Origin of the sequence: Insulibacter thermoxylanivorax (genome assembly GCF_015472005.1) — a bacterium.
In the GTDB taxonomy this organism is placed as follows: domain Bacteria; phylum Bacillota; class Bacilli; order Paenibacillales; family DA-C8; genus Insulibacter; species Insulibacter thermoxylanivorax.
Window position 1 is genome coordinate 1 of the sequence record NZ_BMAQ01000029.1, and the last position, 52,602, is coordinate 52,602.

The window sequence follows — 52,602 nt, forward strand, 5'->3', positions numbered from 1 at the left end:
CAACCGTACGGTTGGGGGTGTCCTGTCCAGTGACATCTGATTAGCGTTTCGAGAATTGCGGTGCACGGCGTGCAGCCTTGAGACCGTACTTCTTACGTTCCTTCATACGAGGATCGCGTGTTAAGAATCCGGCTTTCTTCAGCACCGGGCGGAATTCAGGATCAACCTTCAGAAGCGCACGAGCGATGCCGTGACGGATCGCGCCCGCTTGACCGGAGATCCCGCCGCCGCTTGTGTTGACAAGCACATCGTACTTGCCAAGCGTATCGGTTAACGTTAATGGTTGTTTAACGATCAATTTAAGGGTTTCAAGCCCGAAATAGTCGTCGATGTTGCGTTTGTTGATGATAATCTTGCCTTCACCCGGAACCAAGCGAACCCGTGCCACCGAGTTCTTGCGGCGTCCGGTTCCATAATATTGTACCTGTGCCACAAAACTGACCTCCTCTTAAATTATCCGCGTAGTTCCCAGACTTCAGGCTGCTGCGCTGCGTGTGGATGTTCCGGACCAGCGTAAACCTTCAGCTTTTTCTTCAGAGCGTTGCCCAGACGATTCTTAGGCAGCATCCCATATACCGCATGCTCGATTACTCGTTCTGGTCTCTTTCTCAGCATGTCATTGAGCGAAGTCTTCTTCAGTCCGCCTGGATAACCGGAATGTCTGTAGTAGAACTTGTCTCTAAGCTTATTACCCGTTACTTGGATCTTCTCCGCATTGATGATGATCACGAAATCGCCGGTATCAACATGCGGCGTGAATTGTGGTTTATGTTTACCGCGCAGAATGCTTGCCGCTTCGCTTGCCAGGCGACCCAGTGTCTTACCTTCTGCGTCGATGATATACCATTTGCGCTCGACCTCATTAGGCTTCGCCATATATGTGGTACGCATGTCACGTCCTCCTTCAAACGTTCGGAGTTTCATTCTCCTCTATTTCATATTACGCAATCGTAAAATCAACTCTAAGTTGTATCATCTCTAAGCTGTTCATATTCATTCGAAGATTCTGGAAGATTAATCACGCATCTCAAGACACGGGGTGGGCGTGGGAGACCCATCTTGAAAATGCGCCATTAGTTATCATACAACAAACCACATGCAGAATCAAGGCGTTTTTTACTCCTCATCGTAAAAAACTTCCCACAGAACAAGACCGTGCGGAGGGGCGGTGATGCCGCTTTTGGTGCGATCCTGCAACTCTAGCAGTCGGCGTATATCTTCGACGGTGCGTTTGCCCAATCCAACCTCAATGATCGTCCCGGCGATGATGCGCACCATGTTATACAGAAAGCCGTTGCCCGTCACATAGATGTGGAGCACACCGTCCTCTTCCGCGGCCAATCTCGCTTCATAAATCGTCCTTACATGGGAAGCCTGCGTGGATTTGGCTGAACAGAAGGAAGTGAAGTCATGCTCGCCGACCAGCAGCTGCAGGGCCTGTTCCATCGGTTCTAAGCGCAAGGGGACGGGGACGTGGTATTGATATCTGCGCATCAGCACATCGGGAAACCGGCGGTTGTTGATCGTATAGCGATAGGTCTTCTTCCTAGCGCTCTTCCGCGCATGAAAGTCCTCAGATACCGCCTTCGCCTCTGTCACGACGATATCCTTCGGCAACAGGCTGTTGAGGGCCAGCGCCCAACGCTCGATCGGGATCGATGAGTCGGTATAGAAATTAACGACTTGTCCGCGGGCATGGACGCCTGCATCCGTTCGACCAGAGCCGATCACGCTTGTCTTTGTTCCTGTGAGTCTATAGATTGCGTGTTCCAGCTGCGTCTGGATCGTCTGGTCGGTATGCGATTGTGCCTGGAAACCTTGATAATCGGTACCGTCGTAACTAACAGTTAAGCGTATATTTCTTCGCATCCCTATCACCTTGCCCATCACCTATCCGCTCTTATAGACAACTAAGCTCCCATCCGAGAGTCAGATGGAAGCTCGTGTATGAAAAAAGGGCTTCACCAGAACCGCGGTTCCGTCCACCCTTTGTCCTTAACAGATCTCTATGCTCATTCAACCAGTTCCAGATAGACCATCTCCGCGGAATCGCCTCTACGCGGACCTAATTTCAAGATACGCGTATAGCCGCCGTTTCTGTCAGCATAACGCGGAGCTAGATCTGAGAACAGTTTTTGAACAGCATCCTTGTTATCTCCCGCATCTTCTTTGCGAACGAAAGCAGCTACTTGCCGACGCGCATGCAAGTCGCCGCGCTTTGCGAGCGTGATCAACTTCTCTGCGATCGGGCGAACTTCTTTCGCTTTGGCTTCCGTCGTTTGGATGCGCTCGTTGATGAACAGATCGGTGACTAGATCGCGGAACAATGCTTTACGCGCACTGGAGTTGCGTCCTAGTTTTCTTTGCGTTGCCATATCGTTTCCCTCCTTCGCAGATTGGAATTAGTCGCTGGTGCGCAGTGACAGGTTGAGCTCAGCCAGCTTCTCCTGTACTTCTTCCAACGATTTGCGACCGAGGTTGCGTACCTTCATCATATCTTCCTCAGTCTTCATGATTAACTCTTGAACCGTATTAATGCCCGCACGTTTCAAGCAGTTGTACGAACGTACGCTGAGATCCAGTTCTTCGATCGTCATCTCGAGAACCTTCTCTTTTTTGTCCTCTTCTTTCTCGACCATGATCTCGGCATCCTTGGCTTCGTCCGTTAACCCTACGAACAGCATGAGATGCTCCGTCATGATCTTGGCACCTAAGCTGACAGCCTCTTCAGGACTGATGCTGCCGTCTGTCCAAACTTCGAGGGTTAGTTTATCATAGTTCGTCACTTGACCGACGCGCGTATTCTCTACTGTATAATTCACTCGCGTGATTGGTGTATAGATGGAGTCGATCGGGATCACGCCGATCGGCTGATCTTCCTTTTTGTTGTGTTCTGCCGGTACATATCCACGTCCGCGATTTGCGAAGATGCGCATATGGAGACGAGCATTATCGCTCAGTGTAGCGATAACCAGATCGGGGTTTAAGATCTCGACATCGCTGTCTGCACGGATATCTCCTGCCGTAACCACACCGGCACCTTCCGCCTCAATCTCCAGCATCTTCTCTTCATCGGAATGGATCCTAAGCGACAGAGCTTTCAGATTCAGAACGATCTCCGTTACATCTTCCACAACACCTGGAATGGTGGAGAATTCGTGCAACACTCCGTCGATTTGTACAGAAGTAACAGCAGCGCCGGGCAGGGACGAAAGCAAGATCCTGCGCAAGGAGTTCCCCAACGTCGTTCCGTAGCCCCGCTCAAGCGGTTCGACTACAAATTTACCGTAGGTTAAGTCCTCGCTTACGGTTACCGTTTCGATTTTAGGTTTTTCGATTTCGATCATTCCATAACCCTCCCTTAGGAAACGTCGTACCAATGGTTTAATTCAGCACAAACCAAGTAGTATGCCTATCCTTCTCAACCATTATTCACTTGTGGAAGTTAATGTATACCACCATCTCGAGGGAATTAAACACGACGACGTTTCGGCGGGCGGCAACCGTTATGAGGAACCGGCGTAACGTCCTTGATCATGCTGACTTCCAGTCCTGCAGCCTGCAGAGAGCGAATCGCTGCTTCACGGCCGGCTCCTGGACCTTTAACAAGGACTTCAACAGTCTTCATGCCGTGTTCCATCGCTGCTTTAGCAGCCGTTTCTGCTGCCATTTGCGCCGCATATGGCGTGCTCTTACGGGAACCTTTGAATCCGAGGTTACCCGCGCTGGACCAAGCGATGGCATTGCCATGAGGGTCGGTGATCGTTACGATTGTGTTATTGAAAGTGGAACGAATATGTGCCACGCCGGCTTCGACATTTTTCCGGTCACGGCGCTTGGTGCGAGCAACTTTCGTTTTAGGTCTCGCCATGGTTCTTTACCCCTCCTTACGAGTATTATTTCTTCTTGTTCGCTACTGTCCGACGCGGACCTTTACGTGTGCGGGCATTCGTCTTCGTCCGCTGACCGCGTACCGGCAGACCTTTACGATGGCGAATACCGCGATAGCATCCGATCTCAACCAGACGTTTGATGTTCAGTGCAACTTCACGACGCAGATCGCCTTCTACTTTGTAGTTGCGGTCGATCGTTTCGCGAAGCTTGCTGACTTCATCCTCTGTCAGGTCACGTACACGTGTATTCGGGTCAATGCCAGTCTCGGCAACGATCTTCTTGGCCGTAGACGGACCGATGCCATAGATATAGGTCAGACCGATCACCACGCGTTTATCACGAGGTAAGTCAACACCAGCTATACGAGCCATTAATGGACACCTCCCTTAACCTTGTTTTTGTTTATGCTTCGGGTTTTCGCAGATCACCATGACATGTCCTCTGCGTTTGATGACTTTGCATTTTTCACAGATGGGTTTGACCGAAGGTCTCACCTTCATAGTTAACAACCTCCCAGATTTACGGATATCTATTTCCGATAAGTGATCCGCCCTCTTGTGAGATCATAGGGGGACAGCTGAATCACGACTCTGTCTCCCGTCAGAATCCGGATAAAGTGCATGCGCAGTTTACCGGACACATGGGCTAGGACCTGATGACCGTTGTCCAACTCAACACGAAACATCGCATTCGGGAGAGGTTCGATGACCGTCCCTTCAACTTCAATAACATCTTCTTTGGCCACAGTCAATCTCCTTTCTGGTCTTGCACCGTATTGTTTTGCATCTCGACCTTCTCGATGAACTTGCTGAGAGCAAAACGCAATTTACCATTCGTTACACGGCCGGTTTCCCGCAGGCTGTCTGCAACCTCGCTGCTCGTCTCGTTGAACAAACGAAGATGCAGGAGGTTCTTCTTCTTAGGATTGTCAAACTTGCGCTTATCACCATCGGCAATTTTGACAAACTTGTTGTCGATTACTTCAACTATCACCGCATACTTACCCTTGTCTCTGCCTTGCAGCACCTGGACGAACTGTCCCGGATGCGGCAACCTCGAGTCACCCACATTTATCACCTACGATTAGCATTGTGTAAGGATCTCATAACCGTCTGCCGTAATCGCGATCGTATGTTCATAATGCGCGCACCATCTGCCGTCAACCGTAACGACGGTCCATTGGTCCGGCAGTGTTTTGACATATCGCTCCCCGATGACGACCATCGGCTCAATCGCAAGGGTCATCCCGGCCTTAAGCCGCGGGCCGCGATCAGGCAGACCGTAGTTAGGGATCCGCGGTTCTTCATGTAAGTCTCTACCGATCCCATGACCGACATACTCCCTGACAATCGAGAATCCTTCAGCTTCTGCGCAGCGTTGAATGGCATGTGAGATGGTATACAACCTAGCATCGGGCTTGGCAAGCGCCAGACCTTCCATAAGTGATCGCTCGGTAACTTCCAGCAGTCTGCGGACTTCGTCTGACACTTCGCCAACCGCATACGTCCATGCCGAGTCGCCGTGATAGCCTTTGTACTGTGCGCCGATATCTAGTGTGATAATGTCGCCATCCTTCAGCACCTGGGTTTCACTCGGAATACCGTGAACTAATTGATCATTGATCGACGTGCAGATGTTACCAGGAAAACCGTTATAACCTTTAAAAGATGGTATTGCTCCCCGACTGCGAATGTATTCTCCTGCAATACGGTCCAACTCGGCGGTTGTAACTCCTGCCCGAATATATTGCTTTAACAGCTGATGCGTCTCCGCAACGATGCGGCCTGCTTCGCGCATGAGAGCTAGTTCAGATTCGGTCTTGCAGATGATCATCGCTTCTGTCCTCTTAAGATCGCGCTGATCTCTGCGGACACTTCCTGAATATCCTGCTCACCGTTGACATGACGGAGAGTCCCTTGTTTCTCATAGTAGTCAAGAAGCGGAGCCGTCTTCGTAATATATTCATCCAGACGAGTTCCAACCTTCTCTTCCGTATCGTCGGATCTTTGGTACAATTCCCCTCCACACTTGTCGCAGATGCCTTCCTGCTTTGGTGGGTTGAAGAGGATGTGATACGTCGCACCGCAGGATCTGCAGATGCGGCGTCCCGTTAATCTGGCGAGCAAGTTATTGCGGTCAACCTTAAGGTTGATGACATGGTCGATCCGTCTGCCCATGGATGCGACGATCTCATCCAAGGCTTCCGCTTGGGATATCGTACGCGGAAATCCGTCCAGCAAGAAACCCTGCTTGCAGTCTTCATGCTGCAACCGATCACGAACGATGCCGATCGTCACTTCGTCCGGTACCAGCTTGCCGGCATCGACATATTGTTTCGCCAGCTTACCGAGTTCAGTACCCTGTTTCATCGCTGCGCGGAAAGCATCGCCCGTAGAGATGTGCGGAATTCCAAATTGTTCCACGATGTAATCCGCTTGTGTTCCTTTTCCGGCTCCCGGGGGACCCATGAACACGATATTCATGAAGCGTTACCTCCCAATTCCGGTATATCAGGCATATCAACAAGCGTTACTTGTTAATAAAACCTTTGTAATGCCGTTTGATCAGTTGGCTTTCGATCTGCTTCATCGTCTCCAGCGCTACCCCAACGAGAATCAGAAGCGATGTCCCGCCGATCGAGATCTGATCAGGCAGGCCAGCCAGTCTGCCTACAATCACCGGCAAGATCGCGATGATCGCAAGGAAGAGCGCACCGCTCAGCGTGATCCGGTTCAGGATCCGCACGATATATTTCACCGTCGTCTGTCCCGGTCGTATGCCTGGAATATATCCGCCGTTCTTCTTCAGGTTCTCTGCCATTTGCTGAGGATTAATCTGTACGAACGTGTAGAAATACGTGAACCCGATGATGAGCAGAACATACAAGGTCAGACCCAAAGGCGCATCCAACGCCATGTTCTCGATGATCCAGCGCGCCACTCCGCTCGACTGGAAGAAGCTCGCAATCGTCGGCGGGAAGATCACCAAGGACATCGCGAAGATGACCGGGATCACCCCTGCTGCATTCACCTTAATCGGGATATGTGTGGATTGTCCACCGTACATCTTACGTCCTACGATCCGTTTCGCATATTGCACTGGAATCTTGCGCACACCTTGCTGTACATAGATTACCGCCGCGATCAGCAGCACAACGCCGATCACAAGCAAGAGCACGTACAGGATGTTCAGGAATAACCCCTCGCTCGCCGTCACTCCTCTGATGAAGTGATCGTAGAGAGCAGCCGCTCCTGTAGGTATGCCTGCAACGATCCCCGCGAAGATGATGATCGAGATGCCGTTGCCGATCCCCTTCTCGGTGATCTGCTCACCCAGCCACATGAGCAGCGCCGTACCAGCAGTCAGTACGATGGCGATAACAACAAATGTAGCCGGCGAAGGATCGATCACCATGCCGTAGGCATTGTGGAAACCGATCGACATCCCGATCCCCTGAATGAATCCCAACACCATTGTACCATACCGGGTGATCTGCGTAAGTTTGCGGCGTCCGGCTTCACCTTCTCTTGCCCATTCGGTGAACTTCGGAATCACATCCATGGACAATAGCTGCACGATGATCGATGCCGTGATGTAAGGGAAGATACTCATGGCAAAGATCGAGAAGTTAAACAAAGCGCCGCCGGAGAAAGTGTTCATCATGCCGAAGAAGCTGCCTTGCTGCGCTTGATCCACCCCGATGAAAACGTCGGTATTGACATTTGGTACAGGGATAAAGGAGCCGATCCGGAAGACGATCAGGATCCCTAATGTGAAGAGGATCTTCGTGCGCAGATCAGCTACCTTCATGATATTGGAGATAGTTCTGAACATTAGATCACCTCAGTTTTTCCACCGGCAGCCTGAATTTTCTCGACCGCAGATTGCGAAAATTTATTTGCTTTCACGGTGAGTTGTACTTGGAGATCGCCATCGCCCAGGATCTTGATGCCATCTCTAGGGTTCTTAACTACCCCTGTTTCTAGTAGTAGTTCCGGAGTCACTTCTGTTCCGGCTGCAAAACGGTTCAACTCTTCTACGTTTACAACCGCATACTCCTTACGATGAATGTTCGTAAATCCGCGCTTAGGAAGACGTCTGTACAGCGGGTTCTGACCACCTTCAAAACCTGGACGTACGCCGCCGCCGGAACGCGCCCATTGGCCCTTATGTCCACGACCGGAAGTTTTGCCATGTCCGCTGCCGATGCCGCGTCCTACACGCTTGCGGCTGTGGCGGGAACCCGGAGCTGGTGTCAATTCATGTATTTTCATCGTTGCACCTCCTTAATATCGCCTTGTCCTTGCTTAGCGTTTATAGAAAGAATATCAGATTTCCTCAACTTCTACCAAATGTTTCACTTTATTGATCATCCCGCGAATCGCCGCATTATCCGGCTGCTCTACAGAATGATTGGTCTTTCGAAGTCCGAGCGAACGAACGGTTAGTCGTTGATCTTCCGGACGGCCGATCAAGCTGCGTTTGAGGGTGATTCTTAATTTCTTCGCCATTGGATTCCCCTCCTTAACTTAATAGTTCTTCGACCGTTTTACCACGGAGTTTCGCTACCTCTTCGACTCTCTTCAGACGGCTCAAGCCTTCCAAGGTTGCGTTAACCATATTCATCGAGTTCGAAGAACCTAGAGATTTGGTCAGGATGTCACCCACGCCTGCCAGCTCAAGCACCGCACGAACTGGACCGCCGGCGATAACCCCTGTACCTTCAGCAGCTGGTTTCAAGAGAACTTTACCTGCTCCGAATTTGCCGATGATCTCATGCGGGATCGTCGTGCCTACGATCGGAACGTGGATCAAGTTTTTCTTCGCATCTTCGATACCTTTGCGAATGGCATCCGGTACTTCTGATGCTTTGCCGATGCCAGCACCTACCCAGCCTTTGCCGTCGCCGACAACGACCAAAGCACTGAAGCTGAATCGACGTCCACCTTTGACAACCTTGGCTACGCGGTTGATGGTGACGACTTTCTCAGTTAATTCTAACGTATTCGGATCTACGCGCAAGTCATTAACCTCCTTATTCCGTTATTGAAGACCTAGAATTCTAATCCTGCTTCACGAGCTGCTTCAGCCAGTGCTTTCACCCGGCCGTGATACAGGTATCCGCCGCGGTCGAAAACCACCGCCTTGATGCCGGCAGCTTGAGCACGCTTCGCGATCAATTCGCCAACTTTGCGGGCAGCTTCAACATTGCCGCCGTTCTTCACTTCGCTTCTCAATTCCTTATCCAGGGTGGAAGCCGAAGCTAATGTCACGCCTTTAACATCGTCGATCAATTGGGCGTAGATGTGTTTCTCAGAACGATAAACGTTCAGACGTGGGCGCTCAGCAGTACCGCTGACCTTCTTGCGCACACGAAAATGTCTTCTTAGACGCATTTTGTTACGATTCGGTTTATTCAGCATATCGTGTCACTCCCTTCACACCGATCAGTCGTGATCTATATTAAGCAGACATCCGTTTGAGATGATTACTTACCTGCTTTACCTTCCTTGCGAAGGATGCGTTCCCCTTCGTACTTAATCCCTTTACCCTTGTAAGGCTCAGGCGGACGAACGGCGCGGATATTCGCTGCAATCTCACCAACAAGTTCTTTGTTAATGCCCTTCACGATGATCTTCGTGTTGGAAGGAACATCAAACTCAATGCCCTCTTCAGGTACGAACTCCACAGGATGCGAGTAGCCGACGTTCAACACCAGCTTATTGCCTTGCTTGTTCGCACGATATCCAACACCTACGAGTTCTAGCACCTTCTCATAACCTTCTGTAACGCCATGGATCATGTTGTAGATGATGCTGCGTGTTGTACCGTGCAGCGAACGATGCAATTTATTATCAGAAGGACGTTCCACCGTCAGCACATTGCCTTCGATGTTCACTTTCATGTCTTTGTGCAGTTCGCGCGACAGTGTCCCCTTAGGTCCTTTAACAGTAATGTTTGTATCATCAACGGTCACAGTCACACCGTTAGGAATTTCGATTGGCTTACGTCCAATACGGGACATGCTAACACCTCCATTCACTTAAACTTGGGATTACCACACGTAGCAGATAACCTCGCCGCCGGCCTTCGCTTGACGAGCTTCCTTATCTGTCATGATGCCTTTGGATGTCGAGATGATCGCGATCCCGAGACCGCCGAGCACCTTCGGAACTTCAGACGCCTTCGCATAGACGCGAAGTCCAGGCTTACTGATCCGTTTCAGGCCCGTGATGACACGTTCATTGTTCGGACCGTATTTCAGGAAGATGCGGATGATCCCCTGCTTATTATCTTCGATATATTCTGCGTCACGAATGAAGCCTTCACGCTTCAAAATCTCGGCGATTGCCTTCTTCATCTTCGAAGCAGGAACTTCCACCGTTTCATGACGTACCATATTCGCATTGCGAATGCGTGTAAGCATATCTGCAATTGGATCAGACATAGTCATGTTGCTTACCTCCTTCCGGATGATCGAATGGTTTACCAGCTGGCTTTTTTAACGCCGGGAATCTGGCCTTTGTATGCTAGTTCACGGAAACAGATCCGGCAAATCTTAAATTTCCGCAAAACGGAATGCGGACGGCCGCAGCGTTCACAACGAGTATACGCACGTACCTTGAACTTCGGCTTACGCTTCTGCTTGACTATCATCGAAGTTTTTGCCATCTGTGGGTTACACCTCCCAGTTTTTAGGCTTTAGCGAATGGCATTCCCATTTGATCCAACAGCTCACGGGCTTCTTCGTCCGTCTTCGCTGTTGTTACGATCACAACATCCATACCGCGCACTTTGTCCACTTTATCGTAATCGATCTCCGGGAAGATGAGCTGTTCTTTCAAACCAAGCGTGTAGTTCCCTCGACCGTCAAATGCTTTGGTCGATACACCGCGGAAGTCACGTACACGAGGAAGAGCGATATTGAACAATTTGTCCAAGAAGTAATACATTCTTTCTCCGCGCAACGTAACCTTCACACCGATCGGCATACCTTCACGAAGCTTGAACCCTGCGATCGATTTCTTCGCTCTTGTCACCACGGGTTTTTGACCAGCGATCAGTTGCAGATCCTCAAGTGCGCTGTCGATCAACTTCGGATTGCCAACGGCATCGCCCACCCCCATGTTGATGACGACCTTCTCGATTCGAGGTACTTGCATAACGCTTTTGTAGTTGAACTTCTGCATCAAATGCGGAGTGACTTCATTTAAATAACGTTCTTTTAATCTTGCTGCCATGTGCGGATGAACCTCCTTCCTGCTCTATTCGATTAATCGATCACTTCGCCGGATCGCTTCGCTACCCGGACTTTCTTGCCGTTATCAAGAATCTTATATCCGATCCGTGTCGGTAATCCGGTCTTCGGATCTACTAGCATGACGTTGGATGCATGAATCGGGGCCTCTTGCGTGATGATTCCGCCTTGCGGATTGTCAGGAGAAGGTTTCGCGTGCTTCTTCACCAAGTTCACGCCCTCTACCAGCACCCGGTTCTCACGCGGAAATGCAGCGATCACGCGGCCTTTTTTGCCTTTGTCTTTGCCGCTGATCACGATGACCGTATCTTCTTTCTTCACGTGCATCTTATGGTTATGGGATTTTTGTCCCTTGTTCTTCGCCATGTTGGTAACACCTCCTATGGGCTGCTTAGCCGACGCGCTTACAGTACCTCAGGCGCCAGCGAGATGATTTTCATAAATTCTTTTTCACGAAGCTCGCGGGCTACCGGTCCGAAGATCCGTGTACCGCGCGGGCTCTTATCTTCTCTGATGACCACAGCAGCGTTTTCGTCGAAGCGGATGTAGGAACCATCTTTGCGTCTCGTCGGGCGAACCGTACGGACGATCACCGCTTTAACGACGTCCCCTTTCTTGACAACGCCGCCTGGTGTTGCTTGTTTCACGGAGCATACGATCGTATCGCCGATACCAGCAGTGCGACGTCCGGTACCACCCAACACACGGATGCACATGAGTTCTTTGGCTCCGGAGTTATCAGCAACTTTCAAACGGGTAAATGGTTGAATCATTTTTTGTCCCTCCTTATACCTCGACTGCTTGCTCTACGATCTCTACCAATCTCCAGCGCTTATCTTTGGATAACGGACGAGTCTCCATGATCTTGACCGTATCGCCGATCTTCGCTTGATTGTTCTCATCATGAGCTTTGAATTTCTTCGTGTATTTTATACGCTTGTGATACAGCGGATGCTTCTTGTACGTTTCGACGGACACGACGATCGTCTTATCCATCTTGTCGCTGACGACTTTGCCGATTTGAACTTTGCGTTCTTTGCGAGTTTGCTGACTCATATTCTATAGCGCCCTCCTTTCAGTTTCGATTAACTAATCCCGAGCTCTCTTTCGCGTAACACGGTTTTTGCACGTGCGATTGCCTTGCGGACATTACGAATTTGGGCTGGGTTATCAAGTTGACCTGTAGCTAGTTGGAAACGGAGGTTAAACAATTCTTCCTTGAATCCTGCAATCTTCTGCTCAATCTCTGCAGTTGTCAAGTTGCGGAGCTCACTAGCTTTCATTTGCTTCACCACCCAATTCTTCGCGTTTCACAAATTTCGTCTTGATCGGAAGTTTGTGAGCAGCTAGACGCATCGCTTCGCGAGCGACCTCCTCACTGACTCCGGCCAATTCAAACAGGATCTTGCCTGGCTTAACCACGCTAACCCACTTCTCAACATTCCCTTTACCGCTACCCATACGAACTTCAAGCGGCTTCTGGGTGATCGGCTTGGATGGGAAGATCTTGATCCATACCTTACCGCCACGTCTGATATAACGAGTCATCGCAATACGCGCAGCTTCAATCTGACGGTTCGTGATCCAGGCAGGCTCAAGAGCTTGTAAGCCATATTCACCGAAAGTTACCTCGGTGCCGCCTTTAGCACGACCTTTCATTTTTCCACGATGTTCCTTGCGATATTTAACGCGTTTTGGCATTAACATGCTCAGTTACCTCCTTCCTGGTTCACTCTCTTCTTCGCTTGCGGCAGAACTTCTCCGCGATAGATCCATACCTTCACGCCGAGACGGCCGTAAGTGGTATGAGCTTCCGCTGTTCCGTAGTCGATATCCGCACGCAGGGTATGAAGCGGAACGGTACCTTCGCTGTATCCTTCGCTGCGAGCAATCTCCGCACCGCCTAGACGGCCGCTGACCATCGTCTTAATCCCCTTAGCACCAGCGCGCATCGTTCTTTGGATCGCTTGTTTCATCGCACGGCGGAAGGAGATCCGGCGCTCAAGCTGTTGAGCGATATTCTCAGCAACGAGGATGGCGTCAAGATCCGGGTTCTTAACCTCGCTGATGTTGATATGAACCTTCTTGCCTTCAGCGATCTTCGCAACTTGCACGCGCAGGTTCTCAACCTCCGAACCGCCCTTACCGATAACCATCCCCGGCTTAGCCGTGTGGATCGTCACATTCACGCGGTTTGCTGCTCGTTCGATCTCGATGCGGGATACCGCCGCGTCTTTCAGTCTGTTCTTCAGATATTCACGAATCTTAATGTCTTCGAGAAGCAAAGTTCCGAACTCTTTGTCATTCGCGTACCATTTTGATTCCCAGTCACGGATGATCCCAATTCTCAATCCGATCGGGTTTACCTTTTGACCCACTCTGATGTCCCTCCTTATTTCTCAGATACCACTAACGTGATGTGGCTCGTACGTTTGTTAATCCGGTAAGCACGCCCTTGTGCGCGCGGTTGATATCTCTTCATGATAGGACCTTCGTTGACATACGCTTCAGAGATGACCAAATTAGCCACATCCATGGAATAATTGTGTTCAGCGTTTGCCACGGCCGAGTTTAACAGTTTTTCTAGAATAGGGGATGCCGCTCTTGGCGTGTGGCGAAGAATTGCGAACGCTTCGTCCACCCGCTTGCCGCGGATCAGGTCGACGACCAGTCTCGCTTTGCGCGGGGAGATGCGCACGTATCTAGCGACAGCTTTGGCCTGCTGCATGGAAATACCTCCTCTCAAACGCGTTCGTTAATTATCTTCTGGTTTTCTTATCTTCATCGGTATGTCCCTTAAACGTGCGAGTCGGTGCAAACTCACCCAACTTGTGACCTACCATATCCTCTGTTACGTATACTGGAACATGCTTGCGTCCATCATACACAGCGAATGTGTGACCGACGAACTCCGGAAAAATCGTCGACCGGCGCGACCAAGTCTTAATAACAGCCTTTTTGTTCGCTTTGTTCAGCTCTTCAACCTTCTTAAGCAGATGCTGATCGACAAAAGGTCCTTTCTTCAAACTGCGTCCCATTTGCCTTCCTCCCTTCCTGCTATTGCAACTTATTATTTCGTGCGGCGACGAACAATGTATTTATCCGATTTCTTGTTCTTCTTGCGAGTCTTGTAACCAAGCGTCGGTTTACCCCATGGTGTCATCGGCGACTTACGTCCGATTGGCGCACGTCCTTCACCACCGCCGTGCGGGTGATCAACCGGGTTCATCGCAGAACCGCGAACTGCCGGGCGTTTACCCAACCAGCGAGAACGACCTGCTTTACCGATCTTGATCAGTTCGTGGTCGCCGTGGCTTACTACACCGATCGTAGCGCGGCAAGTCTTCAGAATGCGGCGCACTTCACCGGATGCCAGACGAACCGTAACGTATTTGCCGTCTTCTTTACCGAGCAGCTGCGCTTCTACCCCTGCAGCACGAACCAATTGCCCGCCCTTGCCGGGTTTCAGCTCGATGTTGTGGATCAAAGTACCGACCGGAATATTCTCAAGCGGCAGCGCGTTGCCCACTTTGATGTCCACGTTAGGACCAGACTCGATGATGTCGCCCACCTTCAGTCCTTCCGGAGCGATGATGTAACGCTTCTCCCCATCCGCATAGTTGATCAGCGCGATGTACGCTGTGCGGTTCGGGTCGTATTCGATCGTAGCAACGCGTCCAGGGATTCCATCCTTGTCACGCTTGAAATCGATGATTCTGTATTTACGCTTATGACCACCGCCAAGGTGGCGAACAGTAATCTTGCCTTGGTTGTTGCGGCCTGCTTTCTTAGGCAGCGGTGCAAGCAGCGACTTCTCCGGCTTATCCGTCGTAATCTCCGCGAATGTCGACACGGTCATGTGACGACGGCTCGGAGTCGTCGGCTTAAATGTTTTGATAGCCAAATTGATTCCCTCCTCGCTTATTCAGATGTCTGATTATACCGATTCGAAGAATTCGAGTTCCTTGCTGTCCTCACTCAGTTGGACGAAGGCTTTCTTCCAATTCTTTCTGTAACCGGAATATCTGCCGTAATTTTTCGGCTTACCCTTCATATTGATAACGTTGACTTTCGTTACTTTAACATTAAAGATCTGCTCGACGGCATGCTTGATTTCGATCTTGTTCGCACGAACATCCACTTCGAAAACATAGCATTTGTTCGCCATCAAGTCGCTGGTACGCTCAGTGATAATCGGGCGCTTGATAATATCACGAGGGTCCTTCATTACGCAAGCACCTCCTCTACTTTCTGCACTGCGTCCTTCGTAATGATCAATTTGTCGTGCGCCAATACATCAAGGACATTGATGCCTTCTGCTGTTACGTACTTAACCCCAGGAATGTTGCGGGAAGACAGCAGGATATTATCTTCGAAACCAGCGGATACGACAAGCGCTTTGCTGTCCACCTTCAAGTTGTTCAGGATTGCGATGAAATCCTTCGTTTTCGGCTTCTCCAGGCTCAGCTGATCAAGCACGATGATCTCGTTGTCGATCACCTTGCTGGACAGCGCAGATTTGATTGCCAGTCTGCGAACTTTCTTAGGAAGTTTATATTTGTAACTGCGCGGAGTAGGTCCGAATACCGTACCGCCGCCTACCCATTGCGGAGCACGAATGCTGCCGTGGCGTGCACGCCCCGTTCCCTTCTGGCGCCATGGTTTGCGACCGCCGCCGCGGACTTCCGAACGTCCCTTCACCTTGTGCGTGCCGAGGCGCTGCGAAGCGCGCTGCATCTGTACTGCATCAAACAAGACATAACGGTTCGGTTCAATTCCGAATACCGCATCAGATAATTCAATCTCTCCGATCTGTTCACCAGATACATTATATAGAGCTACTTTAGGCACGTTAGATCCTCCTTTCTTAAGCCTGTTGTTTCTTCTTCACTGCGGATTTGATTTTGACATAGCCGTTCTTCGGCCCAGGGATGGAACCCTTCACGACGATGATATTGCGCTCAGCATCGACTTTTACGATCTCCAGATTCTGTATCGTAACCGTCTCGCTCCCCATGCGGCCAGGCATCTTCTTGCCCTTAGGAATGCGGTTAGCCGTACGAATCACGGCCATGGAACCGATCCCGCGGTGATACTTCGAACCATGGGACATCGGACCTCGAGCTTGCCCGTGGCGCTTGATGACACCAGCGAAACCTTTACCCTTGGAGGTCGCTGTTACGTCAACATACTCACCTTCAGCGAAGATGTCAGCTTTCAGCTCTTGACCGAGCTCATACTCTTCCGGATTCGCACCGCGAATCTCGCGAACAAAACGTTTCACCGGAGCGTTCGCCTTCTTCGCATGACCAAGTTCAGGTTTTGTTGCATTCTTTTCTTTCTTATCATCAAAGCCGATCTGGATCGCTTCATATCCATCGTTCTCGATATTCTTCTTCTGCAGAACAACACATGGGCCGGCTTCGATTACCGTTACCGGGTAAACCAAGCCCTCAGGACTGAACATCTGAGTCATGCCCAGTTTTCTGCCTAAGATTCCCTTCGTCATGTTGACACCTCTTTTCTAACCACTGATTATTCTTTTATATTTGCTCAACGAACGATTACAGTTTGATTTCGATGTCCACACCGGACGGCAGATCAAGACGCATCAGCGCATCAACCGTCTGCGGCGTCGGATTCACAATATCGATCAAGCGTTTGTGCGTGCGCATCTCGAACTGCTCACGAGAATCCTTATACTTATGGACAGCGCGCAGGATCGTGATGACTTGCTTCTCCGTTGGAAGCGGAATCGGCCCCGACACTCCTGCACCAGAACGCTTGGCTGTCTCCACGATTTTCTCCGCGGATTGATCGAGGATTCTGTGATCATACGCTTTTAAACGAATGCGAATTTTTTGCTTTGCCATAGCTTTACCTCCTTCTATCGCCCAAATTTGAATCGGACATACTCCATGGAAATCTCCTAACACCCCGGTCATGGCAAAGGGGCCGGGTGTGTCAGCAACCTCCCACTTCATCGCAACGTCACAGACCAACGTTCACAATTATATAGAAAAACCTATACGATTGCAAGAAGAAATTCGAAGAAATGCGTGTTTCATCATATAGGAACATCGTGGAGATGATCCTAATATGGATCGCAAGATGTAAAGCTGAAAATCTTCGATAAAAATCCCTCTGACTCGAAAGCCAGAGGGATCTGTATCATGTAAAGCTGAATTACTTGATGATGGAAGTAACAGCGCCTGCGCCTACTGTACGGCCGCCTTCACGGATCGCGAAGCGAGTACCTTCTTCGATCGCGATCGGAGCGATCAGTTCAACTGTAACCGTAACGTTGTCGCCAGGCATAACCATTTCCGTGCCTTCCGGCAGGTTGATGACACCTGTTACGTCCGTTGTACGGAAGTAGAATTGAGGACGATAGCCGCTGAAGAAAGGCTTATGGCGTCCGCCTTCTTCCTTCGTCAGAACGTAAACCGAAGCTGTGAAAGCTGTATGGGATTTGATCGAGCCCGGCTTAACCAGAACTTGACCGCGCTCGATGTCGCTGCGCTCAACTCCGCGAAGCAGGGCACCGATATTGTCACCAGCTTGTGCTTGGTCGAGCAGCTTGCGGAACATCTCTACACCCGTAACAACGGTCTTTCGTGTTTCTTCTTGCAGACCGACGATCTCAACTTCGTCGCCGACTTTAACCGTACCGCGCTCAACACGGCCAGTAGCAACTGTACCGCGGCCTGTGATCGTGAACACGTCCTCAACAGGCATCAGGAACGGCTTGTCGATCTCGCGCTCCGGCGTTGGGATGTAGTTGTCGATTTGCTCGAACAGTTCTACGATCTTGTCGCCCCACTCGCTGTCCGGATTTTCCAGAGCTTTCAGAGCGGAACCGCGGATGATCGGCGTATCGTCGCCAGGGAACTCGTATTCGTTCAGCAGATCGCGAACTTCCATCTCTACCAGTTCAAGAAGCTCTTCGTCCTCTACCATGTCGCACTTGTTCAGGAATACGACGATGTAAGGAACGCCTACTTGGCGGGACAGCAGGATATGCTCACGAGTTTGCGGCATTGGACCGTCTGCTGCAGATACAACCAGGATCGCACCGTCCATCTGAGCTGCACCCGTGATCATGTTCTTAACGTAGTCAGCGTGTCCTGGGCAGTCAACGTGTGCATAGTGGCGGTTAGGCGTTTCGTACTCAACGTGGGACGTCGAGATCGTGATTCCGCGCTCGCGCTCTTCCGGAGCCTTGTCGATTTGGTCATAAGCGAATGCTTGACCGCCGCCATAGCGTTTGGACAGTACAGTTGTAATAGCAGCTGTTAACGTGGTTTTACCGTGGTCAACGTGACCAATTGTACCAATGTTAACGTGTGGTTTAGTACGTTCGAATTTTGCCTTTGCCATTGTTCACTTTTCCTCCTTATTAACAACACCTATATTGATTGTTTACCACATCAGAAAGCCTGGATCAATACCATTCGACTTTCTGATGGGTATAAAAAGCTGCTTCATGATCCGGGATATCCGGTATAGCGCTTTTTATCGGGATGTTAAGCACCTTGGTGTTTCGCGATGATCTCTTCCGCGATGTTCTTCGGCACTTCTTCGTAATGGGAGATCTCCATCGAGTAGCTGCCGCGTCCTTGTGTCTTGGAACGCAAGGTCGTCGAGTAGCCGAACATCTCTGCCAGCGGAACCATCGCCTTGATCACTTGCGAACCGCCGCGCGAGTCCATACCTTCGATGCGGCCGCGGCGAGAGTTCAGGTCACCCATCACGTCACCCATGTATTCCTCAGGCACTGTCACTTCAACTTTCATGATCGGCTCGAGGAGTACAGGGTTACAATGATCCTTCGCTGCCTTCAAGGCCATCGAACCAGCGATCTTAAACGCCATCTCGCTGGAGTCTACGTCGTGGTACGAACCATCGACCAGTGTGGCCTTGATGTCTACCAGCGGGAAGCCGGCAAGAACACCGTTCTGCATCGCTTCTTCGATCCCCGCTTGGATCGGCCCGAAATATTCCTTAGGAACGACACCGCCGACGATCTTGCTCTCGAATACGAAGCCTGTACCTGGCTCCAGCGGTTCGAATTCGATCCATACGTGACCGTATTGACCGCGTCCGCCGGACTGTCTGATGAACTTCCCTTCAACGCGAGCCGGTTTGCGGAAGGTCTCGCGATAAGCAACCTGCGGCTTACCGACATTCGCATCGACCTTAAATTCGCGTAGCATACGGTCTACGATAACTTCCAGATGAAGCTCACCCATACCGGAGATGATCGTCTGACCCGTCTCTTCATCTGTTCTCGCATGGAAGGTCGGATCTTCTTCAGCCAACTTCGCTAGGGCAATCCCCATCTTGTCTTGGTCCGCTTTCGACTTCGGCTCGATCGCGATGTCGATAACCGGATCCGGGAAGGTCATCGATTCAAGGATGATCGGGTTCTTCTCATCGCACAGTGTATCACCGGTACCGGTATCCTTCAAACCCACCGCCGCAGCGATATCGCCTGCGTATACCTCCGTGATCTCCTCCCGGTGGTTCGCATGCATCTGCAGGATCCGGCCGATCCGCTCGCGCTTGCCCTTCGTCGAGTTCAAGACATAAGAACCGGAATGGAGCACGCCGGAGTATACACGGAAGAAGGTCAGCTTACCGACATAAGGGTCTGTCATGATCTTGAAGGCTAGTGCTGCAAACGGTTGATCGTCGGCGGAGATCCGCTCAACCTCAGAACCGTCAGGCAGTGTACCTCTGATGTTCGCTACGTCTGTTGGCGCCGGCAGGTAATCGATAACGGCATCCAGTACGAGCTGAACACCCTTATTCCGGTAAGAAGAGCCGCAAAGAACCGGCGTGATCTCAACGTTGATGACCCCTTTGCGAAGAGCGGCCTTCAGCTCAGGCACAGTGATCTCTTCACCTTCAAGGTACTTCATCGTGAGATCTTCGTCAAGCTCTGCGATCTTCTCGATCAATTCAGCACGCATTTCTTCTGCTTGTGCTTTGTAATCTTCAGGAATATCCATCTTCTCAAACTCTCTGCCCAGATCATCTTTATAGATGTAGGCGACGTTTTCGATCAGATCGATGATTCCAGTGAATTCACTCTCAGCGCCGATCGGCAGCTGAATCGGAACGGCATTAGCTTGCAGACGATCGCGCATCTGTTGTACGACACCCAAGAAGTTGGCGCCGACGATATCCATTTTGTTCACATAAGCAATCCGCGGTACGTTGTAGCGGTCAGCTTGGCGCCATACCGTCTCGGATTGCGGTTCTACCCCACCCTTGGCACAGAAGACACCTACTGCACCATCCAATACGCGCAGGGAACGTTCAACTTCTACCGTGAAGTCAACGTGTCCCGGGGTATCGATGATGTTGATACGATGGCCTTTCCATTGACAAGTAGTAGCAGCGGATGTGATGGTGATTCCGCGTTCTTGTTCTTGTGCCATCCAGTCCATGGTAGCGGAACCTTCATGGGTTTCGCCGATCTTGTGCGTGCGGCCAGTATAGAACAAGATCCGTTCTGTGGTCGTCGTCTTGCCCGCATCAATATGCGCCATAATTCCAATATTGCGCGTATTCTGCAAGGAGAACGCTCTAGTCATGATAATGTCTCCTTTCTCATATAGTCTTACGTTATGATGCGGCTTGCACTTTACCAGCGATAGTGAGCGAACGCTTTGTTGGCTTCGGCCATCTTATGCGTATCCTCACGCTTCTTAACTGCTGCGCCAGTGTTGTTGCTGGCATCGATGATCTCTGCCGCTAAACGCTCTTCCATCGTCTTCTCACCGCGCAAGCGCGCATAGTTGACCAACCAACGAAGACCAAGCGTTATGCGTCTTTCCGGTTTGACTTCAACGGGAACTTGGTAGTTCGCACCGCCCACACGACGGGCTTTGACCTCAAGCACCGGCATGATGTTCTTCAGCGCAGCTTCGAATACCTCCATCGGATCTTTACCCGTACGTTCGCGGACGATTTCGAAGGCATTGTACAGGATGCGCTGAGCAACGCCCTTCTTCCCATCGATCATGATGCGGTTGATCAGCCGTGTTACCAACTTGCTGTTATAGATCGGATCAGGCAGAACGTCTCTGCGTGGTACCGGACCTTTACGTGGCATAGTTATCCCCCTTTCTCGTTGTGTTTAAACGGTTCTTGTTTAGATCATGCAAGATCTTAGCTCTTGTTCTCTTTCGGTCTCTTCGTACCGTACTTGGAACGAGCCTGCATACGGTTGTTCACGCCCGCTGCATCCAGCGCCCCGCGAACGATGTGATAACGCACACCCGGAAGGTCCTTAACACGACCGCCGCGAACAAGCACGACGCTGTGTTCCTGCAAGTTGTGTCCGATCCCCGGGATATAAGCGTTGACTTCCACACGGTTCGTCAGGCGAACACGCGCATATTTACGAAGCGCAGAGTTCGGCTTCTTCGGCGTCATCGTTCCTACACGTGTGCACACACCTCGTTTTTGCGGAGAGTGCAGGTGCGTCTCTTTGCGCAGCATCGCGTTATATCCTCTATGCAGAGCAGGCGACTTCGACTTGCTCACCTTGCTTTGACGACCCTTGCGAACCAATTGATTAATTGTTGGCATATCGACACCTCCTTCCACTATGAATATCAATTTTCTAAGCCCACAGATCCAGGCGGTTCATTTGCTGGCATAAAGAAATGCTTTTGTTTCTTTGGCCTCAGCCAAGACCCAAAAACATCCCGCATCCTATTCGATTAGTGAAGCTGCCATCGCTGCCCCCACATCGATGCCGCATGCTTTGCCGAGTTTCCGCATGGAATCGACATAGATGATCGGCACATCCTTCTTCTCACAAAGCTGGATCACCTTCGATGTGATGCGCGGATCTGCGTCCTCAGCCACGAATACATGTTCGGCCTTGCCAAGCTCCACCATTTTCAACGTTTGCTTGGTGCCGACGCATAACTTACGAGCCTGTGATACTTTTTCATAAGACATCGTTAACGAACATCCTCCAAAGTCCACGGACGTGATTTGGCACACTAGGATATATTAGCACCATTAAAAGTTACCTGTCAAGAGACGAGACGATTAGGAAAAACAGGGGCGGCTGATCGTGCAAGCGATGCTCCGCAGCCGCCTCCTGCTCCCTTCTAACGTCGTGCCTTATTCGACCGATACTGCTTCCGCCAACTCATCCGTTTCGTTGTTCTCTTCGGCCTGCTCCATCACATTGTTGGCAGTGATCGAGCGATAACGCGCCATTCCGGTACCCGCCGGGATCAGCTTACCGATGATGACGTTCTCCTTCAGACCAAGCAATTGGTCAACCTTGCCCTTGATCGCCGCATCCGTCAAGACACGAGTCGTCTCTTGGAAGGACGCCGCAGACAGGAAGGAATCCGTCTCCAGCGAAGCCTTCGTGATCCCGAGCAGCACAGGTTTAGCGACAGCCGGTTCCTTGCCCTCGAACAGTGCTTTCTTGTTCGCTGCTTCATATTCATGGATGTCAACGAACGAGCCGGGGAGCAGATTGGTATCTCCCGCGTCGATGATCCGAATCTTGCGGAGCATCTGACGAATCATCACTTCGATATGCTTATCGTTGATCTCAACACCCTGGTTGCGATATACGCGCTGAACTTCTTGCAGGATATAGTTCTGAACACCGCGGATCCCCTTGATGCGCAGCATCTCTTTCGGGTCGATCGATCCATCGGTCAGTTCATCGCCGGCTTCCACATGTTGTCCGATCGTTACCCGCACGCGGGAACCAAACGACACCGCATAGACCTTGGTCTCCGCCTCGCCCTCGATCTCGATCTCGCGGCGATCCTTCGTATCGCGGATATCTTTGACGACACCGTCGATCTCGGTGATGATCGCCTGACCCTTAGGATTACGCGCCTCGAACAGCTCCTGGATACGCGGCAGACCTTGCGTGATGTCGTCTCCGGCTACACCACCGGTGTGGAACGTACGCATCGTGAGCTGCGTACCCGGTTCGCCGATCGATTGGGCAGCGATGATACCTACTGCTTCTCCGATCTCAACGTGCTTGCCGGTCGCCAGGTTGCGCCCGTAGCACTTGCGGCACACCCCGTGCTGCGTACGGCAGCTAAGCACAGAGCGAATCTGCACCTTCTCGATGCCCGCGCGCACGATCTTCTCCGCTGTTGCCGCATCGATGAGTTCGTTCGGTCTGACCAGAACCTCTCCGGTCTCCGGATGACGAACGGTCTCGAATGCATAACGACCTTCGATCCGATCGTACAGATCCTCGATCACTTCGCGGCCATCCTGGATGCGGCTGACGGTGAAGCCCTTGTCCGTACCGCAGTCGTCTTCGCGAACGATGACATCCTGGGCAACGTCAACCAGACGGCGAGTCAGGTAACCGGAGTCCGCCGTTCTTAGGGCCGTATCCGCCAGACCTTTACGCGCCCCGTGCGTCGAGATGAAATACTCGAGGACGGTCAGACCTTCGCGGAAGTTGGATTTGATCGGAAGCTCGATGATCCGTCCGGACGGGTTCGCCATCAGACCGCGCATTCCGCCAAGCTGGGTGATCTGAGATTTGTTCCCCCGTGCTTTGGACTCAACCATCAGGTTGATGGAATTGAAGCGGTCCAGAGATTTCATCAGGATGCTCGTGATCTCATCCTTCGCTTCACTCCAGATGCTGATGATGCGGTCATAGCGCTCTTCGTTGGTGATGAGACCGCGGCGGTATTGGTTCATCACGGTCTGAACCTTCTGCTCGGATTCTTCCATGATCCGCGCCTTCTCCTCCGGTACGACGACGTCCGAGATCGAGATGGTGATCCCTGCCTTCGTCGAATAGGTGAATCCGAGATCTTTGATTTGGTCGAGGATGATCGACGTCTGCGTCGTCTCATAGAGACGGAAGCACTCCGAGATGATCGATCCCAGATAGTCCTTGCCGATCGCGTTCTTGATCGGCATGGAACGCATATATTCCTTGAGGTTTGCACCCTTTTCATAGACGAAGTATTCCTCCGGCGTACCGTTGTACAAGTTCTCCTTCGTCGGTTCGTTAATATAAGGGAACGAATCCGGGAAGATCTCATTGAAGATGAGCTTGCCAACAGTTGTGATCAGGAATGCGTTCTGCTGCTCCTCCGTGAAGCAGGTCTTTTTCAGCGCCCTTGCCGGAATCGCTACGCGTGCATGCAGACCAAGCTCGCCGAGCTGATACCTCGAGATCGCTTCATGTACGGAACTTAGAATCGTACCCGTACCCTTTGCTTCCGGATTATCCATGGTCAGATAGAAGATGCCGAGCACCATGTCCTGCGAAGGCGTGACGACCGGCTTGCCGTCCTTGGGGTTCAGGATATTGCCCGATGCCAGCATCATGATGCGGGCTTCAGCTTGCGCTTCAGCAGACAGCGGCACGTGAACCGCCATCTGGTCGCCGTCGAAGTCCGCGTTGTATGCCGTACATACGAGCGGGTGAAGCTTGATTGCCTTGCCTTCTACCAGGACGGGCTCGAAGGCTTGGATCCCCAGTCTGTGCAGCGTAGGCGCACGGTTCAGAAGCACCGGGTGTTCCTTGATGACTTCTTCCAGCACGTCCCATACCTCTGGGCTGACTCTTTCGACTTTGCGCTTCGCGCTCTTGATATTATGGGCCAGACCCTTATTCACAAGCTCCTTCATCACGAAAGGCTTGAACAACTCAAGCGCCATCTCCTTCGGCAGCCCACACTGATACATCTTCAGCGATGGTCCTACGACGATAACCGAACGGCCGGAATAGTCGACGCGTTTCCCTAACAGGTTCTGACGGAAGCGTCCTTGCTTACCTTTCAGCATATGGCTGAGGGACTTCAGCGGGCGGTTGCCCGGACCGGTCACAGGGCGGCCGCGGCGGCCGTTGTCGATGAGCGCATCCACAGCTTCCTGCAGCATGCGCTTCTCGTTCTGAACGATGATGTCAGGAGCACCAAGGTCAAGCAGCCGCTTCAAGCGGTTGTTGCGGTTGATCACCCGACGGTACAGATCGTTCAGGTCCGATGTCGCGAAACGGCCTCCGTCCAGCTGTACCATCGGACGAAGCTCCGGAGGGATGACAGGAAGCACATCGAGCACCATCCACTCCGGACGGTTGCCGGAGTTGCGGAAGGCCTCGAGGACCTCCAGCCGCTTAATTGCTCGGTTACGGCGCTGACCCTGCGCGGTCTTCAGCTCCTCCTTCAGCATCTCGACTTCCTTGTCCAGATCGATGTCTTGCAGCAATTTCTTGATCGCTTCCGCGCCCATGCCTGCTTGGAAGGCATAGCCGTATCTCTCGCGATAACTGCGATATTCCTTCTCCGAGAGCAGTTGTTTCTTCTCCAGAGGCGTATCGCCTGGATCCGTTACAACATAAGATGCAAAGTAGATAACTTCCTCCAGCGAACGAGGCGACATATCAAGCGCCAGCCCCATTCGGCTGGGGATTCCCTTGAAATACCAGATATGCGATACCGGTGCCGCCAGCTCGATATGCCCCATCCGTTCACGGCGCACCTTGGCACGCGTTACTTCTACACCGCAGCGATCACAGACGACGCCTTTATAGCGGACGCGTTTGTACTTTCCACAGTGACATTCCCAGTCCTTCGTCGGTCCGAAGATCTTCTCGCAGAACAAGCCTTCCTTCTCCGGCTTTAGGGTGCGGTAGTTGATCGTCTCCGGCTTCTTCACCTCACCGCGCGACCAAGAGCGGATCTTGTCAGGAGATGCTAGACCGATTTTCATAAATTCGAAATTGTTGACGTCCGTCAAGGAGCAACCCTCCTCAAGATTGATCTAGGATTATAGGGAACGCTAAGGATCATTCAGCCCCTGCTTCAGCGCCTTCCAGATTCAAGTTGAGCTTGTCGCCGGAAGCATCTTCGTCATCATCGATTTCCTTCATGATGATCTCTTCTTCATCCTCACTGAGGATCTTCACATCCATGCCGAGGCTCTGCAGTTCCTTAATCAATACCTTGAACGATTCTGGAACGCCCGGTTCAGGGACGTTCTCGCCCTTGACGATGGCTTCGTAAGTTTTGACGCGTCCTACGACGTCATCAGACTTAACGGTAAGAATCTCTTGCAAGGTGTACGCTGCACCATAAGCTTCGAGCGCCCAAACCTCCATCTCACCGAAGCGCTGCCCGCCGAATTGGGCTTTACCGCCAAGCGGCTGCTGCGTAACGAGCGAGTATGGGCCAGTCGAACGTGCATGGATCTTATCGTCGACCATGTGTGCCAGCTTGAGCATATACATGACGCCCACGGTGACTTCACGTTCGAATGGTTCACCCGTTCTGCCGTCATAGAGGATGGTCTTGCCGTCGCGGCGCATGCCGGCCTCTTCCATCGTGTCGAAGACATCCTCCTCGTTCGCACCGTCGAAGACCGGCGTAGCGATGTGGATGCCGAGGAGTTTGGCGGCCATGCCGAGGTGAACCTCAAGCACCTGACCGATGTTCATACGCGACGGAACCCCCAGCGGGTTCAGGACAACCTCAACCGGCGTGCCATCCGGCAGGAACGGCATGTCTTCCTCAGGAAGAACGCGGGCGATAACCCCTTTGTTGCCGTGGCGTCCCGCCATCTTGTCGCCCTCTTGAATCTTGCGCTTCTGAGCGATGTAGACGCGGACGAGTTGGTTCACGCCCGGCGGCAATTCATCCCCGTTCTCCCGCGTGAACACCTTCACGTCGACAACGATGCCGGAAGTACCATGGGGCACCCGCAAGCTGGTATCCCGTACTTCACGCGCCTTCTCACCGAAGATCGCATGCAGGAGACGCTCTTCCGCCGTCAGTTCCGTTACTCCCTTAGGCGTAACCTTGCCGACAAGGATATCCCCAGCCCGGACTTCAGCGCCGATGCGGATGATGCCGCGCTCGTCCAGATTCTTCAGCGCGTCCTCACCGACGTTCGGAATGTCCCGCGTGATCTCTTCCGGTCCCAGTTTCGTATCACGGGCTTCAGACTCATACTCTTCGATATGGATCGAAGTGAAGACGTCCTCCCTCACCAGCTTCTCGCTGAGCAGGATCGCGTCCTCGTAGTTGTAACCTTCCCACGTCATGAAGGCGACGACGACGTTGCGGCCAAGAGCTAGTTCGCCCTGATCCGTAGACGGTCCGTCCGCCAGGATATCCCCTTTCTTCACGACGTCCCCGGCACGCACGATCGGACGCTGGTTAATGCATGTACCTTGGTTGGAGCGGATGAATTTCTGAAGTTTATACTTCGTAAGGTCGCCGGTGACAAGCTTGCCGTCTACCTCTTCCTGTCTTCTAAGCCAGATTTCGTTGCCTGTGACGCGCTCGATGATGCCGTCATGCTTCGCTACGATACACACGCCGGAGTCCTTAGCCACCCTATGCTCCATGCCGGTACCGATAAGCGGCGCTTCCGGACGCAGAAGCGGAACGGCTTGCCGCTGCATGTTCGCACCCATGAGCGCACGGTTCGAGTCGTCGTTCTCGAGGAACGGGATCAGCGCCGTAGCCACCGAGACGACCTGCTTCGGCGATACGTCCATGTAATCAACGCGATCACGAGGCATCGTTAAGATATTGTCGGACAACTTGTTGTAGCGGACGATGATGTTCTCATGCTTGAACGTTCCGTCCTCATTCAGCTCGGCGTTCGCTTGAGCGATGACATAGTTGTCCTCTTCATCCGCTGTCAGATAATCGATGATATCGGTAACCTTATGCGTCTCAGGATCGACACGACGATACGGCGCTTCGATGAAGCCGTACTCGTTCACCCGCGCATAAGTGGACAGCGAGTTGATCAGGCCGATGTTCGGACCTTCCGGCGTCTCGATCGGACACATGCGACCGTAGTGCGAGTTGTGTACGTCACGCACTTCGAAGCCCGCGCGCTCCCGCGTCAGACCGCCTGGACCAAGTGCGGAAAGACGGCGCTTGTTCGTCAGTTCCGCGAGCGGGTTCGTCTGATCCATGAACTGCGACAGCTGCGAACTGCCGAAGAACTCCTTGATCGAGGCGATCACCGGACGGATATTGATCAGCGCTTGCGGCGTGATCACATTCGCATCCTGAATCGACATCCGTTCACGAACGACGCGCTCCATCCGCGACAGACCGATGCGGAACTGGTTCTGCAGCAGCTCGCCTACAGAACGGATACGACGGTTGCCCAAATGGTCGATATCATCGATGCTTCCTACGCCGTGCAGCAGGTTAATAAAATAATTGATGGAGGATATAATATCTGCAGGCGTTATATGTTTAACTGACTTATCGACCAAGCCGTTGGAGATGATCGGGATCACTTTGCCGTCATCATTCGGCGAGTAGATACTAATCTTCTGCAAGGTGACCGCCGGATCGTCCAACACACCGTTGGCCATCGGATAGTCCTTGTAACCGACGTTCTTCTCTAGATGCGGCAGCAGTTGATCAAGCAGCCTGCGGTCGATGATCTGCCCCGCTTCCGCAAGAATCTCACCCGTCTCCGGATCAACCAAGGGTTCAGCCAGACGCTGGTTGAACAAGCGGTTCTTGATATGAAGCTTCTTGTTGATCTTATAACGACCTACAGCAGCCAGATCGTAGCGCTTCGGATCGAAGAAACGAGCGATCAATAAATTCTTGGCATTCTCCACCGTCGGCGGTTCGCCTGGACGCAGCCGCTCATAGATCTCCAGCAGCGCCTTCTCTGTGCTGTCTGTGTTATCTTTGTCAAGTGTGTTGCGGATGTACTCGTCATCACCCAGCAGGTCGATGATCTGCTCGTTCGTACTGAAGCCAAGTGCTCTCAGCAGTACGGTAACAGGAATCTTACGCGTGCGGTCGATCCTGACATAGATGATGTCCTTCGCATCCGTCTCTAGCTCCAGCCACGCACCGCGATTCGGAATCACCGTAGCGGTATAAGCGCGTTTCCCGTTCTTATCCACCTTGGTGCTGAAATAAACACTTGGGGAGCGTACAAGCTGACTGACGATTACACGTTCGGCACCGTTGATGATGAAGGTGCCAGTTTCTGTCATCAGCGGAAAATCGCCCATGAATACTTCTTGCTCTTTGACTTCGCCGGTTTCCTTATTGATCAGCCGAACTTTGACGCGCAAAGGGGCAGCGTAAGTCACATCGCGCTCCTTACACTCATCAACTGAGTATATCGGCTCACCCAGACTGTAATCGATGAATTCTAGGCTTAAGTTACCGGTGAAATCTTGGATCGGCGATATGTCCTGGAACATCTCGCGCAATCCATCCTTTAAGAACCATTCGTACGATTGCTGCTGGATCTCGATGAGATTAGGAACTTCCAGTACCTCTTTGATCCGCGCATAGCTTCTCCGCTGACGGCGACCGTACTGAACCAGATGATGACGTGCCAACTCACATCCACCCCTTATGCCATTTCATTACATTACATAAGAATAAACGATGATAGGCCTGCTGCCTCCTAAGGGAAGAGCAAGCTGTATCACCTTATCTCAAGAAATACGTCGTTCCATGCGAAACAGCGTACTTCTCAACTAACCATGTCAGATCCTGATCATACCGCTGCATCGTTCACCAAGTACCTGCACGGGCTGCATCAGCCCAGGCAGTCTGCGATGGATCAGATTACACTCAGCGGAAAACAGAAGAAATGCGGCGAACGATGGAACTGCGTGCGGTTCTTAGCGGTGAGATCACGACTATTCGGCGATTTGCGTCCAAGTGATGAATTAATGATTGCCAAACGATTCGTTGCAGGTTAAAATTCAATTAACGAATATCGACAAATTCACAGGACCAATCACCCATAGAATCTCTATCATGTAGACTTTCCTGAAAAATCGAACCTTATTCAAATTCGTGGAAGTTTTGCAGATGATGAAGAGCAAAAAATGGCTTGACGATCTCGCAAGGAACTCCGTTTTGGATATTCCGCTGTTCCCTAACATAACAAGCCGTTCGGGAAGCCGTGAGCAGCCTCGCAACCCGTGAAAATGTGACCTAGTTACATCTTCAAACACGCCAAGCTAGAGACACATATCCCATTTTATGCTGACATTTTATTATAATAACACATGATGAATCCTCCGTCAAACATTTCGTTGCTTCATCCGTGCTTCTCCATTTATGGAGAGGCTTTTTTGGTTGCGCGGAAGATCCGATACCCTTTATCCTTGGTGATTTCTTCGACAACTTCGTACAATTCTTGCAGCTTCTTGAACGCCGACGGAGCCCCCTGCTTCTTCTGAATGACCACCCACAGAGAACCTCCTTCTTTCAGATATTCGCGTGCGCCGTTGAAGATCGCATGCACCGTCTGCTTGCCGGCGCGAATCGGCGGATTCGTCAATACCGCATCATAATCCCGTTCCTCCACCGCCTCATATAGATCGCTGATCAACACACGAACATTCCTCACATCGTTCATAAGCGCATTCCGCTCTGCCAGCTCTACCGCCCGTTGATTGACATCGATCATCGTTACCCGATGGTTCGGATCGAGCTTTGCAGCCGCGATTCCGATCGGACCGTAGCCGCATCCGACATCCAGGATCTTCGCTCCCGGAGGGAACTCCATCGTCTCTATAAGCAGCCTGGTTCCGAAGTCGATATAATCGCGCGAGAATACGCCGGCATCCGTCGTAAAGCTCATCTCCATCCCCCGCAGCATCGTCTTGATGCTCTGCTCATGATGTTCAGAAGCCGGCTCGCTGGTGTAATAGTGATCCGTCATCTCTGCCGTCACCGCCTCTTATCATGTATAAAAAGGAGCTGTTCCAACGGGTAGTATACCCATTATGAAACAGCCCCTTTCAACATGCAATTCTCAAGCTTATTTCAATTCAACTGTAGCGCCAGCTTCTTCAAGCTTGCTCTTGATTTCTTCAGCTTCTTCCTTGCTGACGTTCTCCTTAATTGGCTTCGGAACATTGTCAACAAGCTCTTTTGCTTCCTTCAGGCCGAGACCCGTGATCTCACGAACAACTTTGATCACATTGATCTTCGAGCCGCCAGCGTTAGCAAGTACTACACTGAATTCAGTTTGTTCAGCAGCTGCTTCGCCGCCTGCAGCAGCACCGCCTACAACAGCTACAGGAGCAGCAGCGGTTACGCCAAATTCTTCTTCGATCGCTTTGACCAGGTCGTTCAGTTCAAGAACAGTCATGCCTTTGATGGCTTCAATAATTTGTTCTTTCGTCATCTTTTCATATCCTCCATTATTCATATTGTTATACGTTCAAAATTATCTATTCTGCATCGATCATGCGGATCGAGCTTGAACTTCAAGTCGGACATTAAGCTTCTGCAGCTTCGCCCTCTTGTTTCTGATCGCTGACTGCTTTAACTGCAAGCGCGAAGTTGCGCATAGGAGCTTGCAGCACGCTGAGCAGCATGGACAGCAGACCTTCGCGGGACGGCAGATTGGCCAGAGCCTTCAGCTCATCCACACCTACAACCTTCCCGTCAACGATACCGCCCTTGATCTTCAGATTCTCGTTGCTCTTAGCGAATTCATTCAGAATCTTCGCAGGAGCAACCGAATCTTCCTTGCTGAACGCAATCGCAGTAGGTCCTACGAAATGCTCATTCAGCTCAGGGAAGTCAGCTGCTTCGGACGCACGGCGGCACAGTGTGTTCTTCAATACTCGGAACTCAATGCCGGCTTCGCGCAGCTTCTTGCGAAGTTCCGTTACATCTGCTACCGTCAAGCCGCGGTAGTCGGTAATGACTGTACTAGCGCTCTCCTTGAACTTCTCAGTCAGTTCGGCAACCAGCGCTTGTTTCTTCTCGAGCACCTTAGCACTAGGCATCGTTACACCTCCTGGTAGACATAATAAAAGCCTCCGCAGACATACGAAGGCAGGATCGAAGGCATACGGACTCCCATATATAGTCCATATCCTCTTCATTCGCTACCTCGGCGGGATATTAAGCCTTGTTCTGTACAAGGCACCTGCTGTCTACGGCACAAGCTATTCGATTGGTTGATCTAATTAACGGATCGCTGCAGCGTCAACACGCACGCTGGGTCCCATCGTCGACGAAAGAGCGATGTTCTTCAGGTATACACCCTTAGCAGCGGCAGGCTTCGCGCGGTTAACCGCATCGACCAATGCACGGAAGTTCTCTACCAGCTTCTCCGTTTCGAAGGATACCTTGCCGATCGGTGCGTGGATCTGTCCGGCTTTGTCCAGTCTAAACTCGATCTTACCGGCTTTGATCTCTTGCACAGCTTTGGCAACATCCATCGTAACCGTACCGGCTTTCGGGTTCGGCATAAGGCCTTTACCACCCAGGATCCGGCCGAGCTTACCCACTTCACCCATCATGTCAGGAGTAGCTACGCACACATCAAACTCAAGCCAACCTTGTTGGATCTTGTTGATCATGTCCGTATCTCCTACATAATCAGCGCCGGCCGCTTCCGCTTCCTTCGCCTTTTCGCCCTTGGCGAACACGAGGACGCGCTGCACCTTACCGGTACCGTGCGGCAATACAACCACGCCGCGAACAGCTTGATCCTGCTTCTTGGAATCAACACCCAGGCGAATGGCTACTTCGACGGTTTCGTCGAACTTAGCAGACGCCATTTTCTTCACAAGCTCTACTGCTTCTTCCGGTGTATAAAGCTTATCTCTATCCACCAGCTTGGCAGCTTCTTGATATTTTTTGCCTCTTTTGGCCATGTTGTTCAGTTCCTCCTTAGTGGTGTTAGCGGATAATCCTCCCACATGCTTTCAACATCGATTAGTCTTCGATCGTGATGCCCATGCTGCGGGCTGTACCCTCAACCATACGCATCGCAGCTTCAACGGACGCTGCATTCAGATCGGGCATCTTCATCTCGGCGATCTCACGTACTTTATCCCGTTTAACAACGGCTACTTTGTTACGGTTCGGTTCACCGGAACCCTTCTCGATTCCAGCCGCTTTGCGCAGAAGATCTGCTGCAGGCGGAGTCTTCGTAACGAAAGTGAAGGAACGATCCTCAAATACCGTGAGTTCCACCGGAATCACAAAACCCGTTTGATCTGCTGTCCGGGCATTGAATTCTTTACAGAACGCCATGATGTTGACGCCTGCTTGACCGAGCGCCGGACCTACCGGAGGCGCAGGGGTTGCTTTACCAGCCGGAATTTGCAGTTTGACGACTTTGATAACCTTTTTTGCCATGCGTAACACCTCCTTGCCCGTAATGTGGTAGAACGGGACGATGCCCTCCCACGAATGAAGGTCTATCCAGTGAATAGACCTTAGCAGAAACCTATATCTTCTCCACTTGAGTGAAATCTAACTCAAGCGGGGTTTCCCGGCCAAACATGTTGACATGTACCTTGACCTTACTCTTCTCTGGTATGATCTCCTCAATCGAGCCGACAAAGTTCGCAAAAGGTCCAACCTTGATGCGTACATTCTCCTTAAGTTCAAAATCGATCACCGGTTTCGGATCCTCGATTCCCATGTGCCGCAGAATCTCTTCCGCTTCTTCCGGGCGCAGCGGAATCGGTTTAGAACCAGATCCCGTCGAACCAACGAACCCCGTTACGCCTGGCGTATTGCGCACAACATACCAGGAGTCATCCGTCTGGATCATCTCCACGAGGACATAACCAGGATATACCTTCCGCTTGAAACTTTCTTCCTGCCGTCTTTGTTCACGATCTCTTCTTCCATCGGAACGACGACGCGGAAGATCTTATCCCCCATATTCATGGATTCTACGCGCTTCTCAAGATTGGCCTTCACCTTATTCTCATAACCAGAATAGGTATGCACGACATACCATTGTTTTTCCATATTATCGGTCACCTTCGGCTCGTTATTCCAGTATCAAGCGCAACAACCACGAGATGATCAGGTCGATAACGTAGAAGTATACTGCCACGAAGAGTACAGTGCCCAGCACGACAAGCGTGTAACTGATCAACTCTTTTCGTGACGGCCACTTCACCTTGCGCAGTTCAGCCCAGCTGTCTCCGAAGAAGGAGAATGTGGACTTGAAGCCGCGCTTCAGCTTTCCTAAAAACGCCACGGTTGACACCTCCGACTAATTACCGTGTTTCCCGATGAATTGTATGCTGATTGCAGAACTTGCAATGCTTTCTCAGCTCCATGCGGTCCGGGTGAGTACGCTTGTTCTTGTTAGTCGTATAATTTCTTTGCTTGCATACCGTACACGCTAGAGTTACGATAACCCGCATGCTGCACACCTCCTGTGACTACGAAACTCCATCATTGCAGTTTATCTCAAATCGTCCTGCGAGACAATTTTTGACGGTTACCTACAGTACTATATCATAATCGCGAATCACGGTCAACATAGAAATGTTAACCAGCATCGGGTACTCAGCCCTATTATTCTCTCAAGAAACCAGCTTTAAACGTTCCTTTGACTTTTTGACGGGAGCCAAGTCAAGATGCAACAAAATCCTCAGGCATGCGCCTAAGGATTCGTCCGGTCATCATCAGCACCCTGATCGTGCTTATGCTCATAATATAGGCTCCACCTTGCAGCATGTGGATCTGAAATGCTGGGATAGTTATACACAGCTTTCTCCAAGGAAGCCGCTTGATGCTCAATATACAGGATATAAGAAATAATCGAACCACAAAAATATCAATCCTGTAACCGCCATCACTTTAGGTTGTCTGGCTCTTATCATTCAAGTCCTGAACCCCCGCAGAACGAATAAGCATCAGCCTGTTGATCACAATACCAACGGGACCCCCAACATCATACAACATGAGACCAACGACCGCTGAAGACATGTTAATCCGCGGTATTACGGACTTCCAGATAGCGTTCCAACTTCCGCTTGACCCGCTGCAGGGCGTTGTCAATCGACTTCACGTGACGATCCAGATCCTCGGAGATCTCTTGATAGGATCTGCCATCCAGATAAAGCATCAGCACCTTGCGCTCTAAGTCGCTCAGCACTTCGCTCATCTTGTCTTCCAAACCGCTGAATTCCTCTTTGTTGATCATCAATTCTTCAGGATCTTGCACCCGTGATCCGCCTATGACATCCAACAGCGTTCGATCCGAGTCTTCGTCATAGATCGGCTTGTCCAATGAAACATAGGAATTAAGAGGAATATGTTTCTGCCGGGTCGCTGTCTTAATCGCGGTTATGATCTGTCTGGTAATGCAGAGTTCTGCGAATGCCTTAAACGAGGTCAGCTTGTCTCCTCGATAGTCGCGGATCGACTTATACAAGCCGATCATGCCTTCTTGTATAATATCCTCGCGATCAGCACCAACAAGGAAATAGGAGCGAGCTTTCGCGCGAACGAAATTCCGGTACTTGTTAATCAAGTACTCGAGCGCTTCGCTGTCGCCTTCACGAACTGATTCAACAAGCTCCTCATCCGCCAAAGAATCATAATCGCGTCCCCGTTCATTGAGGTCGGTAATCACTCCATATCCCTCCGAGAGCCTATCACTTAAGCTATATTGCCTTGAAGATATGAATAAGTATACATGATGTCGCAAAATATCGTCAACCTAAACCGCCCATTAGTCCTAGATTTCGATGGGGTTTATCAGGTTATGTAAATTCGTGGTTCTATTTACCTCTGCGCCATCTTTCAAGGATGTGGTGAATATCGCCGCTGAGCCGGCTTTCCAATGAGTTCGCCGGCTGGCTGATGGACTGTTCCAGACGCTTGCGAACCTCGCTGCGCGAGGTCTCCAGCTCAATCAACAACTCCCTGGCCGACATACGCAGTCCTCCTTGAGCGAAGGCCACGTGCTGCTCTGTATAATCCGATGTTGCGACGATGATATTGCGCTTCCTCCGCTGCAGATCCTTCACCAGACGTTCTATGCATTCATCAGCGGTTTCCTTCTCCTTCGTATAGATGATCTCAAGACGATGCTGCTGATAGCTGGCTCCGAGACCCGGCACTTTGTAGGCATCGAATACGAGGATGACGCGTCTGCCGCTGAAGCCGCTGTAATCGGCCAGCAGCTCGATCAAGCGATCCCGCGCCTCCTCGAGATTCTCATCCTTGAGCTGCATGAGCTCCGGCCATGCGCCGATCATATTGTAGCCGTCAACGATCAGTACTTCTTCCATACGCACCAGCGCCTCTATGCTCTTGCCGCCCGTTGTCGTACCGCCTCATACAACAAGATACCAGCAGCCACCGATGCATTCAATGATTGAATTCGGCCGAGCAGGGGCAGCTTCACCAGGAAGTCGCACTTCTCCCTGACCAAGCGGCTCAAACCGCGGCCTTCACTGCCGATGACGATAGCTAGCGGCCCTGTCAGATCCGCTTCGTAGACGCTTCTCTCTGCGGCCGCATCCGCACCGGCGATCCACACCCCGCGCTGTTTCAGCATATCTATGGTCTGCGAGAGATTGCTTACGCGGGCGACGGGCACATATTCGACGGCGCCGGCGGAGATTTTGGCCACGACGGCTGTGATCCCGGCTGACCGCCTTCTTGGGATGACGACGCCGTGCGCTCCCGCACATTCCACCGTGCGCAGGATGGAACCGAGATTATGCGGGTCTTCGATCTCATCCAGGATGACGAAGAACGGCGCTTCATCCCTTTCTTCCGCCAGCGAGAAGAGGTCCTCGATATCCGCATATTGATGAGGTGCTGCCTGAGCTGCCACCCCTTGATGCCGGATGTTCTTATCCGCGAACATCTGATCCAGCTTGCGGCGGTCGACGAATTGATAGATCACGCCTGACGCCTTCGCAGCATCGATCACCGGCTGGATGAGGTGCGGGCTTGAGCCTTGAGCGATCCAGATCTTGTTGATCGTGCGCCCCGAACGAAGCGCTTCTAATACGGCATGCTTGCCTGCGATCATCTCTTCCATGCTAATCCTCCTTGCCAGGAACCTGAGGCGAAGCGGCTTCTGTCTGGGCGACAGCCTGCAGCGCCAGGTCCATAATCTGAGCTAGTCGAGCTTCATTTTTGGTATAGTACAGGTATCCAATCAAGCATTCAAATGCCGTGCTCTGCTTATAATCCGCGATATCCGCATTCTTCGGGATCGTTCCGGATTTGGCGTTGCGTCCGCGTCTGACGATATCCGCTTCTTGCTCCGTCAGCTCAGGCAGCAAGTGCCGGAGCGCCTTCGCCTGCGCCTTGGCCGATACATATGAGGACGATCTCTGATGCAGAACATGCGGACGATGATTCAGCTGGGCCAGAACATATTGTCGAACATAAACCTCATATACGGCATCGCCGATATAGGCGAGCGCCAGAGGACTGAGTTCCTCCGGCGGATAAGCGGGTTCTCTATACAGTTTAAGCAGCAGGGATTCATCCAGCGTTTCCTTCATCCGCGGTTCGCTTCCTTTCTGTAAACGCAGCCGAGACAGCGCTCATCTTCTTCTCCAACGCACGCCCTGCGGCGTATCCTCCAGGATGATGCCGCGCTCTTGCAGCATATCGCGGATCTCGTCGGCCCGTTTCCAATTCTTCGCCTTGCGCGCTTCTGTCCGCTCTGCGATCAAGCGCTCGATTTCTTCATCCAACAACTCTTCTTCCGCCGCGTCATCCCTTAGGATGCCCAGGACGTCATTCAGTTCATTATAGGCTTGCAGCAGCAGTTCCAACTGTCTGCGATCCACAGCCTCCTGCTGCAGGAGCTGGTTCGACAGGCTGACGAGCTCGAATACCGCGCTGAGGGCATCCGGTGTATTGAAGTCATCGCTCATCTTCTGATCGAAACGCTCTATGATCGCGGCCGTTTCCCGCTCCAGCTGCTGGATCTCCTGTTCCTCGGCGATCGGGATCTGCAAGCGGGATACCGTCTGCAAGCGGTGCTTGAGGTTTGTAACGCTGTTCTCGATTCTGGCCACGGCGCCTTCCGCTTGCGCAATCGCTTCATCGCTGAAGTTCAGCGGATTGCGATAGTGCGTCGAGAGCATGAAGAATCGCACCACGTTCGGCCGCACCCGCTTCAGCAGTTCCTTCACATTGATGCCGTTGCCGAGGGATTTGGACATTTTCTCGTTATTGATGTTAATGTAGCCGTTATGCATCCAATAGCGTGCGAAGGTGCGTCCGTGGAGCCCCTCCGACTGGGCGATCTCGCATTCATGATGGGGGAACTGCAGGTCCTGCCCGCCCCCGTGGATATCGATCGTCTCGCCAAGGTATTTCTTGGCCATCGCCGAGCATTCGATATGCCATCCCGGGCGCCCTTCGCCCCACGGGCTGTCCCATCGAATCTCGCCGGGCTTGGCCGCTTTCCACAGCACGAAGTCCCGCGGATCCGCTTTGCGCTCATCGACTTCGATGCGGATGCCGTATTGCAGCTCTTCGAGATTCTGATGGGAGAGCTTGCCGTATTCGGGGAACTTCGCCGTGCGGAAGTACACATCCCCGCCGCTCTCGTAGGCTAGATCCTGGTCGATTAAGCCTTGGATGAAATCGATGATCTCCTTCATGTTCTCCGTCACCCGAGGATGAACTGTTGCCCGCCGGATGCCGAGAGCCTCTGCATCCTCGAAGTAGGCAGCGATATAGGTGTCGGCGATCTCAGGCACGGACATACCGGTCTCCTCAGACTTGCGGATCAGTTTATCATCAACGTCGGTGAAGTTCACGATATAGCGAACCTCATACCCGCGCCGCTCAAGATACCGGCGCACGACATCGAAGAAGATGAGCGGCCTCGCATTGCCGATATGGATATAGTCATATACCGTCGGTCCGCAGACATACATGCGCACCTTGTTCGCTTCATAGGGTTCGAATGTTTTCTTCTTCCTCGTCAGCGAATTATAGATCTTAATGGTCATTAGTCATCTTACCTCCGTCATCGTTGCCCTTTATCTCTTGCAATCGTCTGATCTCATCCTTGAGTTCTGCCACCTGCCGCTGCAGGTCCTTGATCGTATCCGCTAAGGGGTCACGCAGATTGCCGTGATCCAAGGGATCCACACGCTCGCCGTTCAACCGCACCACACGCCCCGGGATGCCCACGACGGTGCTGTTCGGCGGCACCTCTTGCAGTACAACGGCATTGGAACCGATCCGTGAATGGTCGCCGACCTTGAAGGAACCCAGAACCTTGGCGCCGGATGCGATCACCACATTATTGCCGATGGTCGGATGCCTCTTGCCCTTCTCCTTGCCGGTACCGCCAAGCGTCACGCCTTGGAAGATGATCACGTCATCCCCGATCTCACAAGTTTCCCCGATGACGACGCCCATGCCGTGGTCGATGAATAATCTTCTGCCGATCTTCGCTCCGGGATGGATCTCGATGCCTGTGAAGAAACGGCTGATCTGCGAGATGATCCTGGCTATGGTATACATTCTCTTCTTATAAAACCAATGTGCGATGCGATGAGCCCAGATCGCATGCAAACCCGAGTAAGTGAAGACAACCTCGAACCAGTTGCGCGCTGCCGGGTCGTTGTCGAATACGGCTTGGATATCTTCACGAATCCTGCGAAACATAGCGTGTCACCTTCTTGCACTTCATAATATGGGGATGATGACGACGGCCTTGTCTATTCATTCCGTCCATACAGATCTCCATGGAGTCCGCTGATATCTATATTACGACAAAAAAATCTCTGCAGCTTCACGCTGCAGAGACGATCTAACCGCGGTTCCACCCTGCTTGAGAGGCAAGACCAGCCGCAGCCGGACTTCCTTCTCCGCTCTTCGTTCGTAACATGAACGATTCGTCCGCCTCTACTGGGACAAGCACGGCGGTCGATCTGCGAATCATCCATCGAGGGCTAAACCATGAATAGTCCATCAATGATCCGCGAGCGATCGAATCCTCGCTGCCCGGTCCTTTCGAAGCGGAGGCTCACAGGTGCATTTCCTTGAGGCGGGAATGGATAACTCTCAGCCGGAACCGCTGGTTCCGATTATCCTCTCTGCGATTCGCCGCATTCAAGTACTCTCCTGATCCTAGCCTATAGCCATATGGGATCGATATCCTAGATATTCGCGGATATCGATGCTGTCGCCAACAGTATATCGAAAATCGATCGCGCTGACAATCCTCAGCGCCTATGCTCGGCTTCCCGCAGCATCCGCCCGGTACACTCCATCGCGATTCAAGGCTGATCAATGCGTATTGAGGTACTGCTGCAGGCGCTTGATCACCCGTGACTTGCCGAGCAGATAGATCGTCTTGTTCAGATCCGGTCCGTGATTCTGTCCGGTTAATATGACGCGAATCGGCATGAACAATTGCTTGCCTCTGTACCCGGTTTCCTTCTGCACCGCCTTGATCATCGCAGCCGCGCTTTCGGCGGTGAATTCCTCGGCTGCTTGTACCTGCGCGAGCAGCGCCGCTGCAACTTCCTTGACATGCGGCTCTGAGGCAACAGCTTCAGCCTCCGCTTCGAACTTCACTTCCTGCCGATAGAACAGCTCGGTCAGTTCCACGATATCGGAGGCCGCGCGCATCCGATCCTGATACAGAGAGACCAGTTCGCGCACATAGGCCAGCTCCGTCTCGCTCGGCGCCTCGCTGATCCGGCCCGCCTTCTGCAAGTGAGGCAGCGCCAGGTTCAAGACACGGTCTAAATCCGCTTGCTTCATATAGGTATTGTTCATCCAAGCCAGCTTCTCCGTATCGAACACCGCCGGGCTCTTATTGATGCGATCGAGGGTGAACTGCTGCTCCAGCTCCGCTAAGCTGAAGATCTCCTCTTCTCCCTCCGGCGACCAGCCGAGCAAAGCGATGAAGTTCACAACCGCTTCAGGCAAATAGCCTAAGTCCTTATACTGCTCGACGAACTGGATGATCGACTCGTCGCGCTTGCTCATCTTCTTGCGCTCCTGGTTCAAGATGAGCGAGATATGAGCGAACTCAGGCGGTTCCCAGCCAAAAGCCTGATACAACAGCATCTGCCGCGGCGTATTCGACAGGTGCTCCTCCCCGCGGATCACATGGGAGATCTTCATCGTGTGGTCGTCGATGACGCAGGCGAAATTATACATCGGGATGCCGTCTGCACGCACGATGATAAAATCACCGATGCCGTTCGTCTCGAATTCCACTTGTCCCCGCACATGATCCTCGATCTTGATGATCTGATCCTTGGGCACCAAGAACCGCACCGTCGGCTTGCGGCCTTCGGCGCGCAGCTTCGCTTTGTCCGCTTCGCTCAGATTGCGGCAGCGGCCGCTGTACATCGGCGTCTCGCCGCGCGCTTCCTGCTCCGCACGCTCCGCCGCAATCTCCTCTTCCGTACAGAAGCATTCATAAGCTGCGCCCCGCTCCATGAGCTCTTTGACGTACTGCTGATACAGGTGCAGGCGTTCCGTCTGCCGATACGGGCCGTAATCGCCGCCTGCTCCTACACCTTCATCCCACTCGATGCCCAGCCAGCGAAGGCCTTCCATCTGCTTCTCTTCCGCATCTGCCACATGCCTCGTCTGGTCCGTATCCTCGATGCGCAGGATGAACGTCCCGTTGTTCTTGCGGGCGAACAGATAGTTAAACAGCGCCGTCCTCGCACCGCCGATATGCAGCTGGCCTGTCGGGCTGGGCGCATAACGTACACGCACTTGTTGATTCGTCAACTCTGACCCCTCCGAGCTCTAGGATAAAGACTATATCATGCCCCAAAATATATCCATCATGATAGCATATCCTTCTTAACCAGACAAACAACGGCCTGCGCCGCAATGCCCTCGCCGCGCCCCGTAAAACCTAACTTCTCCGTTGTCGTCGCCTTGATATTGATGCGCTCCGGCTCACTGCTTAAGAGCTCCGTGATCCGCTTGCGCATCTGCGGGATATACGGCGCCATCTTAGGCGCCTGGGCGATGATCGTCCCATCCAGATTGCCCAGCGTGTAACCGCGCTCCTCCGCCATCTCCCACACCCGCTTCAGAAGCACAGCGCTGTCGGCGTCCTTGTAAGCCGTATCCGTATCGGGAAAATGCGTGCCGATATCCCCGAGCCCAAGCGCCCCGAGGATCGCATCCGTGATCGCATGCAGCAGCACATCTGCATCCGAATGCCCGGCAAGTCCCCGTTCATAGGGTATGGTGACGCCGCCGATGATGCAGGGACGTCCTTCCGCAAAGGCGTGAACATCGAAGCCGTGACCGATTCGCAGCATATTCATCCTCCTCTCCCTTCTCTGGATTCCATCATTCATAGATGCCACACTATCACTTTCAACTAGCGCTTACTGACGCTCAAGATAATGCTCCGCCCACTCCAGATCCTCCGGTGTCGTGATCTTGATGTTGTTATAATCCCCCATGATGATCTTCACCGGATGACCCAAACGCTCCACCAAGGATGCATCGTCCGTGCCGATGAAGCCGTCCCGGCCGGCTTGCTTATAAGCCTTTAGCAGCAGAGAAATGCGAAAAGCTTGCGGCGTCTGAACAGCCCACAAGCTTTGCCGGTCGGGGGTCGTCTGTACGACCCCGTCCGCACCGACGATCTTAATCGTATCTTTAACTGGAACTGCCGGCACAGCAGCGCCGCAGCGCGCTGCTTCTTCCCCCGCAGCCGAGATCATCCCATGGGTGACGAAAGGCCTCACTGCATCGTGGACGAAGACGAGATCCACTTCATCCCGCAGCGTCTCCAGCCCTCGCAGCACCGAATGCTGCCGCTCCGCTCCCCCGGAGACGATGTGTCGGATCTTGCCAAGTCCATGCTGCTCTGCCATCTCCCGGACCATGGGCTCGTCCCCGCTGGGAACGACCACTGTGATCGCGGCGATCTCGGGATGCGAAGCAAAGACGGACAGGGTATGGATCAATATCGGTTTGCCGGCCAGCGGCAAATACTGTTTGCTAATTGACGAACGCATGCGGGAACCTTGTCCCGCAGCGACGATCACCGCTCCCATCTTCATCTTGATAAGTCCCCTCTTACTGGCCATAACGATTCTGTCGCCCTAAACTGCGACTTTTTTTATCATACCTGTTTTACAGGGCTTTTTCCAATAATTTCGGTTTAGCGAAGATCATCCTGCCCGCTGAGGTCTGCAGTACGCTCGTCACAAGCACTTCGATATTCATGCCGATATAGTCGCGGCCGCCTTCGACGACGATCATCGTGCCGTCATCGAGATAGGCGACGCCTTGTCCGTGCTCCTTCCCATCCTTGATCACCTGCACCAGGATCTCTTCTCCCGGCAGGACGACCGGTTTCACCGCGTTGGCCAGATCATTGATATTCAAGACGGATACGCCTTGCAATTCGCAGACTTTGTTAAGGTTATAATCGTTGGTTACCACTTTCCCCTGCAGCACCTTAGCCAGCCGCACCAGCTTGCTGTCCACCTCGGAGATCTCTTCAAAATCCCCCTCATAGATCAGAACTTTTACGTCCAGCTCCTTCTGAATCTTGTTGAGGATGTCCAGCCCCCTGCGGCCGCGGTTGCGCTTGAGCAAATCGGAAGAATCCGCGATATGCTGCAGCTCTTCCAATACAAACTCCGGAATCACCATCGTTCCGTCAAGGAATCCGGTCTTGCAGATATCGGCGATCCTGCCGTCGATGATGACGCTCGTATCGAGAATCTTATGCTCATTCATCACCTTCTCAGGCGGCGCGCTATCTGCATCACGTTTCCCTGCAAACAACTCCTGGATCTGTTTCATCTTGATGAGCCCGATGCGGTAGCCGATGGTCGCCAATCCTGCAGCGCCGGCTAGCCAGATGATGCCCTGCGGTCCGCCGCCCAGCACGACCGAAGCCATCACCGCGATCAACAAGCCGACGAAGAGCCCCGCAAGTCCGATGAACAGACCCGTCACGGGAAGCTCAGAGATGCGCTGCTCCCACTGCTTCCACCGCTTTATTACGGCTTTGCTGATCACCGGCCCGGCGGTCAGCGCCGCCAACATACCGAAACCCATGAACCACCATACCTCACTCCGCCATTGATAGCTGCCGAATATGGTCTCTGCGTATCCGAATAAAGTGCCGTTTGATAACAAACTCAGTTGATAGCCGAACAGCCCTCCGATGACCAGAAGAGCGATTCGAACTTTCATAGACATGTTTTTCACCTCCTGCAAGCTTCATGACAACACTCCTCCTTACAATTATGAACCAAATCTCTGCAAGCTAATCCGTTAACTGCCATTTTTGTCTGGCAAATAAAAAAAGCATTTACTTCATCATGGGATGAAATAAATGCTTTTTATTCCGTGCGTTTATTCAGTCTTATGATTCCTAAATAGACCTTATTATCCTCATAGACACCCGTTAGATATGTCTGTCGATAAAGACTTGCTGCTGAATCCGCTTCAGTCCGTCTTTGATCGCCCGTGCCCGCACTTCACCGATGCCGTCGACCTCATCCAGCTCTTCGATCGTTGCCATGAGGATGTGCGGCAGATATTCGAAACGTCTGACAAGATTGGACACGATGAGCGAAGGCAAGCGGGGGATCTTGTGCATGATTCGGAAACCGCGGGGCGAGATCGGTTCATCCAGGACCGTGCCGCCGGCCGGATAACCGAGTAGACGGACGATCTGGCTGCTCTCCAACAGTTCATCGGAGGACAGTTTCCTGATGGCTGCTTGGATCTCCCGGATCTTCTCGTCGCTGTAATCGCGGCTGTAATCCTTGAGCAGCAGAACCGACTCCTGGTCGAGTCCGGCGACCAATTCCTCGAGCTGCATGCTAATCAAGCGCCCTTCACTGCCGAGCTCGTTGATATAGCGCTTGATCTCCGACTTCACGCGCAGCACCATCTCCAAGCGCTGGATCACGTTCGTCACATCCTGCAGCGTGACCAGTTCTTCAATCTCCGCCGCAGAGAGATTGATGAAGGCTTGATCCAGCACGGCTTTATTTTTCTCCAGGGTCTGGATTGCCTGGTTCGCCTTCGTCAAGATCACGCCGATATCCTTCAGCGAATATCGCAGATTGCCTTGATACAGCGTGATCACATTGCGCCGCTGCGAGATCGATACGACGAGCCGGCCGGTCTGCTTCGCTACCCGCTCCGCCGTACGATGTCTGATCCCCGTCTCCGTAGACGGAATCGATGAATCAGGGATCAGCTGGGTATTGGCATATAAAATCCGCTTAAGATCCTCGCTTAAGATGATCGCGCCGTCCATCTTGGCCAGCTCATACAGGTAGCTCGGACTGAAATCGCAGTTGATCGAGAACCCGCCGTCGACGATCTCCATCACTTCCGGACTATAGCCGACGACGATCAGGGCACCTGTTTTGGCGCGCAGAACATTCTCCAGCCCCTCGCGAAACGGTGTACCGGGCGCCACCAATTTCAGGAGGTCGCTCATCAGATCACGATTCTCTTCTTCTCTCATCGATTTATTCCCCCTCGCCTAATACAACGGCCAATGCTTCCTGTACCGTTTGTACTCCGATAACTTCTATGCCCTTGGGGGGCTGCCACCCTTTGAGGCTCTTCTGCGGAACGATCACCCTACGAAAGCCCAGCTTCTCCGCCTCTTTCACGCGCTGTTCGACTCGCGACACTGCGCGCACCTCACCGGTTAGACCGACCTCGCCGAAGACCACATCGCCGGAATCCGCCGGTATATCGCGGAAGCTGGATACAAGGCTGATAGCGATCGCCAGGTCGACGGCCGGCTCATCCAGCTTCAGACCGCCCGCCACATTGATATAAGCATCGTAATGCTGCATATACAGACCCAGGCGTTTCTCCAGCACCGCCATGATCAAGACCAGACGGTTATGATCGACGCCCGTTGCCGTGCGGCGCGGACTTGGGAAGGAGGTCTTCGCAACCAGCGCTTGCAGTTCAACGAGCACTGGGCGGGTGCCCTCCATGCTGGCGACGACAACGGAACCGGACACTCCTCGAGGTCTCTCCGACAGGAAGATCTCGCTCGGGTTCACGACTTCTCGCAGCCCCGATTCGCTCATCTCGAAGATCCCCATCTCATTGGTCGAACCGAAACGGTTCTTCACGGCGCGCAGCATGCGATAGGTATGATGTCTGTCCCCCTCAAAATAAAGCACCGTATCCACCATATGTTCCAATAGGCGCGGACCTGCGATCGCCCCTTCCTTCGTGACATGACCGACCAGGATCGTAGCGATGCCGCTTACTTTAGCGATGCGCATAAAGTGACTTGTACATTCGCGTACTTGCGAGACGCTGCCCGGCGCAGATTCCAATTGCGGCAAGTAGACGGTCTGGATCGAGTCTACGATGAGCAGATCAGGCTTAAGCTCATCGATCGATGCCTGCATCAGCTCCAGATCCGTCTCACAAAGCACGTAGAGGTTCGGCGATGAGATTCCCAGCCGATCTGCCCGCAGCTTCGTCTGTCTCGCGGACTCCTCACCGGATATATACAGCACTTTAAGTCCCTGCTCTGCAAGCATATGCGAAGTTTGCAGCAAGAGCGTGGACTTGCCGATTCCGGGATCACCGCCGACCAGGGTAAGCGACCCCGGAACGATCCCTCCGCCGAGCACGCGGTCCAGTTCAACGATCTTGGTGCGGATTCGCGGATCGCTTGCGCTCTCTACTTCGTGAATCGGCCGCGGTTTCTCCTGAACGGGAATCGCGGCGTTTCGCCCGCCGAGCCCTCCTCTGCGCTTGCCAGCTCGTTCGACATGTTCTGTCATCGTATTCCAGGCATGACAGCCCGGGCATTTCCCCATCCACTTTGGCGTTTCATACCCGCACTCATTACAGACAAATTTCGATTTTATTTTGCTCATTCTTATGTATTCTCCGTAGTTTGGCCATCATTCTTCACCGATTTACTTCGATATAAATAAACATATCTCTTTTCAAAGTTTATCATGTGGGAAGCGAACTGAAAAGTGCCCCCATATGAAAATAAGCGGGACAGCCGCTGATCGCTGTCCCGCATCCATGTTCGGTCCTGCTATGCTCCGTCTTTATGTTGTCATGCTGGGCTGTTTCTTCGTTACGGTGAGTTCTCCGTTCTGCTCATCGATGATCAGGTCGTCACCCCGCTGAATCTCACCGCGCAGCAGCGCTTCGGACAGCCGATCCTCGATATGCTTCTGGATTGTGCGGCGCAGCGGACGCGCTCCGTATGTCGGATCAAATCCTTCCTTCGCAAGGAACTTCTTCGCAGCATCCGTCAGTTCGAAGTCGACCTCTTGCTCCAGCAGACGTTTGCGCAGATCTTCCGCCATAAGCGTGACGATCCGAGCGATATGCTCCTCGCCAAGCGGATGGAAGACGATCGTCTCATCGATCCGGTTCAAGAACTCCGGCCGGAAATTGCGCTTGAGCTCTGACAAGACGCGGTCTTTCATCGCGTTGTAATCCCGCTCGCGGTCGTCCCCTGCCGTAAAGCCAAGGGTCGAATTCTTGCGGATCATCTCCGCGCCGACGTTCGAAGTCATGATGATCAGCGTGTTGCGGAAATCGACGACGCGGCCTTTGGAGTCGGTCAGCCGGCCGTCCTCCAGCACTTGCAGCAGGATGTTGAAGACTTCAGGGTGTGCTTTCTCGATTTCGTCCAAGAGGACGACCGAATATGGCTTACGGCGAACCTTCTCCGTCAGCTGTCCGCCTTCTTCATAACCGACATATCCCGGAGGCGCACCGATAAGACGGGAAGTCGAATGTTTCTCCATGTACTCGGACATATCGATGCGAATCACAGAATTCTCGTCCCCGAACAGCGCTTCCGCCAGTGCGCGGGCGAGCTCCGTCTTCCCGACGCCGGTCGGCCCGAGGAAGATGAACGAACCCATCGGACGCTTCGGATCCTTCAGTCCCGCACGCGAACGACGAATGGCGCGGGCGACGGCCTTCACCGCTTCTTCCTGACCGATGACGCGCTTATGCAGGATTTCCTCCATCTTAAGCAGGCGTTCAGTCTCTTCTTCTTGCAATTTTACGACCGGGATTCCCGTCCAGTTCGCAACGACCTGAGCGATATCGTCCGGCGTCACTTCCGAATCTGTGCGGCCTTGTTTTTCCTTCCATGCATTCTTCGTTGCCTCGAGCTCTTCCCGCATCTTCTGTTCGCTGTCTCTAAGCGCCGCTGCCTTCTCGAACTCCTGGCTTTGCACGGCGGCGTCCTTCTCCTTGCGGAGTTCTTCGAGCTTGCGCTCCAGCTCCTTCAAGTTCGGAGGAATCGTATAGGATTGCAGACGCACCTTCGAGCAGGCCTCATCGATCAAGTCGATCGCCTTATCCGGCAGGAAGCGATCCGTGATATAGCGGTCGGACAGTTTTACCGCTTGTTCGATCGCCTCATCCGTGATCTTCACGCGGTGATGCGCTTCATAACGGTCGCGCAGTCCATGCAGGATCTGAATGGCTTCCTCCGGCGACGGCTCATCGACCATGATCGGCTGGAAGCGGCGTTCGAGAGCAGCGTCTTTCTCAATATATTTGCGGTATTCGTCCAGAGTCGTCGCACCGATGCACTGCAGCTCACCGCGGGCCAGGGACGGCTTCAGGATGTTGGAGGCATCGATGGCTCCTTCGGCTCCGCCGGCACCGATCAATGTATGCAGTTCGTCGATGAACAGGATGACGTTGCCGGCTTGGCGAATCTCATCCATGATCTTCTTCAAGCGATCTTCAAACTCTCCGCGGTACTTCGTTCCTGCCACGACCGATCCCATATCGAGGGTCATGACCCGCTTATCGCGCAGCGTCTCCGGAATCTCATTGTTCACGATCCTCTGGGCTAAGCCTTCAGCGATCGCTGTCTTACCAACACCGGGCTCACCGATCAGCACCGGGTTGTTCTTCGTACGGCGGCTGAGCACCTGGATGACGCGCTCGATCTCCTTCTCACGACCGATTACCGGATCCAAGCTGTTCTCCTTGGCCGCCGCTGTCAGATCGCGCGCCAGACTATCCAAGGTCGGCGTGCTCACGTTCGTCGGCGTGCTGCTGGAAGATGGCATGGACTCGCTGCTGCCCAGCAGCTGCAGCACTTGTTGACGTGCTTTGTTCAAGTTGATGCCGAGGTTGTTCAAGACGCGTGCTGCAACGCCCTCTCCCTCACGGATGAGTCCAAGCAGGATGTGCTCCGTTCCTACATAGGTATGACCCAGCTTACGCGCCTCATCCATGGACAGCTCGATCACCTTCTTAGCGCGGGGCGTATAAGCGAGGTTCGCCTGCTGCTCTTGGCCGCGGCCGATCAGGGCTTCCACTTCATCCTGGATCTTCTCTAAACCGAGTCCCAGTGAGATCAGCGCCTTCGCAGCAATGCCTTCTCCTTCTCGAATCAACCCGAGCAGGATATGTTCTGTTCCGATATTATTATGGCCAAGCCTTACGGCTTCTTCTTGGGCTAATGCGAGCACCTTCTGTGCGCGTTCCGTAAATCTGCCAAACATCATCTAACCTACACCTCCGCATGCTTGTTATTCGTATTATATTCAACTAATCCACTCACTTCCAATGAGCGATCCCATCCACATCTTACATCTGGATTATATATCTGTATCTTACATCTTATACATGTTCATTACACATCTTCATCAAACAGCTTCATCAGCTTCATCTTATATTTGCATCTTAATCGCATCTAATGATCATGCATCCTGATCATGAGGATTTAAGTCGCGAGCGAATCAACTCTGCCCTGCGGACATCGCGTTCTTCCGGAGACAGCTTGCTCCCGGACAACTGCTGCAAGAAACCCGGCTGCGACATCACGATCAATTCATTCATAATCGTCGGTGTCGTATTGGTCTGGATTAATCCCAAGTCGATGCCCAGCCGCACATCGGAAAGCCGCTGCGCCGCCTCTTTGGAGTCCATAATATGCGCATGTGCCAGGATGCCGTAAGACCGGTTCACACGGTCGATCAGGCGATCCCGGGATTCTTGCAGCAGCTTCTGTCTAGCCGTCCGCTCATGCGCAATGATCTGCTTCGCTACCCGGTACAGATTATCGAGGATCTCCTCCTCCGATTGCCCAAGGGTAATCTGGTTCGAGATCTGGAACAGATTGCCCATCGCTTCGCTGCCTTCTCCATACAGGCCGCGTACTGCAAGACCGACCTGAGTGATCGCAGGCAGGAGGCGATTAATCTGCTTGGTGATGACCAGCGCCGGCAGATGCATCATCACGGATGCTCTCAGGCCCGTACCCACATTGGTCGGACAGCTGGTCAGATAACCCCGTTTCTCATCAAAGGCATACTCCAATTGCGATTCGAATATATCATCGATCCGGCTGGCGAGTTCCCATGCTTCACGAATCTGAAAACCGGCGTACAAACACTGTATTCGCAGATGATCTTCTTCGTTCACCATGATGCTGATCGATTCATTCTCGCTGAGGATTACCGCGCCGTTCCGCGCTTCATTTGCTAAGTTGGGGCTGATCAGGTGCTTCTCTACCAGCACCCGTTTCTGCAGTTCATTCAGATCCTTCAGTTCGATTAGTTGAAACCGATCGATCCCTTGCAACTGCTGGTTGTTCATCACACCGCGGACCTGTTCCAGAACTTCACCCGACTGGTGATTGGTAGCCAGCATCGGAAAGGGTTGTGTTCTCAGGTTTCGGGCTAACCGAACCCGGCTGCTGAATACGATATCCCGATCCGGTCCCTCGCTTTGCATCCAATCACTCAGCGCTCGATTGAATAATGGCCCATTCGCCATAACCTTCCCTCCTTCGGTTTTGATGAAAACGCCCTTCCGAACGTCCAATCATCGGCTGTTTTAAGCAGTTTATATGATGGCGCTCAAACCTCACTCACCAGCGTCCAAACAGCGTTACGCTATAGATCCGCAATTTTCCTTTCCAAGTCACGAATCTTGTCACGAAGGCTGGCCGCTGCCTCGAACTCTTCCCGCTCAATCCTGAGCTGGAGTTCCCGTTTTAGACGTTCGAGCTCGCGCTGTTGTTTGATCTTGCCACCGCTGCGCACCGGCACTTTGCCGACGTGTACAACGTTTCCATGCACCCGTTTGAACAACGGATCCAAGCGATCAGAGAAATATTGGTAGCAGGCACTGCATCCGAAACGCCCGATCTTGCTGAACTGGGTATAAGTAAGTCCGCATTCCTCACAACGGGAGTGCTGCGGTTTCGAGCTCGTCGATCCTTTGCCCGTCGGATCAAAATCCAGCAGTCCTGACAACAGATTATGAATCGAGAATCCGTTGGAAGTACCCGGAATCAGTTCGCCCTTCTCTCGTGCACAGCTGTCGCAGAAATGGAACTCCGTTTTCTCTCCGTTGACGATCTTCGTAAAATGCAAAGTCGCAGGTTTGCTGCCGCATTCTTGACACATCATAGAACCATCGCCTCCTTCCTCATTACGCCTCATTGAGGCTGACCTGCATCGACCCCTTAGGCTTGATGCAGCATTCTTGCAAGTGCCGTAAGTGCTCGTTAAACCTGTTTGCATATAGGCCAAATTACATAAGCGAAATACGACACCTTACTGCCGTTTACTTCCGACTTACTATCGCTTGCTCAATAACGCGATCAACATCGCCTTCAAGATCTTCGCTCGAACCTCATCCCGCAGCGGCAAACGAAGTCCGATATTGTCGCGATGCACCGCTGCCTGCAGCATCTTCGCCTCGCGCTCCGTGATCAGCTTCGACTCCTCCAACTGCTCGATCAGTCCTTCAGCGGTATCCTGATCCACACTGTCGGACAGATTCTTCATCAGATAGTCCATGATCTTATCATGGGATGGTAATTGAATGCGCTGAATCCGAATAAATCCGCCGCCGCCGCGCTTGCTTTCTACCAAGTAACCCTTCTCAAGGGTGAATCGCGTCTGAATCACGTAGTTGATCTGGGAAGGGACACATTGGAATTTCTCTGCTAATTCATTGCGTCCAATCTCTACAACCTGATCAGGGCTGTTCAGCAATACATTCTTCAAGTATTGTTCGATGATCTCCGTCGTATTACGCAAATCTCAACCACCTGCCTTGATTAGTCATGTAGAAATTGTGAAACGTTGCCTTGGCACACAATCTCTTCGTCTTGGCATGCAGCGCGTTGGCACAGCATTCGAGTGTTTGGGTTTAGCAGACATAATCGGGAATACACGGTTTGGATCTTTTACGCATATTATTGGTGCAGCTTATATTCTTAGTTTCGTTTGACATATTGTTGACTTTGACTTTCCTTGACTTTCGTTTTCTATTATAAACCCATTTTTTTATTTTGCCAAGTCCTCTTTATCTATTTTGGACGAAAATTTTCATTGTTATCCTTGCAACTTGCAATTAGCACCTCGCTCAGTGACCCAACATACCGCATGAGGCCGCGAATCTTGTACTATTGTCCGATTTTTAGGACAAAATCCGCCTGCCGAACCCGCACATCCCTGTGATGATGTTGTCGATCGTGTTGATCCGGAACACATCAGTAATTATGTTGCGGATTATGTTACGGCAAAACACACCTGTCGATTTTGTCCTAAATTTAGGACACATCCTCCCCGCCGGCGCCTGTTTTTCGGTTTTTGTCCTGTTTTTAGGACAAAACCGATCAGTTCGCCACACTCCGACCTCGTTTTATACGAATTTTCGTATAAAACCGATCTA

General features: G+C 52.3%; 66 protein-coding genes, 1 pseudogene and 1 other annotated feature. Of the genes and pseudogenes, 1 reads left to right on the top strand and 66 read right to left on the bottom strand.

Going from position 1 to position 52,602, the window contains the following annotated elements; all coding sequences use genetic code 11:
- Positions 1 to 40: 40 nt before the first annotated feature.
- The 41 genes from rpsI to rpoB all read right to left on the bottom strand — a co-directional run bounded on the left by rpsI (position 41) and on the right by rpoB (position 29,525).
- On the bottom strand, positions 41 to 433 hold the full coding sequence (rpsI, locus tag PRECH8_RS10405) for a 30S ribosomal protein S9 (protein ID WP_200967041.1): 393 nt from the start codon (positions 431 to 433) through the stop codon (positions 41 to 43).
- A 20-nt stretch (positions 434 to 453) separates the two neighbouring features.
- Positions 454 to 891 (bottom strand): 50S ribosomal protein L13, encoded by a 438-nt coding sequence (gene rplM / locus PRECH8_RS10410; protein WP_200967042.1) that lies wholly within the window; start codon positions 889 to 891, stop codon positions 454 to 456.
- A gap of 225 nt (positions 892 to 1,116) precedes the next feature.
- Entirely contained in the window at positions 1,117 to 1,869 is a 753-nt protein-coding gene (gene truA / locus PRECH8_RS10415; protein WP_200967043.1) for a tRNA pseudouridine(38-40) synthase TruA, read from the bottom strand.
- 143 nt (positions 1,870 to 2,012) lie between these two features.
- Complete coding sequence (gene rplQ, locus PRECH8_RS10420) at positions 2,013 to 2,375, bottom strand: 50S ribosomal protein L17 (protein WP_200967044.1); 363 nt, start codon at positions 2,373 to 2,375, stop codon at positions 2,013 to 2,015.
- A gap of 27 nt (positions 2,376 to 2,402) precedes the next feature.
- Positions 2,403 to 3,347, bottom strand: coding sequence for a DNA-directed RNA polymerase subunit alpha (locus PRECH8_RS10425; RefSeq protein ID WP_200967045.1), 945 nt, complete (start codon positions 3,345 to 3,347; stop codon positions 2,403 to 2,405).
- 125 nt (positions 3,348 to 3,472) lie between these two features.
- Positions 3,473 to 3,871 (bottom strand): 30S ribosomal protein S11, encoded by a 399-nt coding sequence (gene rpsK, locus PRECH8_RS10430; protein WP_200967046.1) that lies wholly within the window; start codon positions 3,869 to 3,871, stop codon positions 3,473 to 3,475.
- Between the two features lie 25 nt (positions 3,872 to 3,896).
- A complete protein-coding gene (rpsM, locus tag PRECH8_RS10435) occupies positions 3,897 to 4,265 on the bottom strand; it encodes a 30S ribosomal protein S13 (RefSeq protein ID WP_200967047.1) in 369 nt (122 codons plus the stop codon).
- A 15-nt stretch (positions 4,266 to 4,280) separates the two neighbouring features.
- Positions 4,281 to 4,394, bottom strand: a complete 114-nt coding sequence (gene rpmJ, locus PRECH8_RS10440; protein ID WP_200967048.1) for a 50S ribosomal protein L36 — start codon at positions 4,392 to 4,394, stop codon at positions 4,281 to 4,283.
- 29 nt (positions 4,395 to 4,423) lie between these two features.
- Complete coding sequence (gene infA, locus PRECH8_RS10445) at positions 4,424 to 4,639, bottom strand: translation initiation factor IF-1 (RefSeq protein ID WP_200967049.1); 216 nt, start codon at positions 4,637 to 4,639, stop codon at positions 4,424 to 4,426.
- A 2-nt stretch (positions 4,640 to 4,641) separates the two neighbouring features.
- Positions 4,642 to 4,962: a KOW domain-containing RNA-binding protein gene (locus tag PRECH8_RS10450; RefSeq protein ID WP_200967050.1), complete on the bottom strand. Its 321-nt coding sequence runs from the start codon at positions 4,960 to 4,962 to the stop codon at positions 4,642 to 4,644.
- A 15-nt stretch (positions 4,963 to 4,977) separates the two neighbouring features.
- Positions 4,978 to 5,727, bottom strand: coding sequence for a type I methionyl aminopeptidase (gene map, locus PRECH8_RS10455; RefSeq protein ID WP_200967051.1), 750 nt, complete (start codon positions 5,725 to 5,727; stop codon positions 4,978 to 4,980).
- Entirely contained in the window at positions 5,724 to 6,377 is a 654-nt protein-coding gene (locus tag PRECH8_RS10460) for an adenylate kinase (RefSeq protein WP_200967052.1), read from the bottom strand. The genes map and PRECH8_RS10460 overlap by 4 nt, the downstream gene beginning before the upstream one ends.
- Before the next feature lie 46 nt (positions 6,378 to 6,423).
- Positions 6,424 to 7,728: a preprotein translocase subunit SecY gene (gene secY, locus PRECH8_RS10465; RefSeq protein WP_200967053.1), complete on the bottom strand. Its 1,305-nt coding sequence runs from the start codon at positions 7,726 to 7,728 to the stop codon at positions 6,424 to 6,426.
- A complete protein-coding gene (rplO, locus tag PRECH8_RS10470; RefSeq protein ID WP_200967054.1) occupies positions 7,728 to 8,168 on the bottom strand; it encodes a 50S ribosomal protein L15 in 441 nt (146 codons plus the stop codon). Before rplO ends, secY begins: the two co-directional genes overlap by 1 nt.
- 54 nt (positions 8,169 to 8,222) lie before the next feature.
- Complete coding sequence (gene rpmD, locus PRECH8_RS10475) at positions 8,223 to 8,405, bottom strand: 50S ribosomal protein L30 (RefSeq protein ID WP_200967055.1); 183 nt, start codon at positions 8,403 to 8,405, stop codon at positions 8,223 to 8,225.
- Positions 8,406 to 8,418: 13 nt separating this feature from the next.
- Positions 8,419 to 8,916, bottom strand: coding sequence for a 30S ribosomal protein S5 (gene rpsE / locus PRECH8_RS10480; RefSeq protein WP_200967056.1), 498 nt, complete (start codon positions 8,914 to 8,916; stop codon positions 8,419 to 8,421).
- A gap of 32 nt (positions 8,917 to 8,948) precedes the next feature.
- Positions 8,949 to 9,317 carry a 50S ribosomal protein L18 gene (rplR, locus tag PRECH8_RS10485; RefSeq protein ID WP_200967057.1) on the bottom strand — a complete coding sequence of 123 codons (369 nt, stop codon included), beginning with the start codon at positions 9,315 to 9,317 and terminating at the stop codon, positions 8,949 to 8,951.
- A gap of 65 nt (positions 9,318 to 9,382) precedes the next feature.
- Positions 9,383 to 9,919: a 50S ribosomal protein L6 gene (gene rplF / locus PRECH8_RS10490; protein ID WP_200967058.1), complete on the bottom strand. Its 537-nt coding sequence runs from the start codon at positions 9,917 to 9,919 to the stop codon at positions 9,383 to 9,385.
- Between the two features lie 30 nt (positions 9,920 to 9,949).
- Positions 9,950 to 10,348 carry a 30S ribosomal protein S8 gene (rpsH, locus tag PRECH8_RS10495; RefSeq protein ID WP_200967059.1) on the bottom strand — a complete coding sequence of 133 codons (399 nt, stop codon included), beginning with the start codon at positions 10,346 to 10,348 and terminating at the stop codon, positions 9,950 to 9,952.
- 32 nt (positions 10,349 to 10,380) lie between these two features.
- The gene (locus PRECH8_RS10500; RefSeq protein ID WP_200967060.1) at positions 10,381 to 10,566 is read right to left on the bottom strand and encodes a type Z 30S ribosomal protein S14; all 186 of its coding nucleotides are present in this window, start codon (positions 10,564 to 10,566) and stop codon (positions 10,381 to 10,383) included.
- A gap of 23 nt (positions 10,567 to 10,589) precedes the next feature.
- Positions 10,590 to 11,135 (bottom strand): 50S ribosomal protein L5, encoded by a 546-nt coding sequence (gene rplE, locus PRECH8_RS10505; protein ID WP_200967061.1) that lies wholly within the window; start codon positions 11,133 to 11,135, stop codon positions 10,590 to 10,592.
- Between the two features lie 32 nt (positions 11,136 to 11,167).
- Complete coding sequence (gene rplX, locus PRECH8_RS10510; protein ID WP_242457542.1) at positions 11,168 to 11,518, bottom strand: 50S ribosomal protein L24; 351 nt, start codon at positions 11,516 to 11,518, stop codon at positions 11,168 to 11,170.
- A gap of 38 nt (positions 11,519 to 11,556) precedes the next feature.
- Positions 11,557 to 11,925, bottom strand: coding sequence for a 50S ribosomal protein L14 (gene rplN, locus PRECH8_RS10515; protein WP_200967062.1), 369 nt, complete (start codon positions 11,923 to 11,925; stop codon positions 11,557 to 11,559).
- A gap of 13 nt (positions 11,926 to 11,938) precedes the next feature.
- Positions 11,939 to 12,208 (bottom strand): 30S ribosomal protein S17, encoded by a 270-nt coding sequence (gene rpsQ / locus PRECH8_RS10520; protein ID WP_200967063.1) that lies wholly within the window; start codon positions 12,206 to 12,208, stop codon positions 11,939 to 11,941.
- A gap of 29 nt (positions 12,209 to 12,237) precedes the next feature.
- Entirely contained in the window at positions 12,238 to 12,435 is a 198-nt protein-coding gene (gene rpmC / locus PRECH8_RS10525) for a 50S ribosomal protein L29 (RefSeq protein WP_200967064.1), read from the bottom strand.
- On the bottom strand, positions 12,425 to 12,859 hold the full coding sequence (gene rplP, locus PRECH8_RS10530) for a 50S ribosomal protein L16 (RefSeq protein WP_200967065.1): 435 nt from the start codon (positions 12,857 to 12,859) through the stop codon (positions 12,425 to 12,427). The genes rpmC and rplP overlap by 11 nt, the downstream gene beginning before the upstream one ends.
- 2 nt (positions 12,860 to 12,861) lie before the next feature.
- Positions 12,862 to 13,530: a 30S ribosomal protein S3 gene (rpsC, locus tag PRECH8_RS10535; protein WP_200967066.1), complete on the bottom strand. Its 669-nt coding sequence runs from the start codon at positions 13,528 to 13,530 to the stop codon at positions 12,862 to 12,864.
- Between the two features lie 14 nt (positions 13,531 to 13,544).
- On the bottom strand, positions 13,545 to 13,880 hold the full coding sequence (gene rplV / locus PRECH8_RS10540) for a 50S ribosomal protein L22 (protein ID WP_200967067.1): 336 nt from the start codon (positions 13,878 to 13,880) through the stop codon (positions 13,545 to 13,547).
- A 31-nt stretch (positions 13,881 to 13,911) separates the two neighbouring features.
- A complete protein-coding gene (gene rpsS / locus PRECH8_RS10545; protein ID WP_200967068.1) occupies positions 13,912 to 14,190 on the bottom strand; it encodes a 30S ribosomal protein S19 in 279 nt (92 codons plus the stop codon).
- 32 nt (positions 14,191 to 14,222) lie between these two features.
- Positions 14,223 to 15,056 carry a 50S ribosomal protein L2 gene (gene rplB / locus PRECH8_RS10550; protein ID WP_200967069.1) on the bottom strand — a complete coding sequence of 278 codons (834 nt, stop codon included), beginning with the start codon at positions 15,054 to 15,056 and terminating at the stop codon, positions 14,223 to 14,225.
- A gap of 33 nt (positions 15,057 to 15,089) precedes the next feature.
- A complete protein-coding gene (gene rplW, locus PRECH8_RS10555; RefSeq protein ID WP_200967070.1) occupies positions 15,090 to 15,380 on the bottom strand; it encodes a 50S ribosomal protein L23 in 291 nt (96 codons plus the stop codon).
- Positions 15,380 to 16,003, bottom strand: coding sequence for a 50S ribosomal protein L4 (gene rplD / locus PRECH8_RS10560; protein WP_200967071.1), 624 nt, complete (start codon positions 16,001 to 16,003; stop codon positions 15,380 to 15,382). The genes rplW and rplD overlap by 1 nt, the downstream gene beginning before the upstream one ends.
- Positions 16,004 to 16,019: 16 nt before the next feature.
- The gene (rplC, locus tag PRECH8_RS10565; RefSeq protein ID WP_200967072.1) at positions 16,020 to 16,661 is read right to left on the bottom strand and encodes a 50S ribosomal protein L3; all 642 of its coding nucleotides are present in this window, start codon (positions 16,659 to 16,661) and stop codon (positions 16,020 to 16,022) included.
- Between the two features lie 55 nt (positions 16,662 to 16,716).
- Positions 16,717 to 17,025 (bottom strand): 30S ribosomal protein S10, encoded by a 309-nt coding sequence (gene rpsJ / locus PRECH8_RS10570; protein WP_006676490.1) that lies wholly within the window; start codon positions 17,023 to 17,025, stop codon positions 16,717 to 16,719.
- 313 nt (positions 17,026 to 17,338) lie between these two features.
- Positions 17,339 to 18,532: an elongation factor Tu gene (tuf, locus tag PRECH8_RS10575; RefSeq protein WP_200967073.1), complete on the bottom strand. Its 1,194-nt coding sequence runs from the start codon at positions 18,530 to 18,532 to the stop codon at positions 17,339 to 17,341.
- A 146-nt stretch (positions 18,533 to 18,678) separates the two neighbouring features.
- Complete coding sequence (gene fusA / locus PRECH8_RS10580) at positions 18,679 to 20,754, bottom strand: elongation factor G (RefSeq protein ID WP_200967074.1); 2,076 nt, start codon at positions 20,752 to 20,754, stop codon at positions 18,679 to 18,681.
- Positions 20,755 to 20,804: 50 nt separating this feature from the next.
- Positions 20,805 to 21,275, bottom strand: a complete 471-nt coding sequence (gene rpsG, locus PRECH8_RS10585) for a 30S ribosomal protein S7 (RefSeq protein WP_200967075.1) — start codon at positions 21,273 to 21,275, stop codon at positions 20,805 to 20,807.
- A gap of 56 nt (positions 21,276 to 21,331) precedes the next feature.
- Positions 21,332 to 21,754: a 30S ribosomal protein S12 gene (rpsL, locus tag PRECH8_RS10590; RefSeq protein WP_200967076.1), complete on the bottom strand. Its 423-nt coding sequence runs from the start codon at positions 21,752 to 21,754 to the stop codon at positions 21,332 to 21,334.
- A gap of 126 nt (positions 21,755 to 21,880) precedes the next feature.
- Complete coding sequence (locus tag PRECH8_RS10595) at positions 21,881 to 22,132, bottom strand: 50S ribosomal protein L7ae-like protein (protein ID WP_200967077.1); 252 nt, start codon at positions 22,130 to 22,132, stop codon at positions 21,881 to 21,883.
- 168 nt (positions 22,133 to 22,300) lie between these two features.
- Positions 22,301 to 25,927, bottom strand: a complete 3,627-nt coding sequence (gene rpoC / locus PRECH8_RS10600; protein WP_200967078.1) for a DNA-directed RNA polymerase subunit beta' — start codon at positions 25,925 to 25,927, stop codon at positions 22,301 to 22,303.
- Positions 25,928 to 25,976: 49 nt separating this feature from the next.
- On the bottom strand, positions 25,977 to 29,525 hold the full coding sequence (gene rpoB, locus PRECH8_RS10605; protein ID WP_242457543.1) for a DNA-directed RNA polymerase subunit beta: 3,549 nt from the start codon (positions 29,523 to 29,525) through the stop codon (positions 25,977 to 25,979).
- A 147-nt stretch (positions 29,526 to 29,672) separates the two neighbouring features.
- Here rpoB and PRECH8_RS10610 point away from each other — a divergent pair, with 147 nt between their 5' ends.
- Positions 29,673 to 29,894 (top strand): hypothetical protein, encoded by a 222-nt coding sequence (locus tag PRECH8_RS10610; RefSeq protein ID WP_200967079.1) that lies wholly within the window; start codon positions 29,673 to 29,675, stop codon positions 29,892 to 29,894.
- A 362-nt stretch (positions 29,895 to 30,256) separates the two neighbouring features.
- On the opposite strand, the gene PRECH8_RS10615 is transcribed toward PRECH8_RS10610, so the two are convergent.
- The 25 genes and pseudogenes from PRECH8_RS10615 to PRECH8_RS10730 all read right to left on the bottom strand — a co-directional run bounded on the left by PRECH8_RS10615 (position 30,257) and on the right by PRECH8_RS10730 (position 51,965).
- Positions 30,257 to 30,865, bottom strand: coding sequence for a class I SAM-dependent methyltransferase (locus PRECH8_RS10615; protein ID WP_200967080.1), 609 nt, complete (start codon positions 30,863 to 30,865; stop codon positions 30,257 to 30,259).
- Positions 30,866 to 30,964: 99 nt separating this feature from the next.
- Positions 30,965 to 31,333, bottom strand: a complete 369-nt coding sequence (rplL, locus tag PRECH8_RS10620) for a 50S ribosomal protein L7/L12 (protein ID WP_200967081.1) — start codon at positions 31,331 to 31,333, stop codon at positions 30,965 to 30,967.
- Between the two features lie 94 nt (positions 31,334 to 31,427).
- A complete protein-coding gene (gene rplJ / locus PRECH8_RS10625) occupies positions 31,428 to 31,943 on the bottom strand; it encodes a 50S ribosomal protein L10 (RefSeq protein WP_200967082.1) in 516 nt (171 codons plus the stop codon).
- Positions 31,944 to 31,957: 14 nt separating this feature from the next.
- Positions 31,958 to 32,117, bottom strand: a sequence feature (ribosomal protein L10 leader region).
- A 9-nt stretch (positions 32,118 to 32,126) separates the two neighbouring features.
- Complete coding sequence (gene rplA / locus PRECH8_RS10630) at positions 32,127 to 32,819, bottom strand: 50S ribosomal protein L1 (RefSeq protein WP_200967083.1); 693 nt, start codon at positions 32,817 to 32,819, stop codon at positions 32,127 to 32,129.
- Positions 32,820 to 32,880: 61 nt separating this feature from the next.
- Entirely contained in the window at positions 32,881 to 33,306 is a 426-nt protein-coding gene (rplK, locus tag PRECH8_RS10635; RefSeq protein WP_200967084.1) for a 50S ribosomal protein L11, read from the bottom strand.
- Positions 33,307 to 33,397: 91 nt separating this feature from the next.
- Positions 33,398 to 33,930, bottom strand: a pseudogene (gene nusG, locus PRECH8_RS10640) (transcription termination/antitermination protein NusG).
- Between the two features lie 22 nt (positions 33,931 to 33,952).
- Complete coding sequence (gene secE, locus PRECH8_RS10645) at positions 33,953 to 34,165, bottom strand: preprotein translocase subunit SecE (RefSeq protein ID WP_200967085.1); 213 nt, start codon at positions 34,163 to 34,165, stop codon at positions 33,953 to 33,955.
- Positions 34,166 to 34,184: 19 nt separating this feature from the next.
- Positions 34,185 to 34,334 (bottom strand): 50S ribosomal protein L33, encoded by a 150-nt coding sequence (gene rpmG, locus PRECH8_RS10650; protein WP_200967086.1) that lies wholly within the window; start codon positions 34,332 to 34,334, stop codon positions 34,185 to 34,187.
- 569 nt (positions 34,335 to 34,903) lie between these two features.
- Positions 34,904 to 35,551, bottom strand: a complete 648-nt coding sequence (sigH, locus tag PRECH8_RS10655) for an RNA polymerase sporulation sigma factor SigH (protein WP_200967087.1) — start codon at positions 35,549 to 35,551, stop codon at positions 34,904 to 34,906.
- A gap of 148 nt (positions 35,552 to 35,699) precedes the next feature.
- On the bottom strand, positions 35,700 to 36,212 hold the full coding sequence (locus PRECH8_RS10660) for an NYN domain-containing protein (protein WP_200967088.1): 513 nt from the start codon (positions 36,210 to 36,212) through the stop codon (positions 35,700 to 35,702).
- 14 nt (positions 36,213 to 36,226) lie between these two features.
- Positions 36,227 to 36,973, bottom strand: a complete 747-nt coding sequence (rlmB, locus tag PRECH8_RS10665; protein WP_200967089.1) for a 23S rRNA (guanosine(2251)-2'-O)-methyltransferase RlmB — start codon at positions 36,971 to 36,973, stop codon at positions 36,227 to 36,229.
- A 1-nt stretch (position 36,974) separates the two neighbouring features.
- Entirely contained in the window at positions 36,975 to 37,445 is a 471-nt protein-coding gene (locus tag PRECH8_RS10670; protein ID WP_200967090.1) for a Mini-ribonuclease 3, read from the bottom strand.
- A gap of 42 nt (positions 37,446 to 37,487) precedes the next feature.
- The gene (gene cysS, locus PRECH8_RS10675; RefSeq protein ID WP_200967091.1) at positions 37,488 to 38,912 is read right to left on the bottom strand and encodes a cysteine--tRNA ligase; all 1,425 of its coding nucleotides are present in this window, start codon (positions 38,910 to 38,912) and stop codon (positions 37,488 to 37,490) included.
- A complete protein-coding gene (cysE, locus tag PRECH8_RS10680; RefSeq protein WP_200967092.1) occupies positions 38,902 to 39,576 on the bottom strand; it encodes a serine O-acetyltransferase in 675 nt (224 codons plus the stop codon). Before cysE ends, cysS begins: the two co-directional genes overlap by 11 nt.
- A 145-nt stretch (positions 39,577 to 39,721) precedes the next feature.
- A complete protein-coding gene (locus tag PRECH8_RS14630; protein ID WP_276569107.1) occupies positions 39,722 to 39,853 on the bottom strand; it encodes a hypothetical protein in 132 nt (43 codons plus the stop codon).
- A gap of 347 nt (positions 39,854 to 40,200) precedes the next feature.
- Positions 40,201 to 41,667, bottom strand: coding sequence for a glutamate--tRNA ligase (gltX, locus tag PRECH8_RS10685; protein ID WP_200967093.1), 1,467 nt, complete (start codon positions 41,665 to 41,667; stop codon positions 40,201 to 40,203).
- Between the two features lie 56 nt (positions 41,668 to 41,723).
- A complete protein-coding gene (gene ispF, locus PRECH8_RS10690) occupies positions 41,724 to 42,212 on the bottom strand; it encodes a 2-C-methyl-D-erythritol 2,4-cyclodiphosphate synthase (protein ID WP_200967094.1) in 489 nt (162 codons plus the stop codon).
- A 69-nt stretch (positions 42,213 to 42,281) separates the two neighbouring features.
- On the bottom strand, positions 42,282 to 42,971 hold the full coding sequence (ispD, locus tag PRECH8_RS10695) for a 2-C-methyl-D-erythritol 4-phosphate cytidylyltransferase (RefSeq protein WP_200967103.1): 690 nt from the start codon (positions 42,969 to 42,971) through the stop codon (positions 42,282 to 42,284).
- A gap of 67 nt (positions 42,972 to 43,038) precedes the next feature.
- On the bottom strand, positions 43,039 to 44,118 hold the full coding sequence (locus PRECH8_RS10700) for a PIN/TRAM domain-containing protein (RefSeq protein WP_200967095.1): 1,080 nt from the start codon (positions 44,116 to 44,118) through the stop codon (positions 43,039 to 43,041).
- A 208-nt stretch (positions 44,119 to 44,326) separates the two neighbouring features.
- Entirely contained in the window at positions 44,327 to 45,403 is a 1,077-nt protein-coding gene (gene disA / locus PRECH8_RS10705; protein ID WP_200967096.1) for a DNA integrity scanning diadenylate cyclase DisA, read from the bottom strand.
- 4 nt (positions 45,404 to 45,407) lie between these two features.
- On the bottom strand, positions 45,408 to 46,793 hold the full coding sequence (gene radA, locus PRECH8_RS10710; protein ID WP_200967097.1) for a DNA repair protein RadA: 1,386 nt from the start codon (positions 46,791 to 46,793) through the stop codon (positions 45,408 to 45,410).
- 183 nt (positions 46,794 to 46,976) lie between these two features.
- On the bottom strand, positions 46,977 to 49,418 hold the full coding sequence (locus PRECH8_RS10715) for an ATP-dependent Clp protease ATP-binding subunit (RefSeq protein WP_207161793.1): 2,442 nt from the start codon (positions 49,416 to 49,418) through the stop codon (positions 46,977 to 46,979).
- 208 nt (positions 49,419 to 49,626) lie between these two features.
- Complete coding sequence (mcsB, locus tag PRECH8_RS10720) at positions 49,627 to 50,691, bottom strand: protein-arginine kinase McsB (RefSeq protein ID WP_200967098.1); 1,065 nt, start codon at positions 50,689 to 50,691, stop codon at positions 49,627 to 49,629.
- Between the two features lie 119 nt (positions 50,692 to 50,810).
- Positions 50,811 to 51,329, bottom strand: coding sequence for a protein-arginine kinase activator protein McsA (gene mcsA / locus PRECH8_RS10725; RefSeq protein WP_200967099.1), 519 nt, complete (start codon positions 51,327 to 51,329; stop codon positions 50,811 to 50,813).
- A 171-nt stretch (positions 51,330 to 51,500) separates the two neighbouring features.
- Positions 51,501 to 51,965: a CtsR family transcriptional regulator gene (locus PRECH8_RS10730; protein WP_200967100.1), complete on the bottom strand. Its 465-nt coding sequence runs from the start codon at positions 51,963 to 51,965 to the stop codon at positions 51,501 to 51,503.
- Positions 51,966 to 52,602: the final 637 nt, after the last annotated feature.

Coding starts and splice junctions, on each gene's coding strand:
- rplM (WP_200967042.1), bottom strand. CDS start 891: ATGCGTACCACATATATGGCGAAGCCTAATGAGGTCGAGCGCAAATGG.
- truA (WP_200967043.1), bottom strand. CDS start 1,869: ATGCGAAGAAATATACGCTTAACTGTTAGTTACGACGGTACCGATTAT.
- rplQ (WP_200967044.1), bottom strand. CDS start 2,375: ATGGCAACGCAAAGAAAACTAGGACGCAACTCCAGTGCGCGTAAAGCA.
- PRECH8_RS10425 (WP_200967045.1), bottom strand. CDS start 3,347: ATGATCGAAATCGAAAAACCTAAAATCGAAACGGTAACCGTAAGCGAG.
- rpsK (WP_200967046.1), bottom strand. CDS start 3,871: ATGGCGAGACCTAAAACGAAAGTTGCTCGCACCAAGCGCCGTGACCGG.
- rpsM (WP_200967047.1), bottom strand. CDS start 4,265: ATGGCTCGTATAGCTGGTGTTGACTTACCTCGTGATAAACGCGTGGTG.
- rpmJ (WP_200967048.1), bottom strand. CDS start 4,394: ATGAAGGTGAGACCTTCGGTCAAACCCATCTGTGAAAAATGCAAAGTC.
- map (WP_200967051.1), bottom strand. CDS start 5,727: ATGATCATCTGCAAGACCGAATCTGAACTAGCTCTCATGCGCGAAGCA.
- PRECH8_RS10460 (WP_200967052.1), bottom strand. CDS start 6,377: ATGAATATCGTGTTCATGGGTCCCCCGGGAGCCGGAAAAGGAACACAA.
- secY (WP_200967053.1), bottom strand. CDS start 7,728: ATGTTCAGAACTATCTCCAATATCATGAAGGTAGCTGATCTGCGCACG.
- rplO (WP_200967054.1), bottom strand. CDS start 8,168: ATGAAAATACATGAATTGACACCAGCTCCGGGTTCCCGCCACAGCCGC.
- rpmD (WP_200967055.1), bottom strand. CDS start 8,405: ATGGCGAAGAAATTAAGAATCACCCTCAAACGCAGCTTGATCGGCCGT.
- rplR (WP_200967057.1), bottom strand. CDS start 9,317: ATGCTGAATAAACCGAATCGTAACAAAATGCGTCTAAGAAGACATTTT.
- rplF (WP_200967058.1), bottom strand. CDS start 9,919: ATGTCCCGTATTGGACGTAAGCCAATCGAAATTCCTAACGGTGTGACT.
- rpsH (WP_200967059.1), bottom strand. CDS start 10,348: ATGACTATGTCTGATCCAATTGCAGATATGCTTACACGCATTCGCAAT.
- PRECH8_RS10500 (WP_200967060.1), bottom strand. CDS start 10,566: ATGGCAAAAACTTCGATGATAGTCAAGCAGAAGCGTAAGCCGAAGTTC.
- rplE (WP_200967061.1), bottom strand. CDS start 11,135: ATGGCAGCAAGATTAAAAGAACGTTATTTAAATGAAGTCACTCCGCAT.
- rplX (WP_242457542.1), bottom strand. CDS start 11,518: ATGGCGAAGAACAAGGGACAAAAATCCCATAACCATAAGATGCACGTG.
- rplN (WP_200967062.1), bottom strand. CDS start 11,925: ATGATTCAACCATTTACCCGTTTGAAAGTTGCTGATAACTCCGGAGCC.
- rpsQ (WP_200967063.1), bottom strand. CDS start 12,208: ATGAGTCAGCAAACTCGCAAAGAACGCAAAGTTCAAATCGGCAAAGTC.
- rpmC (WP_200967064.1), bottom strand. CDS start 12,435: ATGAAAGCTAGTGAGCTCCGCAACTTGACAACTGCAGAGATTGAGCAG.
- rplP (WP_200967065.1), bottom strand. CDS start 12,859: ATGTTAATGCCAAAACGCGTTAAATATCGCAAGGAACATCGTGGAAAA.
- rplV (WP_200967067.1), bottom strand. CDS start 13,880: ATGCAGCAGGCCAAAGCTGTCGCTAGATACGTGCGCATCTCCCCGCGC.
- rpsS (WP_200967068.1), bottom strand. CDS start 14,190: ATGGGACGCAGTTTGAAGAAAGGACCTTTTGTCGATCAGCATCTGCTT.
- rplW (WP_200967070.1), bottom strand. CDS start 15,380: ATGAAGGACCCTCGTGATATTATCAAGCGCCCGATTATCACTGAGCGT.
- rplC (WP_200967072.1), bottom strand. CDS start 16,661: ATGACGAAGGGAATCTTAGGCAGAAAACTGGGCATGACTCAGATGTTC.
- rpsJ (WP_006676490.1), bottom strand. CDS start 17,025: ATGGCAAAGCAAAAAATTCGCATTCGTTTAAAAGCGTATGATCACAGA.
- tuf (WP_200967073.1), bottom strand. CDS start 18,532: ATGGCAAAGGCAAAATTCGAACGTACTAAACCACACGTTAACATTGGT.
- fusA (WP_200967074.1), bottom strand. CDS start 20,754: ATGACTAGAGCGTTCTCCTTGCAGAATACGCGCAATATTGGAATTATG.
- rpsG (WP_200967075.1), bottom strand. CDS start 21,275: ATGCCACGTAAAGGTCCGGTACCACGCAGAGACGTTCTGCCTGATCCG.
- rpsL (WP_200967076.1), bottom strand. CDS start 21,754: ATGCCAACAATTAATCAATTGGTTCGCAAGGGTCGTCAAAGCAAGGTG.
- PRECH8_RS10595 (WP_200967077.1), bottom strand. CDS start 22,132: ATGTCTTATGAAAAAGTATCACAGGCTCGTAAGTTATGCGTCGGCACC.
- PRECH8_RS10610 (WP_200967079.1), top strand. CDS start 29,673: ATGTCAGATCCTGATCATACCGCTGCATCGTTCACCAAGTACCTGCAC.
- PRECH8_RS10615 (WP_200967080.1), bottom strand. CDS start 30,865: ATGACGGATCACTATTACACCAGCGAGCCGGCTTCTGAACATCATGAG.
- rplL (WP_200967081.1), bottom strand. CDS start 31,333: ATGACGAAAGAACAAATTATTGAAGCCATCAAAGGCATGACTGTTCTT.
- rplJ (WP_200967082.1), bottom strand. CDS start 31,943: ATGCCTAGTGCTAAGGTGCTCGAGAAGAAACAAGCGCTGGTTGCCGAA.
- rplA (WP_200967083.1), bottom strand. CDS start 32,819: ATGGCCAAAAGAGGCAAAAAATATCAAGAAGCTGCCAAGCTGGTGGAT.
- rplK (WP_200967084.1), bottom strand. CDS start 33,306: ATGGCAAAAAAGGTTATCAAAGTCGTCAAACTGCAAATTCCGGCTGGT.
- rpmG (WP_200967086.1), bottom strand. CDS start 34,334: ATGCGGGTTATCGTAACTCTAGCGTGTACGGTATGCAAGCAAAGAAAT.
- PRECH8_RS10660 (WP_200967088.1), bottom strand. CDS start 36,212: ATGGAAGAAGTACTGATCGTTGACGGCTACAATATGATCGGCGCATGG.
- rlmB (WP_200967089.1), bottom strand. CDS start 36,973: ATGGAAGAGATGATCGCAGGCAAGCATGCCGTATTAGAAGCGCTTCGT.
- PRECH8_RS10670 (WP_200967090.1), bottom strand. CDS start 37,445: ATGAAGGAAACGCTGGATGAATCCCTGCTGCTTAAACTGTATAGAGAA.
- cysS (WP_200967091.1), bottom strand. CDS start 38,912: ATGACCATTAAGATCTATAATTCGCTGACGAGGAAGAAGAAAACATTC.
- cysE (WP_200967092.1), bottom strand. CDS start 39,576: ATGTTTCGCAGGATTCGTGAAGATATCCAAGCCGTATTCGACAACGAC.
- PRECH8_RS14630 (WP_276569107.1), bottom strand. CDS start 39,853: ATGATTCGCAGATCGACCGCCGTGCTTGTCCCAGTAGAGGCGGACGAA.
- ispF (WP_200967094.1), bottom strand. CDS start 42,212: ATGCTGCGAATCGGTCACGGCTTCGATGTTCACGCCTTTGCGGAAGGA.
- PRECH8_RS10700 (WP_200967095.1), bottom strand. CDS start 44,118: ATGTCTATGAAAGTTCGAATCGCTCTTCTGGTCATCGGAGGGCTGTTC.
- disA (WP_200967096.1), bottom strand. CDS start 45,403: ATGAGAGAAGAAGAGAATCGTGATCTGATGAGCGACCTCCTGAAATTG.
- radA (WP_200967097.1), bottom strand. CDS start 46,793: ATGAGCAAAATAAAATCGAAATTTGTCTGTAATGAGTGCGGGTATGAA.
- PRECH8_RS10715 (WP_207161793.1), bottom strand. CDS start 49,418: ATGATGTTTGGCAGATTTACGGAACGCGCACAGAAGGTGCTCGCATTA.
- mcsB (WP_200967098.1), bottom strand. CDS start 50,691: ATGGCGAATGGGCCATTATTCAATCGAGCGCTGAGTGATTGGATGCAA.
- mcsA (WP_200967099.1), bottom strand. CDS start 51,329: ATGATGTGTCAAGAATGCGGCAGCAAACCTGCGACTTTGCATTTTACG.